Here is a 52,318-nt window from a genome sequence, read left to right as displayed (position 1 = left end):
CTGGCCTTGCGCGGTTCGAGCGCGCGCGTTTCGCCCTTTTCGAGCGGCTTGGGATCGCCGCGGCGCGCGCGGTCCGAAATCGCGAGCTTCATATTGCTCGTGTCGCTGCCGACCGAGAGCATCCAGCTGCGCTCGGCATCGGCGGGATCGGTCCAGGTGACGGCGCATTGCATCTCGCCGCTCCACGGCGGATCTGCGCCGTCGGCGGGCTGGGCGGCGAGCATCAGGAGCGGCATCAGCGCGGTGGGGAGAAGGGGCATGGCCTTGTTTCCCGTTTCGGGTTTGGAAACCGGACCTTAGCACGGCGGAGCGCGTTGTGAACCGCAGGGCGGTGACGATTGCGGCCGCGTGCGTTAGGGGCGGGGGGTGATGTCTGTTCTTCGCGCTTCGTTTCTTCGGCGGTCCGTTGTCGCGGCAAGCGCCCTTGCGCTCGCTGCCTGCGGGCCGAAGCCGCCGCTGCGCGTGATGGCGTGCGATGCGGCGCCCGCCGCGCCGGTGACGCTGGCCGCCGACGGGCAAACGGCCAGCGCGACGCTGTCGGTGCTGACCTATAATCTGGAGGGGCTGGGCTGGCCGGCGCGCAAGGGGCGAGCGGCCGAGCTGCGGCAGATCGGCGCGCGGCTGGCGGCGATGCGCGAAGCGGGCACGGCGCCCGACGTCGTGCTGTTCCAGGAAATGTTCAGCGGCGCCGCGAAACGCGCGGTCGCGGCGAGCGGTTATCCGGCGATCGCGCCGGGGCCGCGCCGCCTGACGAAGCCCTGGATTGCCGACCATGCGAAGATGGCGGGCAAAGCCAAGCCGCTGAAGGGCGAGCTCGGGATCAAGCTGCTCGGCGGCGGGCTGGCGATCGCGTCGCGCTATCCGATCGTCGATACGGCGCTCGATGCCTATGGCCGCCGCGCCTGTGCGGGGCTCGATTGCCTGTCGAACAAGGGGGTGATGCTGGCGCGCATCGCGATGCCCGGGGTGCCCGCACCGATCGACATCTATAACACCCATATGAATTCGCGCGGCGCGTCGGGGGTGTCCGCGGCGCGCGACGGCGAGGCGCATGCGCGGCAGGCGATCGCGGCATCGGAGTTTATCGGGCGGACGCAGGATCTGGCGGTGCCGCTGATCTTTGGCGGCGATTTCAACATGCGCCATTCGGAGGACCGCTGGGCGGGATTTTCCGAATATCACCCGCTGACCTTGGTCCATGAGATATGCATCGATCCGGCGTCGGGGTGCGAGGTGAAGATGTCGTGGGACGGCGACGCGCCGTGGATGGACACGCAGGACCTGCAATTTTTCGCCGACGGCGAGCAGGTGACGATGCGGCCGATCCGCGTCGAGGCGCTGTTCGACGGCGGCGCGAGCGGCCCGCAATTGTCGGATCATGACGGGTTCCTCGTGACCTATGAACTGCGCTGGCCGGCGGCGATGGCGGCGCACCCCGCCTGCTGATTTGAGCGCAAGAAACGGGGCGCGGTCATGCGCGCGGGCTGGCAGGGCTGTGCCATGACCGCAATGGACATAACGATCGATACGCGCCTTGCCGCGCTGGACTGGGATGCGGCGCTGGCGGCGCTCGACCGCGACGGGTGGGCGGTGGTGCCCGCGCTGCTCGGCGGCGGCGAATGCGATGCGCTGGCCGCGCTCTATGCCGAAGAGGCGGGGTTTCGCAGCCATGTCCATATGGCGCGGCACGGGTTCGGGCGCGGCGAATATCGCTATTTCGCCTATCCGCTGCCGCCACTGGTCGCCGGGCTGCGCGCCGCGCTCTATCCGCGGCTCGTCGCGGTCGCGAACCGCTGGCACGAAAGGATGGGAATGGCGGTGCGTTTTCCGGCGGAGCATGCCGAATTCCTCGCGCGTTGCCACGGCGCGGGGCAGCGGCGGCCGACGCCGCTGCTGCTGCAATATGGTCCGGGCGACTATAATTGCCTGCACCAGGACTTGTATGGCGAGCATGTCTTTCCGGTGCAGGCGGCGGTGCTGCTGTCGGCGCCGGGGGGCGATTTTACGGGCGGGGAATTTGTGCTGACCGAGCAGCGGCCGCGTATGCAATCAAGAGCCGCCGTCGTGCCGCTGGCGAAGGGCGATGCGGTGCTGTTCGCGGTGAATGCCCGGCCGGTACGCGGCAGCCGCGGCGATTACCGGGTGGCGATGCGGCACGGGGTCAGCGAGCTGCGGTCGGGACGGCGCCACACTTTGGGGGTGATCTTCCACGACGCGGCGTGAACCCGTCGGGACGGTCCAACCGGGCGGCGCATCGCTGCGCCGCCCGGTCGACGAGAAACTTCAGGCGAGGTTGAGTTCGATGTCGATATTGCCTTCGACCGCCTTCGAATAGGGGCAGACCTTGTGGGCAAGGTCGACGAGTTCGCGCGCCGTGTCGCGGTCGACGCCGGGAACCGAAATGTCGAGGCGCGCGCGCAGGACAAAGCCGTCGGCGCCGCGGTTCAGGAGGTCGATCGTCGTGTCGGCTTCGGGGCTGGCGGGCAGCGTTACCTTCTTCTGCGACGCGGCGAGTTCGAGCGCGCCGATGAAGCAGGCCGACCAGGCGGCGGCGAAGAGATTTTCGGCCGCGGGGTGCGGCTGGGGCAGCGCGATGTCGAGCACGCCGTTGGTGCTGCGGGCGTAGCCGTCCTTGCCGCCTTTGACGTGGGTGGTGCCGGAGAAGAGAATTTTGTCAGCCATGTTCGGGGTCCTTTCGGAGGGTTGTGATCGCATCCGTTTTTATCGGATGCGATGTAATTAGGTGAGTCGCATGGCAAGGTCAAGCGTGCACGATTAAATCGTGTGCGATATAATTATAAGATATTGATATCGGGCGGGTAAAATTTGTGATTGGCCGACATCTCTGAAGGCGCTGAACAGAGATCGCGTGGGTTGGAAACCAACTCCCACTTCACATTATTGCCGGTTAACGGCGAAAATCTCTGGGGCTCCAGCGTTACGACAAGCCACATCGAGGCAGGGTGCGTCGAACCAGATTTCGCCATTGCCGATCATCGCGCCGTCATAGCGACGGAACAGCATATCTGCTCGCTGAGCCAATATGGCGCGCCGGATCGGCTCCGAAAATATATGGTCGAAGTCACGCAAGATCGATCGTCGACTTCTGTATATTTTGACCTGTTTCGCGGATGGTCCGTTTACGCGCAACGGCAGTCGGACCATGTCCGCGATGGCTTGTCGATCATCGGCTTGCATCGCGCTCTGCAGTTTAACGAGAAACCGGATGTCGCCCAACGATTTTGTCTCGTCCTTGGCGAAACTTGTCATCGGCAAGAGCGCCATGAAAATGAGGCAAATTGGGGTGAATAGCCGGAGCATCCGCTTAGGCTAAACCGAAAACGACCAGGTATCTAGCGTTGAAGAGGCCGACACTCGTCGTATCGGCTTCTTCAACGCCAACCGCCGGGCGCGCTATTCCGCCGACGCGCCCGCGGCCGGGCGCTTCCAGCCCTTCTTGTACTTTTCGAACCATGCGAGGATCGCCGACGCCTTGGCCGCCGATTGCGAGGGGCGCGCGGCGATGCTGCCGTGGCTGGCGCCGGGGACCTTGATCAGCGCGGTGGGGACGCCGCGCAGGCGGAGCGCGGTGTAATATTGTTCGGATTCGCTGACCGGGGTGCGATAATCCTCCGCGCCGACGATGACGAGCGTCGGGGTTTCGACATTGCCGACGAGCGAGAGGGGGGAGCGCGACCAGAAGAGTTCGGGCTTTTCCCATGGCTGGGCGCCGAGCCAGTAGCGGCCGAAGAAGGCGGGGCCGTCGGCGGTCAGCGCCTGCGTCGTCCAGTTGATCACCGGCTTTTGCGTCACCGCGGCCTTGAAGCGGTTGGTCTTCCCCACGATCCAGCTGGTGAGCACGCCGCCGCCCGAGCCGCCGGTGACGAACAGCGCGTCGGGATCGGCGACGCCGAGCTCGATCGCGCGGTCGACGATGCTGATGAGGTCGAAATAGTCGTTGCCCGGATAGGCCTTGTCGATCTCGTTCGCGAAGGCCTCGCCATAGCTGGTCGATCCGCGCGGGTTGGACGACAACACCGCATAGCCGCCCGCGGCATAAAGCTGGTTGTCGGTCGAGAAATGCGGGCCATAGGCGGTGAAGGGACCGCCGTGGATTTCGAGGATCAGCGGCACGCGCTGGCCCTCGACATAACCGGGCGGGAGCGTCAGCCAGCCCTCGATCGCCTTGCCGTCGTGGCTGGACGCGACCGTGATCTTGCGCACCTCGCCGAGCGATTTCACTTCGCGCAGGCTCCGGTTGAGGTCGGTGAGGATGCGCGCCGCCCCGCCGCGGGCGAGCTGGACTTCGGCGGGGCGGGTGCCGGTGCCGCCGGTGAAGGCGACCGCGCCGCCGTCGGACACGGTGAAGCTGCCGCCGGTATAGGGGCGGTCCATCCCGCCGCCCGAAATCCCCTTGGCGACGTCGCGAACCGACCCGTCGAGGCCGATGCGCGCGATCTTCGTTTCGCCATGATCGTCATATTGCGCGTAGAGCGCGCGGCCGCCTTCGCCCCACTGGATCGCGTCGACGCTGTAATCCCAATTTTCGGTGATGTTGCGGCGACCCGATCCGTCGCGGTTCATCACATAGAGATTGGTGTTTTCATAAGCGCGGCCGGCATCGTCGAAGCCGAGATACGCGATCTTGCCGCCGTCGGGCGAGACGAGCGGATTGGCGTCGGGGCCGTTGCGGTCGGTGAGCGCGGTGATCCCGCCGCTCGCGACGTCGAGCGCATGGATTTCGCTTTCGACGGGGTCGCTTTCCCAGTCGGGCTTGCGGTTCGCGCTGAAATAGAGGGTGCGGCCGTCGCGCGACCAGCTCAGCGGGCCACCGTCGTGATAGGGGCCGAAGGTCAGCTGGCGCGGCGAGCCGCCGGTCGCGGGGACGAGAAAGATTTTCTCGAACCCCGGTTCGACATAGCCCTGTCCGTCGGCGCGGTAGGTGAGCAGGTCACGGACCTCGAGCGGTTCGGCCCAGTTCGCGCCCTCGGGCTTGTTCGCGGGGGCGCTGCCGAATTTGGGTCCCGCGTCCTTGACGAGCATCGAATAGGCGATCGAACGGCCGTCGGGCGACCAGGCGAGGCTCGACGGGCTGGTCGGGAGGCCGGTGAGGCGGACGGCCTCGCCGCCGGTCATCCAGCGCACCCAGAGCTGCGCGCTGCCGCCCTCGGTCGAGACATAGGCAAGGCGCTTGCCGTCGGGCGACCAGCGCGGCGAGAAGGCGCCGCCGGCGCGGCCCGCGACCGGGGTTTCTTCGCCCGTCGCCGTGTCGATCAGCCAGATCGAGCTGACCGCGCGGTCGGTCATGATGTCGTTCGACCGGCGGACATAGGCGATATGGCGACCGTCGGGGCTGATCTGCGGATCGGCGGCGATCGAGAGGTCGAACAGGTCGGCGCCGGTGAGGCGGCGTTCGGGGCCCTTGCGCGCGCTGCCGGCGGCGGAGGCGGACATCGGCGCCGGGGTCGCCGCTTCGGCGGCGGGGGTGGCGGTTTCCCGTTCTTCCTGCGCGAGGCCGAGTTGCGGGATGAGCGCGAGAAGGCTCGCGCCGAGAAGTGCCAGTTTGCGCATGAAATGCAGCCCCTTGTCAGAATGTGTTGGCCTGCCCCGATCCCACCGTCGGCCAGCCGCGCGCAACAGGTCGCAAACTATCGCGCCTTCTTCAAGGCGAAATCCGATAGCTCGCTAACTGTCGCGGCCGTAGACGTCGTCGCGGAAGGCGATGCCGCGGTCGGTCGCGATCGCGGTGATATAGGTGAGGTAGACGGGCACCTCGACGGGCAGCGCGACCGCCTGTTCGGGCGCCTTCGATTTGGTGCGGATCGAACGGTGGAGCAGCCACTGGCCGAGCGCGGCCGCATTTTCGAGGCGGATGCAGCCGTTCGAGAAATGGCGGTCGGCCTTTTTGAGCAGGTCGCGTTCGGGGGTGTCGTGGAGGTAGATGCCCTCGTCGTTGGGGAAGAGGAATTTGACGCGGCCCATCGAATTGGCGCCGCCGGGCAGTTCGCGCAGGCGCAGGACCTGATCGCCCGCGGCGACCGCGGGCCAGTCGATTTCGGACGGGGCGAGCTTGCGCGGATTGGGGCCCCAGTCGGACAAGGCCTCCATCCGCAGCGAGGCGAGGCTGCGCCCGGCGAGGACCTTGGGCGCGACGCTTTTCTGCGCGAGATAGTCGGGGACGTTCCAATAGGGGTTGAGGATCGCCCATTGCAGCTTGCCCGCGAGCATCGGCGTCTGCGTTTCGGGGGCGCCGACGACGACCTTCATCGTGCCCGCGCGCTTGCCCGCGTCATAATACCAGAGCTGGCCCGACGAGGCGTCGACGACGACATGATGCACATAGGGACCCGGCAGGATGCGCGCGCGATCGAGGTTGAGGCGGAGGCGCGCCATTGCGTCCTTCGATACGCCCCCGGCCTGCGCGCGGCCCATGAGGGTGCGGAGGCGGACATAATGTTCGCTCATCCAGCCCATATTCCTGATGTAACCGCCGAAATCCCTGGGGAAGGCGGCGGCGCGCAGCACGGTTTCGGCGTCGGCCTTTTTCGGGCGCAGCGACTTGTCGGCATAGTCCATCCTGGCCCTGCCCGGGCTGCGCATGTCGCGGACATAGCGCGCGAAGGCGGCCGAGAGCGCGACATCGGCGCGCGCGAGCGCCTGCGGATCGCCGCCGCGCGCGCGGGCGATCAGCGCTTCGAGCTTTTCGAGATCATAGGATGAGGATTTGAGGTCGTCGCGCGATGCGGTCGACAGATGGCCGAGCAGCACCGCCGCCTCGGGCCCGAGCTTGCCCGCGCGGACCCACAGCGGTTTGTAACCGCGCGAAGCATAGAAGCGTTTGACGTCGCCGCCCGCTTCTTCGCGGATCGCGCCGACGAGCGTGGGGCTCGCGCCTTGCACAGCGGGAGCGGCGAAGGCGGGCGCGGCGAGCGGCGCACCGAGCGCCAGCAATGCGAGGAAAAGGGGAGCGCAGCGACGCCGCGCCCCCCGAAGATGCGTGTTCAGCCGCGTTCTCCCAGCCGCGACGGGGCGGGCGGCGGCGGGGGCGGCGGGGGCGTGTAATTCGGATGATAGATGCCGTCGGCGGTGTAATAGCCGTCGATGATGCCGTCGCCGTCGCGGTCGGCGGCGATGCTACCCGGAACCGCGCCCGGCGGCGGCGGCGGTGCCGCGGCGACTTCTTCCTGCTGCGAACAGGCGGACAGTGCGAGCGCGCCCAGCGCGCCGAGCAATAGGGGTTGGAAACGCATAGACCACTCCTTTTTTATGCGCATGGAAATCGCTTCCCATGCGCGAGTGCCCAACCCCGGAATTTGAGCCATGCGCACGATTAATGGCGCGTCATCCATCCCGCGATCAGGAGTGGTTTTTGAACGATGATCTGCGCGATAAGTTCCATGCGCCGATACGGGGCGAGAGGGATGCTTTGGGGTGGATTGCCGAAGTTAGGCACGATACGCATGAGATATGAACGTGATCGCTGCGATTGATCGGATCTTTGAAAGCTTAGGCGCTCTTTTGCGACCAGTTGCCGGTCGACGACGAGTTGGCCAATTGCCCGAACGCATCGTCGAGAGATTCAAGTCGGTTGGCCAGTACTGCCATCCTGACGTTGTGACGGCCTACGGAGCAGCTGACGGAACCGATAACGAAAGCGACGACACCATCGGCGATATATCCTTGTTTCCCGGATACTATTGGCTGCCACTGGATGAGGCTTTTGAAACCTACACCGCGATCAACAAAAGCCCTCAGTGGCGCGAAGACTGGTTCCCAATCTTCGCAAGCGGTGGCGGGGACTTCTATGCCGTCGTATGTTCAGACCGTGAGGGAGCTTTTGGGTCTGTCGTGGGCTTCATTCTCGGCGAAGCTGAGCAAATGATTGAGTTTCCTACACTTTCGGCAATGCTGGAAACGGTAGCGCGATCTTTTGAACAGGGCGCATTCCACATCGAAGCAGGGCATCTGCAACCAGATTATTCAGCTTTTCGGATCATAGCAGAAAAAGTGAGTCCTGGCTTCAAACCCTTCATCGCGATGCCATAAAGCTAGGGTCCGCAAACGGTCGTTGGCAGACATTCGCGCAGGATCGTTGACGAACGACCGAAACGGGGTGGTGTGCGGGCGTTTGCGGCTCCTATGTGAACCCCGGCGAAAGCCGGGGCCCAATTGCGCCGTGGGGAGATGGGCCCCTGCTTTCGCCGGGGTGCACATCTCTATCGGCTGCTTCCCTCTCTCTCTGTCATCCCGGGTCAAGTCCAGGATGACGGGCCTGAGAATCCTCCCTGCGGCGTAGCCGTGGGGAGGGGGACCGCCGCGAAGCGGTGGTGGAGGGGCGGCGACGTTGTGCCATTAGCCCCTCCGTCAGCGCTTCGCGCTGCCACCTCCCCATGCCTGCGGCACAGGGAGGATATTATGACCGCAACCGGCTCCATTGCCGCCCTTCGTCGAGAAATCCGGCGACGAAGCGCGAAGCCTGCTCGGCTGGCGATCGTTGCGCGCGTCGTCATATTCCGCCACCCTGCCTCGATAAGCCAATGATCCGGCGGACAGGGATTTTGAAGGAAGGCATCAAATATGGATTTTTCGCGGTTGCAGGCTTCGAGCAAGATCGGCGACGACTGGGTCTATCCGCAGCCGCCGTGCCTGAATTTTGGCTGGCTCGAGGTCGACCGCGACCCGGCGCACCGCATCTATTGGGAAGAATATGGCAATCCCGACGGCGAGCCGGTGATGTTCCTGCACGGCGGTCCCGGCGGTGCGTGCGCGCCGGCGATGGCGCGATTCTTCGATCCCAAGCGCTATCGCGTCATCCTGTTCGACCAGCGCGGTTGCGGCAAGAGCGAGCCCAATGTCGCGTCGGCCGGGCCGGCGGTGGCGTTAGCCAAAAACACCACCGACGACCTGATCGGCGATATCGAGAAATTGCGCGAGAAGCTGGAGATCGCCGGGCCGATGCATGTGTTCGGCGGCAGCTGGGGCAGCACGCTCGCGATGGCCTATGGCATCGCGCATCCCGATCATACCGCGAGCCTGATCCTGCGCGGCATCTTCCTCGGCGCGGCGGAGGATTTGCTCTATCTGTATCAGGGCAATGCCGCGACGTGGGACGCCGACCCCTATGGGCTGACCGAGCCCGGCGCCTATATGAAATATCCCGCCGAATGGGCGGCGCTGCTGTCGGTGCTGAGCGTCGACGAGCGCCGCGACGTGATGACATCATACAAGGCGATTTTCGATCATGTGCCCGCGACCGCAGCCGAGAAGGAGCGCCAGTTGCAGGCGGCGCTGACCTGGTCGCTGTGGGAGGGGGTGATTTCGAACATGATCCCCGAGACCGCCGATACGGGGAAGTTCGGCGAGGCCGATTTCGCGCTGTGTTTCGCGCAGATCGAGGCGCATTATTTCGCCAATGACCTGTTCCTGCCGGCGGGGCATTTCTTCGACCATATCGCGACGCTGGCGCGCATCCCGGTGCATATCGTCCATGGGCGGTTCGACGAGGTGTGCCCGCTGACGCAGGCGTCGCGGCTGGTCGCGGCGCTGACCGACGCGGGCGGCGCGCCGCGGACCTATGTCGTGACCAACGCCGGGCACAGCGCGATGGAGCGCGAGAATGCGCTGGCGCTGACCGCGATCATGGACGGGCTGGCGCCGATCGGGGGCTGACGCGCGGCGTCAGACGGGAAGCCGGGTGCTGTATTTGGTTTGCGACAGCGCGAAATGCGACGACGCGGTCGCGACGCTGGGGTGGCCGAGGAGGACGCGCATCAGGAAGCGTTCGTAACCCGCGACGTCGGGCGCGACGATGCGCAGCAGATAGTCCCAGTCGCCCGACATCGAATAGCAGTCCATGATTTCGGGGCGGCCGAGAACGAACGCCTCGAACGCTTTGGTGCTGTCGGCAGCGTGGTTGCGCATCCGCACATTGCAGATGACGCTGACGCCGCAATCGACCTTTGCCGCGTCGAGCAGGCGGACCGCGGGGCCGAGAATGCCCGCGGCCTCGAGCGACCGGATGCGCCGCCAGCACGACGGCGCCGAGCTGCCGACGCGTTCGGCCAGTTCGGCGTTGCTGAGCGCGGCGTCGGCCTGAAGTTCGCGCAGGATGCGGCGGTCGATCTCGTCCATGGATGATATATTTCACATAATGGCGGATTTTGAAACATTGTATTCATATTTGGCTTAGCAATGGCGGATTTTGAAAAGATAATTCGCCGACGATGTGAAAAAACGTCGCCATGGCAAGCGACAGGCAACAGCGCCCCGAGGGGGCATCCGAAGACTGGACGATCGCACAGGGGTGGGAGGATTATAGCGCCGCCGACCATGCGATGTGGGACCGGCTGTTCGCGCGGCAGGCGAAGATGCTGCCGGGGCGCGCCGCGCCCGAGTTCCTGGCCGGGCTCGATATCCTGCGGCTTTCGAAGCCGGGAATTCCCAATTTCGACGAGCTCAACGAGCGGTTGATGAAGGCGACCGGCTGGCAGGTCGTCGCCGTCCCGGGGCTGGTGCCCGACGATGTGTTTTTCGACCATCTGGCGAACCGGCGGTTCGTTTCGGGCAATTTCATCCGCACCCCCGAGCAGCTCGACTATCTGCAGGAACCCGACATTTTTCACGATGTGTTCGGCCATGTGCCGTTGCTCGCGAACCCGGTGTTCGCCGATTATATGGAATCCTATGGCAAGGGCGGGCAGCGGTCGCTGGCCTATGGCGGGCTGGACAATCTGGCGCGGCTTTACTGGTACACGGTCGAGTTCGGGCTGATCGATACCGCCGACGGGCTGCGCATCTATGGCGCGGGGATCGTCTCTTCCTATGGCGAATCGCGCTTCGCGCTCGACGATCCGTCGCCGCATCGCATCGGTTTCGACCTCGAGCGGCTGATGCAGACCGAATATCGGATCGACGATTACCAGCAGAGCTATTTCGTCATCGACAGTTTCGAGCAATTGCTCGACCGGACGCTGCGCACCGATTTCGCGCCGCTCTACGCAAAGCTGGCCGGTGCGGCCGCCCATAGCACCGACAGCCTGCTGCCCGAAGACCGGATCTTCACGCGCGGCACGCAGGATTATGCGCGCAGCCGGGCGGTGGCGGCATGAGCGGCGTGGGCGGCGACGCCGTGCGCGCCGCGTCGCATTTCGCGGCGCTGACGCCCGAGGCGCCTGACGCGCTGCTTGCGCTGATCGGCCTGCATGCCGCCGACCCGCGCCCCGGCAAGATCGACGTCGGCGTCGGCGTCTATCGCGACGCGGCGGGGGCGACCCCGGTCTTTGCGGCGGTCAAGCAGGCCGAGCGCTGGCTCGCCGACACGCAGGCGAGCAAATCCTACCTCGGGCCCGAGGGCGATGCGCGCTTTGCCGCCTTGCTGGCCGAACTGCTGTTCGGGGCGGGCGCGGCGGACGGGCTGATCGGGCTCCAGACGCCCGGCGGGACGGGCGCGCTCCGGCTCGGCGCCGAATTGCTCGCCCGCGCGGCGCCGGGGCGCAGCATCTGGGTCGGCACGCCGACCTGGGCCAATCATGCGCCGCTGCTGACCGGCGCCGGGCTGGTCGTGCGAAGCCATCGCTTCTTCGACGCCGACCGGTCCGATCTCGATTTCGGCGCGATGATGGCCGATCTCGATGCGGCGGCGGCGGGCGATGTCGTGCTGCTCCACGGATGCTGCCACAATCCGACCGGCGTGTCGTTCGACCTCGCGCAATGGGAGGCGATCGCCGAACTGTGCGTCCGCCGCGGGCTGCTGCCCTTCGTCGACCTCGCCTATCACGGGCTGGGGCAGGGGCTCGATGCCGATGCGGCGGGGGTGCGGCGGCTGGTCGAGCGCGTGCCCGAGGCGGTGGTCGCCTATAGCTGCGACAAGAATTTCGGCCTCTACCGCGACCGCGTCGGCGCGATCTGGGTCAAGACGCAGGCGGGGCAGGTCGATGCGGTGCGATCGAACCTCTATGCGCTCGCGCGGGTCAACTGGTCGATGCCGCCCGACCATGGCGCGGCGGTGGTGCGCCACATCCTCGAAACCCCGGCGCTCCGGGCCGAATGGATCGCCGAGCTGGCGGCGATGGCGGCGCGGATCGGGATGCTGCGGCAGCGGCTGGCGGCGCGCGATCCGCGGCTCGAGCCGATCGGGCGGCAGCAGGGCATGTTCGCGCTGTTGCCGCTGGCGCCGGACGCCGTCGCGGCGCTGCGCCGCGACCATGGCATCTATATGGCGGGGAACGGCCGGATCAATATCGCGGGGCTGGGCGAGGCGAGCGTCGACCGTTTCGTCGCGGCGTGCGCGCCCCGTCTGAAGGGCCGGCGATGAGCACCGCATCCGGCCTTCCGGCGATCGACGCGACGCATGACGCGGCGCGGACCAGCTGGGTCGCGTCGGCGAATGGCCATGCCGACTTCCCGGTCCAGAACCTGCCGCTCGGCATTTTTGCGCCGCCCGGCGAAGCGCCGCGCGGCGGGATCGCGATCGGCGACTGCATCCTCGACCTGTCGGCGCCCGGGCTCGCCGGGCTGCTCGGCGGCGCCGCGCGGGCGGCGGCAGCGGCGGGTGCGGGCGATACGCTCAACGCCCTGCTGGCGCTCGGCAGCGGCGCGCGGCGCGCGCTGCGGCGCGACGTGTCGCGGCTGTTGTCGGACCCCGGCTGTGCGGCCGCCGTCGCGCCGATGCTGCACGAGGCGGCGCGCGCGACGATGCACCTGCCGGCGCGGGTCGGCGACTACACCGACTTTTACGTCGGCATCCATCACGCGACCAACGTCGGCCGGCTGTTCCGGCCCGACCAGCCGCTGCTCCCCAATTACAAGCATGTCCCGATCGGCTATCATGGCCGCGCGTCGTCGGTCGCGGTTTCGGGGACGCGGGTGGTGCGCCCGTCGGGCCAGCGCCGCGCACCCGACCGCGATGCACCGCTGTTCGGCCCGACCGAACGGCTCGACTATGAACTCGAGCTCGGCGTCTGGATCGGGCCGGGCAATGCGCTGGGCGAGCCGATCGCGATCGGGGATGCGGGCGAGCATATCGCGGGGCTGACGTTGCTCAACGACTGGTCGGCGCGCGACGTGCAGGCGTGGGAATATCAGCCGCTCGGCCCTTTCCTTGCGAAGAATTTCGTCACCACCGTGTCGCCGTGGATCGTCACCGCCGAAGCGCTGGCGCCCTTTCGCGTCGCGCAGCCGGCGCGGCCCGCGGGCGACCCGCAGCCGATGCCCTATCTGTGGGACGAGCGCGACCAGCAGGCGGGCGCGATCGCGGCGCGGCTGGAGGTCTCGATCGCGTCGCGCCGGATGCGCGAGCAGGGACTGGCACCGCACCGGCTGAGCCGCGGCATGGCGACGCATATGTACTGGACCATCGCGCAGATGGTCGCGCATCACAGCGTCGGCGGCTGCAACCTCAATCCCGGAGACCTGCTGGGCACCGGGACGATTTCGGGGCCCGGGCGCGGCGCGTTCGGCAGCCTGCTCGAAATCACCGCCGGCGGGCGCGATCCGCTGATCCTGCCCGGCGGCGAGGAGCGGCGTTTCATCGAGGATGGCGACGAGATTTCGATCGCCGGCACCCTCGAAGCGCCGGGGTTCGTGTCGATCGGTTTCGGGCCGTGCCGGGGGATCGTCGAGGCGCGGTGATACACCGCCGCGGCGTCAGAGGTGGCGCGTCTCGTCGGGGCGGTTCCGCCAATTGTCGTGGAGACCGTCGCAATAGGTGACGGGCGCGGCGACAAGGTCGGCGACCGGCAGGTCGTCGATCGCCGCGACGCGCACCGCGACGAAGGCGCCGCCGAGCTCCTCGAGGTAGCCGCTGCCGTGCGTCGGCGTGCCGCAGCGCCCGCAGAACTGGTGCGCGATCGCAAAGCCCTCGCCCTCGCGCGCATAGCCGGTCAGCGCCTCTTCGCCCGCAAGCAGCTCGAAATCCACCGGTTTCAGCCCGCCGACATTCCAGTTGCGCTGTCTCCAGCAGAAGCGGCAATTGCACTTGCTGGTCCCCGCATCGATATCGATGGCGACCCGGAATTTCACCGCGCCGCAGTGGCAGCTGCCGTGATACCAGCGCTTCATCGTTCCGTCCCATCCTGTCCGAACCACGCCGATGCGCCGACAAGGCGCTGCGGGGCGGCCTTGCGAACCGCGGCTTCGAGCAGCGCGCGATTTTTATAGCTGCCGATCACCATCACCCGCTTGCCGGGATGCGCGCGGATCGCCGCGAGCGCGCGGCCGGTCATGAAATCGTCCCAGCGCGCCTGCGCCTGTACGAAGGCGGGGCCGACGAGCGCGAAGCGCGCCGATTGCACCCCGTCGGCGAGCGCGGCGGTCGTCGCGTCATGAACCTGTCCCGCGTCCCCCCAATAGGCGAGGAGGAAGGTGTCGACATCGGCGGCGAGGCGCGACAGCGCGGCGGCGCCGTCGGGGTCGCGTTGGCGCATCGCGTCGAAGGCGGCGCCCGCTTCGCCCGAAATCGCCTTGAACAGGTCGCCGTCGGGCTCCATCGCCACCGCCTCGACCTCCATCGCCGCGAGCAGCGGCCAGATCACCGCGGGATATTCGGGCCGCCCGGGGGTCGCTGTGCGCCCCGCGAGTTCGTCGGCGCGCACTTCGAGCACGAGCACGTCGGGCGCGAAGGCGCGGATCGCGGCGTCGAGATCGTCATAGCCGAACGCCGGCTCGCGCAGGTGGAGATCATGGAGCGCGCCGACGACGAGCACCGCGTCTTCGGCCGGTGCCGGGCGGGGCGCCGGGGGCGGCGCGGCGGATGCCGGTGGCGCGATAGCGACGAAGAGCGGCGCGGCGAGCAAGGCAAATAGAAGATGTGCGGGGCGCATGGCGATAACCCTTTCCTGTGGTTCGCGGCGCATGTCGGCCTGCGGCGGGGCGCAGGCGAGGCTTGATCGGCGAGCGGGACCGCCGCTTCGCCGAGCGGGTCAGAAGCCGAAATGGGCGGCGACATTCTCGCGGTAGCGGCGGCTGAGACGCAGCGCCTGACCGGTGCAAAGCAGCAGGCTGGCGTCGCCGCGGCCGAGGCGGCGCACCTCGCGCACCCGGTCGAGCCGCACGATCGCGCCGCGATGGATGCGCGCGAATTCGGCGCCCGGCAGCTCGGCCGCGAGCGCCGCGAGCGAGCGGTCGGTGAGCAGGCTGCGCCCGCCGGCATGGACCTCGGCATAGTCGCCCGCCGCCGCGATCCAGTCGATCTCGGCGAGCGCCACGCGGTGCGACCCGCCCGACACGCGAATCCACAGCCCGTCGTCGTTTGCGGAGGCGGGCGCAGGGGCGGGTGCGGCCGCCGGCCGGGCAGGCGCCCGCGCGCGCAGGCGGCGACGCAGGTGCGCGGCGGCGACCAGCGCGAGATAGGCAAAGGCGGCCTTGTCGAAATTGGCGAGCAGCACCGGCTCCATCATCGCCCAGGGCGTCGGTGCGCGCGACCCGTAGACGGGCCAGAAGACGAGCGCGAAGAGCGCGACATGCAGCGCCGTCGCGAGCGGATAGACGAGGACCCAGAGCATCGCCGCGATCCCGCGCGGCAGCCGCGCGGCGAGCAGCGCGTCGGCCGCCTTGAGCAGCAGGGGCGTCAGCAGCGCCCACACCGAAAAGATCGCCGCCGTATAGCCGAGCGTCGGCCACCAGTCCTGCGCGCGGCCATGATAAGCCGACAGCAGCTGTCCCTGCGCCGCGCTGGCGAGCGTGACGAACGCCCAGAGCAGCGCGCCGGCGCCGATGGCGAGCAGGCGGCGATCGGGCTGCGTCCCGATTTGCGCGATCCTTGCTCCCAGAGTGTCGGTCATGCGCCGCTTTTCCTGTCCGATCGACGGTGCCTCCCAACGGGGCAGCGCGCCGAAAATAGGCCTTTCGGGGGTGGCTGCTGCCGTCCCGTCGGGCTTTGCAGCCTTACAGGCGATCGCCGCGCGAGGGAAGCGCGGTGTCCGGCTGCGCAGATAAGAATTCACCATATAGGTTATTTATATTGACATCGTTACGCTGTTATGGCACAAGTATCACATCATGAAGAATTGCGATTCGGGCCGGCGCCCTTCCGATGCGGGAGGGTGTTCCGGCCCGAATGCTTTTGGAGGTGGCGATGGAGGAGATCATCAGGGCCGGTAACGAACGCTTGCTGATGAAGGCCAAGGCATCGGGGCGCGAGGTTCCGCAAGAACGGATCGACGATTTTCTCGCGCGGCTGGCCGAATGTTGCAACATGTCGCGCGCGGCGCGGGAGGCGGGCGTTTCGAAGAGCATGATCTATCGGCTGCGTACCCGCGACGCCGACTTTGCGGCGGCATGGGTCGACGCGATCGAAGTTGGATATCAGCGGCTGGAGCTAGGGCTGATCGAAGCGGCGCTTGCGCGCGTCGACAGGCGCGCGGCCGAAAGTGCCACGGACGCCGACGTCGCGCCGCCGATCATCGAATCGATGACGATGGAGCAGGCTATCCAGCTTTTGGGTCGCTATCGCGCGACGGTTCGCAGCGGCAAGGTGCAGAGCAACCGGCGCGGCGCGGCGCGCGTGCCGACCTCCGAAGAAACCGACGAGGCGATCCTGTCCCGACTGGCGATCCTGCGCCGCCAGCGCGGCTGGGACAAATTATAGCCGTGGCGCAGGCGATCCGCGACGTCGTCGGCGATATATTGGAGCAATTGGGCGAGCTGACGTCGGGGCAACTCCGGCTGTTGATGCGCCATTTGTCGAAAAAGCATCGCCGGGAACTGATCGAACGCTGGCAGGGCTGGGCGCAACCGGGACAGTGCGAGCCCCCGGGCAACTGGCGCATCTGGATGATCCGTGCCGGGCGCGGTTTCGGCAAGACGCGTGCGGGTGCCGAGTGGATCAGCGAATGGGCGCGCATGGTTCCGGGCGCCCGGATCGCGCTCGTCGCAGCGAACGAAGCCGACGGGCAGCGCGTGATGATCGAGGGGCCGAGCGGGCTGCTGGCGGTCGCGCGATCGGAAGAGAAGCCGCACTGGATCGGTGGGCGGCGCGAAGTGCATTTCGACAGCGGCGCGGTCGCAACGCTCTATTCGGCAGCCGCGGCCGAGAATCTGCGCGGGCCCGAGCACCATGTGGCGTGGTGCGACGAGCTGGCGAAATGGCCCAGGGGCGACGCAGCGTGGGACAATCTGATGATGGGGTTGCGGCAGGGTGATGCGCCGCGCGTGCTCGTCACCACAACGCCGCGTCCGACGACGCTGATACGGCGGATCATGGCGTTGCCGGGTTTCGAGGAAACGCGCGGCGGGACAAATGACAATGCCTATCTTCCTTCCAATTTCGTCGAGGCGATGGTGGCGAGTTATGGCGGCACCCGGCTGGGGCGGCAGGAGCTCGATGGCGAATTGCTCGAAGATGTCGAGGGCGCGCTGTGGACGCGGGGGCTGGTCGAGCGGTGCCGCGTTGCAGCGGACAGCATCGGCAAGCCGGTGCGCGTCGTGATCGGCGTCGATCCGCCGGCGACCAGCACGGGCGATGCGTGCGGGATCGTGGTGGCGGCGCTGCTGCGCGACGGACGGCTGGCGGTGGTCGAGGATGCGAGCGTCGAGAATCCACCGCCGCATATGTGGGCGCAGGCGGTGGCGAGCGCGGCGGCGCGCTGGGGCGCCGACCGCGTGGTCGCCGAGAGCAATATGGGCGGCGAGATGGTCGAGAACACGCTGCGGCAGGCCGAACTGACGCTGCCGGTGGTGCCGGTGCACGCGAGCGTCGGCAAGGCGCGGCGGGCGGAGCCGGTGGCGATCGCCTATGAGCGCGGCCGCGTGGTGCATGCGGGGGCGTTCGGTGCGCTGGAGGATCAGCTTTGCGGGTTGCAGGTGGGCGGCGGCTATGCGGGGCCGGGGCGGTCGCCCGATCGGGCGGATGCGTGCGTTTGGGCGCTGGCGGCATTGCTGGAGGGGTTGAAGAGGGGGCGGGCGCCGGGGGTAAGGCGGGTTTGATGTGCCCAACCTGGGCACAAATACACTTGACGTTAATAGGAACTGTCCTATTTGGACCATATCAACTTCTTCCCCGTCGGACACGCCGTAAGGCCTCCGGCGGGGTTATTCATTTTGGGCCTTTGCAAATCGCGATGTTCCTGACACGTTCCGTTGATGACAGAGCAATTGCCGTTGATTCGCGCCATCGCCTTCTTTGATGGCCAGAATCTGTTCCATTCGGCAAAGCAAGCGTTCGGGTACACTTGGCCCAACTTCAATCCCAAGGCATTGGCCGAGCGAGTTTGCGCTGATCACGGTTGGCAATTGCAGCAGACCCGTTTCTATACCGGCGTCCCCGACGCTGCCGATAAGCCCTTCTGGAATCATTTTTGGATAGCCAAAGCGGGTCAAATGGGCCGCGAAGGCGTATATGTTTTTACCAGACCGTTGCGTTATCGGAACAAGGTGGTGAGGCTGCCTGACGGGACCGAGCACTCATTCCTTGATGGCGATGAAAAGGGCATCGACGTGCGCATCTCCCTTGATGTGATCAGGCTCGCGCTAAAGCGTGAGTTCGATGTAGCAATACTATTCTGTCGCGATCAGGATCTCACAGAAGTCGCTGATGAAATTCGCCTGATTGCTAAAGAGCAGAATCGCTGGATAAAGGTTGCTTCGGCCTTTCCGCATAGCCCGGCATTCCGAGTCAGAGGGATCGACAAAACCGATTGGATCAAGCTGGATCGCCAGCTTTACGATCAATGTCTCGATAAGCGGGACTATCGCCCTAAACCTACTCCGTAATACAGGAGATCATCATGAACTGGTTTGGCCGCAAGGCCGCGCAGGTGGCTGCGCGGCCCGCTTTGTCGCGTGTCTATGGGAGCTGGTCGGCGCCCGCGCCGTTGAGCTGGGAGGCGCAGGTGCGCGAGGGCTATCTGTCCAATGCGATCGTGCAGCGGGCGGTGCGGCTGGTGGCCGAAGCGGCGGGATCGGCGCCGGTGGTGGCGAGCGATCCGGCGCTGGGGGCGCTGATCGCGGCGACGTCGGGCGGGCAGGGGCTGGTCGAGACGCTGGCGTCGCAGCTGCTGCTCCACGGCAATGGCTATGTGCAGATTTTGACCGATGGCGCGGGCGCGCCGGCGGAGCTGTTTGCCCTCAGGCCCGAGCGGGTGACGGTCGAGGCCGACGCGCGCGGGTGGCCGGTGGCGTATCGCTATAAAGCCGGCGGTAGTGCCGCGGTGCTGCCGGCCGAGGATGGCGCGGGGCGCGTCGCGGTGGTGCATGTGAAGGCGCTGCATCCGCTCGACGATCATTATGGTGCGGGGTGTCTGGGCGCCGCGGCGGGCGCGATCGCGGCGCATAATGCGGCGGCGAAGTGGAACGCAGCGCTGCTCGAGAATGCGGCGCGGCCTTCGGGGGCGCTGGTGCACGACCCGGGCGACAAGGGGATGCCGCTGTCGGCCGAGCAAGTGGACCGGCTGCGCGAGGAGCTGGCGGAGAGTTTTGCGGGCGGGGCGAATGCGGGGCGGCCGTTGCTGCTCGAAGGCGGATTGAAGTGGCAGGCGCTGTCGCTGTCGCCGGCGGAGATGGATTTCCTGGCTTTGAAGGATTCGAGCGCGCGCGAGATTGCCATGGCGTTCGGGGTGCCGCCGATGCTGCTGGGGCTGCCGGGGGACGCGACCTATGCCAATTATCGCGAGGCGAACCGCGCGCTGTGGCGGCTGACGGTGTTGCCTTTGTGCGCGAAGATTTTGGGGGCGGTGGCGCAGGGGCTGGCGGGGTGGTTCGAGGGCGCGGAGCTACGCGTCGATCTCGACCGGGTGCCGGCGCTGGCCGAGGACCGGATGGCGCTGTGGCGCGAGGTGTCGGCGGCGGACTGGCTGACCGCGGATGAGAAGAAGGCGCTGTTGGGGCTTATCTAACATCAACGTCACCCCGGGCTTGACCCGGGGTCCCGCTTTTCGGGCGTCGCTGAGCGGGACCCCGGATCAAGTCCGGGGTGACGAAAAGGAGTTACGCACATGGACGAAGAAGAAGCGCTGGCGCGGTTGATCGCGCTGGCGGGGACCGGCGTGGCCGGAGCGCCCGATGCGGCCTTGCTGCGCGCGGTGGTCGAGGAGGCGAGCGAGCTGGGGGCGCGGCGGGCGCTGGCGCGGCTCGGCCTCGCCGACGAGGCGGCGCGCGACGATGTGAGCGATTTGCGGCAACTGCTCGGTGCCTGGCGCGATGCCAAGAAGAGCGTGTGGGCGGCGGTGGTCGACTGGGCGGTGCGCTGCGTGCTCGCGCTGATCGTCGTCGGGCTGGCGGTGAAACTGGGGCTGCCGGGGCTGCTGAAGTGACGGTGCGCTTTGCGGGCTATGCGTCGGTGTTCGACCGCGTCGACCGCGGCGGCGACGTCGTGCGCAGCGGGGCCTTTGCGGCGAGCTTGGCCGAGCGGCGGGCGGTGCCGTTGCTGTGGCAGCATCGGCCGGGCGCGGTGGTCGGAGCGATCGAGACATTGGCGGAGGATGCGCGGGGCCTACGCGTCGTGGCGCGGGTGACGCACCCGGCGGCGGCGCGGCTGGTCGCCGCGGGCGGGCTGACGGGATTGAGCTTTGGCTATCGGGTGCGCGCGGCGCGCGGGGGCTATCCGCGCGAGCTGGTGGCGCTCGATCTCGCCGAAGTGAGTCTGGTGGCGGCGCCGATGCAGCCGGCGGCGCGGGTGATTCAGGTGGTGAAGGAGTGACGAATATGGACGATATCGAAGTGAAGGCGGACGCGCTCGACGGGGCGTTCGATGCGGTGCTCGCGGCCGAGGCGGTCGACGAGCTGAAGGCGTCGGTGGCGGCGCTGAAGGCGCAGGTGGACGCGCAAGCGGTAGCGGCTTCGCGGCTGCCGCTCGACGGGGCGAAGGCGGCCGACCCGGCGCGTGACGCCTTTGTCGAGCGATATCTGCGGCGCGGGATCGATGCCAATATGGGCGGTGGCGTCGAGATGAAGAGCCTGTCGGGGGCCAGCGGCGGCGACGGCGGCTTTGCCGTGCCGCGCGAGATCGACGGCAGCATCGCGGCGACGTTGAAGACGCTGTCGCCGATCCGCGGAATCGCGACGGTCGTGCAGACGGGGACGAGCGGATATCGCAAGCTCGTCGCGACGGGATCGATGGGTGCGGGCTGGGTCGGCGAGACCGCGGCGCGGCCCGAAACCGCGACGCGCAGCTTCGCCGAAATCGCGCCGCCCTCGGGCGAGCTTTACGCCAATCCGGCGGCGAGCCAGGCGATGCTCGACGATGCGATGTTCGACGTCGAGGACTGGCTGGCCGAACAGCTCGGCCGCGAGTTCGCGGTGGCGGAGGGCAGCGCGTTCGTGAACGGCAACGGCACGAACCGGCCGAAGGGCTTCCTGACCTATACGGCGACGAACGAGGTCGACAGCGTGCGCGCGTTCGGGGCGCTGCAATATCTCGCGACGGGGACCGCGGGCGCTTTCCCGGCCTCGAACCCGCAGGACAAGCTCGTCGAGCTCGTCCATTCGCTGAAGGCGCCGTACCGGCAGGGCGCGTGCTGGGTGATGAACAGCGATACGCTGAGCCGTATTCGCAAGTTCAAGACCACCGACGGCGCGTTCGTGTGGCAGCCGGGGATGGTCGAGGGGCAGGCCGCGACCTTGCTCGGCTATCCGGTGGTCGAGGCCGAGGACATGCCCGACGTCGGCGCGAACAGCCTGTCGATCGCCTTCGGCAACTTCCGCGCCGGCTACCTCGTCGCCGACCGCGGCGAGACGCGCATCCTGCGCGATCCGTTCAGCAACAAGCCCTTCGTGCATTTTTATGCAACCAAAAGGGTGGGCGGTGCGATCATCGATTCACAGGCCATCAAGCTGATGAAATTCGCCGCCAGCTGATCGCGGCTGGTGCGCGATGCGGCGCCCGGTCCTGACCTCCCTCCCCCCTTTCGGGAGCGGGCCGGGCGCCAATTTTTTCCGATATACAAGAGAAGGATGGTCCTGCCATGCCGACCCCTTTCTTCGCCGACCTGGTGCGTGAGCTGTGCCAGGAGGGCGGGACCGGACCGCTGACGCCCACGGGCGCGGTGCCGGGCCATCGCCGTTTCGCCGACTGCGTGCCCGCCGAAACGCCCTTTCATTATGCCATCGCGGGGATCGCGCAGCCGGGGCAGTGGGAGGTCGGGATCGGCCGTCTCGACGCCAGCGGCCGCCTGCTCCGCGAGACGATATCGGCCTCTTCGAACGGCGGCGCCGCGGTCGATTTCGCGGTGGGGATGAAGACCATCGCGTTGACCGTCGGCGCCGCCTGGTTCGCCGACAATGCCGCGGCGATCGAAGCGCGCCAGCCGCTGTCGACGGGGCATGAGGCGGTCGCGGCGGGCGCGGCGGGCGACCTGTTGACCGTGCGGCGCGGCGGCGGCTGGGTGAATGTGCCGCTGTCGGCGCTGGCGTTCCGCGATGCGGGCGGGCGATACGATCTGGGCGGCGTGCTGGGCGCGCCGGGCGGAAGCGCAGCGGCGCCGTCGTTCGGCTTTACCGGCGATCCCGACACCGGGCTGTTCCGCGCGGCGAGTGACGTGGTCGCGGTTGCGACGGGGGGAAGCGAGCGGATGCGGATCGGCGCGACGGGGCTGGTCGGGATCGGCACCGCCGCGCCGGCGCATGCGCTGGACGTGCAGGGCGCGAGCGGCAGCGCGCTGGCGCGCATCAAGCTGGCCGGCAGCAGCTATTCGGGGATCGTGATCGCGGGCGATGCGAACGGCGGCTGGATCGGCAACGCCGCGCATTCGACCGGCGAGGGGCTCTATTGCCATAACGCCGCCAATACGCTGCGTTTCTATGCGAACAGTGCCGAGCGGCTGCGCATCGAAAGCGCCGGCGCGGTTCGCCCCGCGGCCGATAACAGCCAAACGTCGGGCACGGCGGCCAGTCGCTGGTCGGTCGTCTATGCGGGCACGGGGACGATCAACACATCGGACGCGCGCGAGAAAAGCTGGCGCGGCGCCGCGACCGCCGCCGAGCTGGACGCGGCGCGATGTATTGCCGCCGAGCTGGGCTTTTTCCAGTGGAACGACGCGATCGCGCTGAAAGGCGCAGCGGGCGCGCGCTATCATTTCGGCGTCCGCGCGCAGCGCGTGTGGGCGATCATGGCGGAGGCGGGGCTGATCGATCCGCCGGGCCCCGATGGCCGGCCCGGCGCAACCCCCTATGCCTTCTTGTGCTGGGACGAATGGGGCGCGGGCGAGGACCGGTTCGGGATTCGCCCCGACCAGATCGCGCTGTTCCTGATCGCGGCGCAGGAGCAGCGGCTGGCGGCGCTGGAGGGCGCCGCATGACCCCGGGATCGGCGCTGGCATCGCGGGCGATCGGCGATGCCGCACGGCGCGACCTTGCGAGCGAATGGGGCGGACCCGAGCCGGGCGCCGAGCGCAGCCGGCAACAGGGCGTCGCGGTCGTGCGCGAAGCCGGCCGGCGCGTGACCGTCCGCAAACCCTGAAAAGAGAGCGAGAAAGGAGCGGCCATGGCGATGATGGTGAAGGACCCCGGCGCGCGGATCGATTTCGAGTTCGACTGGCACACCGCCTATCCCGACGGGCAGGCGGTGGTTGCGAGCCACTGGACGGTCGTGCCCGACGAGGATGGCGGCATCGTCGTTTCCGCATCGGCGCACGACCTGTTGCAGGCGGCGGCGACGCTCGCCGGCGGGGTCGCGGGGCATGTCTATCGGATCACCAACCGGGTGACGATGAGCGACGGACAGATCGACGAACGATCGGTGACGATGCGCGTGGAGGAACGATGATGGCGGCGAGCCTGTTGCCCGGCGAGGTGCCGGTGAGCCTGAACGAAGCGCGCGGCTGGCTGCGGCTGGGGCCGAGCCTGGACGATGCGGTGGTCGCGCAGTTGCTGCGCGCCGCGACGAGCATCTGCGAAGCCTATATCGGCCAATGGCTGATCGTGCGGACGGCGGACGAGGTCCTGTCGCTGCGCGGCGGTGCGGCGCGGCCGACCGCGCGCCCGGTGATCGCGGTCGAGGCCGTGACGCTGCTGGCGGCAGACGATGCCCAGACGGCGCTGGGCGCGGCCGATTACCGGCTGGTGCGCGAGCCGGGCGGGGCGGTGCGGCTGGTCATCGCGGCGCCGGGCGACGCCGACCGGGTAAGCATCACCTATCGCGCCGGGCTGGCGGATGGCGTCAATGCCGTCCCCGAGGCGATCCGGCAGGGCATCGTCCGCATGACGCAGCATCTGCACGATGCGCGCGACGGCGCGGCGGCGACGCCGCCCGCGGTGATCGCGGCGCTGTGGCAACCCTGGCGGATGCTCAGCCTGGGCGGCGTGCGATGAGCGGTGCCGAACAGGCGGTGCGGGCGAAGGCGCTGGCGCTGCTGGCGAGCGATGCCGAGCTGGCGGGGCTGGTTCATGGCATATTCGACGGTACGCCGGCGCGGGCGAGTGCACCCTATGTGAGCGTCGGCGCAGCCGAGGGACGCGATTGGGGCACCAAGGACCGGGCGGGGCGCGAAGTCGCCCTGACGCTGACATTGGTCGGGGTCGGCAGCGGCAGCGACGACCGGGCGGCGGGGCGCATCGAAGCGGTTGTCACCGGCCTGCGCGGCGCTGCCGGCGAATGGACGGTGGTGGGCGCGCGGACGGTGCGGACGCGGTTCGGCTTTGCCCGCGACGGCGGGTGGCGGCACGAGCTGGTGGTGCGGTGCCGGTGTTTGGAGGGTGAGGGCGGGTAGTGCTGGTTTCGACCGATTGCTGCCGCCTCTATCCTCGTCATCCCGGCGAAGGCCGGGATCTCGCCGGCGCGTCATTTCGAGAGGGTGAGATCCCGGCCTTCGCCGGGATGACGGATATTAGGAGTGGCAGCTCACCACCCCGTTTTCGCCGTTCCGTGCAGTTCGCGATGCGATGGCAGCAAACGACCGGAAGCGGCCCAATCCTGCATCGCCACCCTCGAACGAGACATGTGGCTCGTTCGACCTGATCCGGGGTCCCCCATTAGATCGAAGGCAATCAGCGCGTCAAAAAGCGGGATTCCGGATCAAGTCCGGGATGACGAAGGAGAAGGAGGCAACGGCGCGTGCCCAGCGCCGCGTCATTCGCCGGGAAGCGAGTTGTTCGCTTTGTAATCCTTGAATTTTTCGGTGAAGTTGGCGTGGTAATCCTCGACCTGCATGTCGGCGTCTTCGGTCGCGACCTTTTCGGAATCGCCGCCCGAGCGGCCGAGGGCGATCACCGCCTTGCGAAAGGCGTCGCGTTCGGTCGAGCACTCCGCCTTGAGCGCCAGTTCATATTCGGCCTCTTCCATCTTGGCTTCGAGCGACTTTTTCATGTGGTCGCGCACGCATTTGGTGAAAGCGGCGCGCGTCGTGTCGACCGCGGCGGTCGGCGCCGGCGCCATGGCGGCCAGAAGCAATGTCGTGATCAGCATCCTGCGACTCCCCGTTACGCATGATTTTTTCTGCCCAAGGAGATTAGACGATGGCGATTGAAAATGGGAGCGCTTTTCTGCTCAAGATCGGCAACGGCGAAGCGCCGCCGACATATCGCACGGTCGCCGGTCTGCGCACCACCCAGCTGTCGGTGAACGGCGAAGCGGTGAACGTCACGACCAAGGATTCGGGCGGGTGGCGCGAACTTCTGTCGGGGGCCGGGGTGCGATCGGTTTCGGTCAGCGCGGCGGGAATCTTTACCGGTTCGGATGCCGAGATGCGGCTGCGCGGTCATGCGCTGGCGGGGACGGTCGACCATTATGAGCTGAGCTTCGAAAGCGGCGAGCGGATGCGCGGGCGCTTCCTCGTCACGCGGCTCGACTATGCCGGCGATTATAATGGCGAGCGCAATTACACGCTGAACCTCGAATCGAGCGGCGCGGTGGCGAGCCTGTGAGCGCTTCGGCAAAAATGGGCGCGAATGCGCTGCGCGGCGAAGCGGCGTTACGCGTCGGCGGGACGGCGCATGTGCTGCGCCCGAGCTTTGCCGCGCTGGTCGCGGCCGAAGCCGAGCTGGGGCCGCTGTTCGCGCTGGTCGAGCGCGCGGCCGACGGTCGGCTCGCGCTCGGCGAGCTGGCGTGCCTGTTCTGGCACCTGGTGACGGACCGGCCCGAGGCGCTGACGCGCGAGGCGATCGGCGAGGCGATCGTGCAGCAGGGGCTGGCGACGACGACGCCGGCGCTGCGTATCGTGCTGGGGCAGATATTGCAGGGGCGATGAGGTGGCAGACGGCCGGCTGGGACCCGCGGCGGTGACGCTCGCGGGCGTGATGGCGCGCGTCGCGGGGTGGCGGCCCGACGAGTTCTGGGCGGCGACGCCGGCCGATGTGCGTGCAGTGCTGGGCGGGTGGGTCGAGGCGGACGATGCGGCGGGCTTCGACGGCGCGGCGCTGGCGGCGATGATGGAGAGATTTCCCGATGGGTGACGAAGTCGACGAGATGCTGGTTTCGGTGCGTGCTGATACCGGGGCGTTCCGGCGCGACATTGCGGTGCTGCGCGCCGAGATGAGCGGGCCGTTGGTTGCCGGGGCCGAGGATGCCGGGCGCGGGATCGAGCGTGCGCTGTCGCGTGCGATCGTTTCGGGAAAACTGGGGTTCGAGGATCTGAAACGGCTCGCGCTGTCGGTGATGGCCGATATCGCGCGCGCGGCGATTTCGAACGGGATCGGTGCTGCGATGGGCGGTGGGGGCGCGAGCGGGAGCGGCGGCGGCCTATTGTCGCTCGGCACCTCGATTGCGCAGGCGCTGTTCGGCGCGCCCGGGCGCGCGACCGGCGGGCCGGTGAGCGCCGGGCGAGCCTATCGCGTTGGCGAGCGCGGGCCCGAATTGTTCGTGCCGACCGCGAGCGGCCGGATCGAAGCGGCGGGCGGCAGCGTGCGCCATATCGCGATCACCGTGAATGTACATGGGCAGACGGGGAGCGAGCCGCAGCGGCTGGCGCAGACGGGGCGGCAGCTGGCGCGCGCGGTACGGCGTGCGGTGGCGAGCGGAGAGGATTGATGGGCTGGGCATTGGTGGCGGCCGCCGAGCCGCATCATCGCAAGGGCTGGCTCAAACGCTTCGACCCGCGCTTCTGGACGGTCGATTTCGCGCGGCCGATGATGGCGAGCGTGACGCGCGCGGCGCCGGGTGCGCTGCGCGTCGAGGCGGCGTTCTACCGCAAACAGGATCTGGCGGGGCTGATCTGGGAGAGCGAGGACCGCTGGGACCATCCTTTGCTCGCCTATGAAACGCGCCGCGACTATCGGCACACGCAGCTGCGGTTCCGGTGGCGGTCGGGCGGGGTGAAGCCGCTCGACGCGCTGCACGGGCCGACGCTGACGATCGAGGGGCGCGATGCCGCGGGCGACCCGCGCGCCTGGTATGTGCGGCTCTGGAACTATGCCGAAGGGACGGCCGAGGATGCGGTCGTCAGCCTCGACTTCGATGCGCTGGACGGGGGCTTCCTGTTGCCGGGCGAGGCCGATCGGGTGTGGGCGGGCGATATCGACCGGATGTTCATATCGCTGGTGCCGCCGACCTATGACGGCGGCGAGGGTGTACTGGCGGCGCCGGTGCAGGGCTGGGCCGAGATGAGCGCGATCGCCTGTACGGGATCGGGGTCGGTGCTGGCGATTGGCGATGTGGTGATGCCCGAACATGGGCTGGGAATCGCGAGCGGATATGACGACAGCTATCATCTGACCCCGGCGCGGCTAGTGCGGCAGGTCGTGCAACTGGGCTATCGCGGCGACATCGTCCATTATGTCGGGATGAGCCATTATATGCGGCTCGAAGCGTCGGGCAGCGGCTTTTACGCGAGCCTTGCGGGCGGGGTGCTCAATGCGCCGTGCGCGGCGTGGCATGCGGGGTTTGCGGAAGCTTGCAAGGCGGCGGGGCTGGGGCTGATCTGGTCGCTCTCCTACGAATATTTCGATGCCTATTGCCGGGGCGACTGGAAACAGCGCGCGGCCGACGGTTCGCCCGCGCTGACCGGGTGGGTGCCGCCGTCGACCTTGCTGTCGCCCGCCAATGCCGCGGCGATGGGATATCTGCAGATCGTCGCGCGGGCGTTCGTCGCGATCGGCGTCGCGGCGGGGCTGGCGCCGAAGTTCCAGGTCGGCGAGCCCTGGTGGTGGATCGCGCCCGAGGGACGCATCTGTGCCTATGACGCAGTGACGACGGCGATGCTGGGTACCGCGAGCGTTGCGATTGCCGATGTGCGGGCGCCGCTCGACGCACCGCAGCTCGCGATGCTCGACGCGCTGGGCGCGCTGCTCGCGACATCGACCGCGGCGCTGGTCGCGGCCGCGCGCGACGAAGCGGGGGCGGCGGGGCTGGTCAGCCATTTGCTCGTTTACCTGCCCACCGTGCTCGACCCGGCGGCGCCCGCGGTGCGGCGCGCCAATGTGCCGCCGGGATGGGCGGCGCCGGCGTTCGACGTGCTGCAGCTTGAGGATTATGACTGGGTGACCGGCGGACGCGGGGCCGAGACCGCGGGTGCGTGCGCCGCGATGGGCGCGCGACTCGGCTATCCGGTTGAAGATCAGCATTATTTCTCGGGGTTTGTATTGGCGGCGGAGGATCGCGCGCAGTGGGCGCCGATCGCCGACGCGGCCGATGCGGCGCGGCGCGCAGGGGTGGCGCAGACCTTCGTCTGGGCGCTGCCACAGGTGGCGCGCGACGGCTTTGTGACATTCGATGGGGAGGATGATGTGCAGGCGTATGATGCGGTGGATTTCCCGATCGCGATCGGGCGCGAGGCGATGGTCGTGACCGAATTTTCGACACAGATCGTGAGCTCGCCGTCGGGACACGAGCAGCGCGCGAGCGAATGGGCCGAGGCGCGGATGCGCTACGATGCGGGGCCGGGGATACGGTCCGAGGCCGATGTGCGGACGCTGACCGATTTCTTTCGCGCGCGGCGCGGCGCGGCGCGGGCGTTCCGCTTTCGCGATCCGTTCGATTGCAGTTCGGCGGTCGATGGCGGTTTGCCCGCGGCGGGCGACCAGATGCTCGGTACCGGCGACGGGGCGCGGCGGCAGTTCGCGCTGGTCAAACATTATGGCAGCGGCGACGCGGTGCAGCGGCGCAATATCCGCCTGCCGGTCGCGGCGAGCGTGCGCGTGTCGGTCGACGGGATCGAGACGGCGGCGTTCGTCGTGACGGGCGAAGGCGAGATATTGCTCGACGTCGCGCCCGCGGCGGGGGTGGCGGTGCGCGCGGGCTATCTGTTCGACGTGCCGGCGCGCTTTGCCGAGGACCGGCTGGAGGCGAGCCGCGCGACCTTCCTCGCGGGCGAGATCGCGAGCGTGCCGCTGGTCGAAGTGCGCGCGCCATGGTGATGTCGAGCGCGCCCGACTGGCTGCGCGCCGAGCTGGTGACGCTGGCGTGGTGCTGGCGGCTGTCGCGGCGCGACGGGGTGGTGATCGGGCTGACGTCGCACGACCGCGACCTGGCCGTCGGCGGCCTGCTGTATCGCGCGGCGCCGGGGATGAAGCCGTCGGCGCTCGAGACGAGCGACAGCCTCGACGCGGCGACGATGGATCTGGAAGGCGCGGTGACGAGCGCCGCGATCGCGGCGCGCGATATCGATGCCGGGCGCTGGGACGGCGCCGAGCTCGAACTGTTCGTGACCGACTGGAGCGCGCCCGGGGCGGCGCCGGTGACGGTGGCGCGGGGATCGCTGGGGGCGATCGAGCGGCGCGGGGCGGCGTTTGCGGCGGAATTGCAGGGCGTGACCCGACTGCTCGACCGGCCGGTGTGCCCCGCGACCTCGCCGTCGTGCCGCGCGACGCTTGGCGACCGCGCGTGCCGCGTCGACCTGGCGCCGCGAACGCATATGCGGCGCGTGACGGCGGTCGACGGGCGGACCGCGACGCTCGATACGCCCGCGCCGGGGATGGCGTTCGGCGAGCTGTTGTGGCTCGAGGGCGGCAATTGCGGGCTCGCGAGCCCCGTGATCGCGGCCGAGGGCGCGCTGCTCCAGCTCGCCGATGTGCCATCCTTCGCGCCGGCGGGGCCGGTGCGCGTGCGGCTGACCGAGGGATGCGACAAGCAGCTGGCGACGTGCCGCGACCGTTTTGCCAATGCCGCGAATTTTCGCGGCGAGGCGCACCTGCCGGGCAACGACCTGCTGACGCGCTATCCGGGTGGATGAAGCGCGCAACGATCTTTTGGCGGCGCGGGCCTTTGCGGCGGCGCGGGCCTTTGCGGCGGCGCGGGCGATGGTCGGCGTGCGGTTCCGGCTGCAGGGACGCGATCCCGCGACGGGGCTCGATTGCGTCGGGCTGGTCTGGGCCGCCTATGCGGCGGCGGGGTGCCGGCTCGACGCGCCGCGCGACTATCCGCTGCGCGGATGGAGCCGGGTGCGAATTGTCGCGGCGCTGGAGGCGGCGGGGTTTCGGACGGTGCCCGATGCGCGCGACGGCGATGCGGCGTTGATCGCGCTGCCCGCGGGGCAATTTCATCTCGGGCTGATCGGGCGCGGACGGATGGTGCATGCGCACGCCGGGCTGCGGCGGGTGGTCGAGACGCCGCTCGATGCAGCGGTGCTCGCCGCAGCGCGCTGGCGACTTTCTTGAAAGGAGCGACAATGGCGACCTTGGTGCTGACGGTGGTTGGCGGAATTGTCGGCGGGCCGGTCGGGGCCGCGGTGGGGGCGGCGATCGGCCAGCAGGTCGACGCCGCGATCTTCAAACCCAAAGGGCGCGAAGGACCGCGGCTCGCCGACCTGAAGGTGCAGGCGTCGACCTATGGCCAGCAGATACCGCAATTGTTCGGGACGATGCGTGTCGCCGGGAGCGTGATCTGGGCGACCGACCTGATCGAGCGCCGCAACAAGCGCAGCGGCGGCAAGGGACGGCCGTCGGTGACCGAATATAGCTATGCCGTGTCGCTGGCGGTCGCGCTGTCTTCGCGGCCCGTCCGCGCGATCCGGCGGATCTGGGCCGACGGCAATCTGCTGCGCGGATCGAGCGGGACGTTCTAGGAGCGCACCGGCTTTCGCTGGTACGCCGGGAGCGAGGACCAGTCGGTCGATCCGCTGATCGCGTCGGCGACCGGCATTGGATCGGCCAGTGCCTTTCGGGGGCTGGCCTATGCGGTGTTCGAGGAACTGGAGCTCGGTGCGTTCGGCAACCGCATCCCCTCGCTGACCTTCGAGGTCGAGGCCGATGCGGGAAGCGTCGACACCGGGACGATCGGCGACCGGCTGCTCGGTGAAACGGGGCGCTGTATCGGTGCGTGGCCCTTTGCCGGTTATGCGGCGTCGGGCGACCGCGCGCGCGATGCGCTCGCGCCGCTGCTCGAAGTCGACGGCACCGGGCTGGTGTCGGGCCCAGACGCGTGGCGCCTTGCGCCCGTTGCGCTGGCGGGCGAGCCGCTGGCGCTGGCCGATTTTGCCGAGGCGCGGCGCGCGGAAGCCATAGGCGACCGGGTCGAGCACCGCCGCGCCCCCTTGTCGGCGCTTCCGGGCACGATCCGGCTGCGCCATTATGAACCCGGCCGCGATTACCAGCTGGGGCAGCAGGCGAGCGCGGTCGCGGGGGGCGGGCTGCGCGAGGAGCGGATCGACCTGCCCGCGGTGTTGCCGGCAGGGTCGGCACGGGCGCTGGCCGAGCGGCTGGCGCGCGCGGCGGCCGATGGGCGCGAGAGGCTGGTCTGGCAGGCCGATCTTGCGGCGCTGGCATTGCCCGTCGGTCATGTCGTGACGCTGGCGGACGGAAGCGCGTGGCGCGTTGCTGCGCGGATCGTTCGGGCAAGCGACATATCGCTGGAGCTGAAGCGTCACCAACCCTTGCCTTCGGTCGAGCTGCCCGCCGAACCGGGGACGCCGGTGAACGCGCCCGACTGGCCCGACGCCATCGGCACCGTCCGCCTGTTCGACCTTCCCAATATCGGCATACCGGCGGCATCGACGCCGCAAATCCTGATCGCCGCCGGTGGCAGCAACGATGGCTGGCGCGGCGCCGATTGCTGGTTCGTGCCGGTGGCGGGCGCCGAACCGATTTCGGTCGGCACAGTCCGCCCCGCGGCGGCATTGGGCGAGCTTGCCGAACCGCTCGCGGCGGCGAGCGATTGCCAGTTCGACATGAGGAATGTTGCGACGGTTACCCTCGTCAATCCCGCGATGGCGCTGGAATCGGTCGACGATGCCGCGCTGCTGGGCGGCGCGAACCGTGCGATGATCGGCGGCGAGTTGTTGCAGTTCGGGGACGCCGAAGCGGTCGGGCCGTCGCGCTGGCGCCTGTCGCGCCTGCTTCGCGGGCGTGCGGGAACCGGCCACGCTGCGGTGCATGGTGTGGGCGAAGCCTTTGTCCTGCTTGACGATTCGGCGCTCGCGAGGCTGCCCGGCGACCTCGCGCGATGGGCCGAAGGGGGCGGCGCGATACTGCAATGGATGCCGCGCGGCGGCAACATATTGACCGAGATCGCGGTACCCGGTGCGGGGCGGGCGCTGAAGCCGCTCGCCCCCGTCCACGGGCGGGTGCGGACGGACGGCGCAGGCGGCGCGACGATCGACTGGACAAGATGCAGCCGCGCCGATGCGGGATGGCGCGATCATGTCGACCAGGCACCCGGCGAGACGTATGAGCGATGGCATATCGCGCTGTCGCCCGCCGTCGCCGGGATCGGGCCGTGGGAAAGCGCATCCGCCACGCTGACCATCGGCGCAGGCGACTTTGCGATGCTGCCGCCCGGATGCACGCTCCATATCCGCCAGGCGGGGGATCTCGCCTTGTCGCCGCCGCTATCCTTGCCTCTGACATAAAAGGATAAATCATGACCGACATGCCCGCCACGCCGCGCCTTGCGTTACCGTTACTTGCGATCGCGCAGGCGCAGAAAGAGGTTACGCATAACGAAGCGCTCGTCCTGCTCGATGCGCTGGTTCACGCCGCCGTCGAAGCCGGACCGCTCGACGATCCGCCCGCCGATCCGGGCGAAGGGCAATGCTGGATCGTCGGCGCGGTCCCGTCGGGCGCTTGGTCGGGGCAAGCGGCGGCGATCGCGTTATGGAGCGCGGGCGGGTGGCGATTCGTCGCGCCGCGACCGGGTATCGAGGTCGTGCGCCTCGACGACGGCGCGCGGCTGCGATTCGATGGCGGCCTGTGGGCCGGACCGGCGACGATCGCGGCGCCCGCCGGCGGCTCGACAATCGATTCCGAAGCGCGTAGCGTGATCGGAGCATTGATCCTGCTCCTCGAAGCGCAGGGTCTTCTGATTTCAGGCTGAATTTCCGCTTATTGGCATCGCAAGTGCGACTTTTTGGCAACAGATTGACGATTTGTTAGCTTGCACGGAACCAAAGCGGCGAGTAGGACGTCTGCCGAGACGTATATCTCAATTGAAAGGGGAATTACTATGAGGAAGCTTGCCGTCGCTGTGGCGTTGGCCTCCACCACCCTGGCATCGCCGGTTCTGGCGCGCGACAACTCCTGGTATGTCGGCGTTGGCGCGGGCGTGATGATCGTCGAGGACATCGACCTCGATATCGGCACTGCCAACAACGCCGGAACGCTCGACCATCGCGTCGGCTACGACGGCGAAGCCACTGTCGGTTACGATTTCGGCGGTTTCCGCGCGGAAGTCGAAGTCGGCTATCGCGAAGCCGACATCAAGTCGGGTAACTTCAGCGCACCCGGCATTCCGAACCAGCCGAACGGCACGGGTTCGTTCGTCGGTTCGACGCCGCTGAACGGTGACACCAACGCACTGAGCTTCATGGTCAACGGCCTGCTTGACTTCGGTGACGATGATGGCCTTCAGGGCTTCGTCGGCGGCGGTGTCGGTGTTGCTCGCGTTTCGGTCGAGCCCGTTCTCGCCGGTCCGTTCCTCGACGATTCGGACACCGGCTTCGCATGGCAGGCAATCGCCGGCATTCGCGCTCCGCTGACCCGTAACTGGGACGTTGGCCTGAAGTATCGCTTCTTCAACGCCGACAACCTCGATCTGGTCGATCAGGCTGGCCGCGACGTTTCGGGCCGCCTGCGTTCGCACTCGATCCTCGGCACGCTGACCTACAACTTCGGTGGTGCACCGGAGCCGGTCGTGGCACCTCCGCCGCCGCCGCCCCCGCCGCCCCCGCCGCCGCCGCCGCCGCCCCCGCCGCCGCCTGAAGTGGTTTGCGCACCGGGTCCGTACATCGTGTACTTCGACTGGGATCAGTCGAACATCACGCCGGAAGCGGCTTCGACGCTCGACAACGCGATCAGCGCCTACAACCGTGGTTGCACGGGTACGCAGGTCATGCTCGCCGGTCACGCTGACCGTTCGGGTTCGGCCAAGTACAACGTCGGCCTGTCGGAACGCCGTAACACCGCGGTTCGCAGCTACCTGACCGCTCGCGGTATCTCGGATGGCTCGATCAGCGCTCAGGCGTTCGGCGAAACCCGTCCGGCTGTTGCGACCGCCGACGGCGTCCGCAACGATCAGAACCGTCGCGTGGAAATCACTTACGGTCCGAACTCGGGCATGTAAGACCGGTTTCCATCCCGACAGGGACGGAACGAAAAAGAGGGGCGGTACCGCAAGGTGCCGCCCTTTCTTTATGGGCATTTTCCGTGGTGAGACCCCGCGGGCGCCATTTCCAGTTTCTGCTTGCTCTCCATCTATAATGTTATACCATCACGTCGAGGGCGCGAGATGGTCTCGAACCCTCGTCCGGGGCGGATGCCTGGCAAACAAGGGCATCCCTTTGCGGGGAGAGAGACGATGCAGAGACGCCGTAGCCTGTTCCATCGCAGCATTTTCAGGGCCGACCCCAGCGGCGGGCCCGATATCAACACCACCCCGCTGATCGACGTGATGCTGGTGATGCTGGTGATGTTCATCATCACCATCCCGCGGCCGACGCACAGCGTCGATGTGACATTGCCCGGCGAGGCGCCGCCGCACAGCGAGGTCCTCGATGAGAATCGGGTGACGATCGACACCGCAGATGTGATCCGCTGGAACGACGAAGCGGTCGATCTCGCCCAGCTCGGCCTGTTGGTGAAACAGGCGGCCGAGCGGCCCGAGCCGGCGGCTATCCTGCTCGAACCCGATGCGCGGGCGCGCTACCTGCGCGTCGACGAAGCGATCGGGGCGATCCGGCGCAACGGCGGGACCAAGCTCGCCTTTCCGGGCATCTACCAATATGGCGAGCTGATCTGACGGCGGCGGCTCCCGCCAGCCGGTCAGGCGGCCGGAGCCGTTCCCGCGCGCAGGTAGCGCATCATGTAGCCGACATAGTCGGCCTTGCCGAGCGGAACGCCCATATGGCGCAGGATCGCGTAGGCAGCGGTGCGATGGAAGAAGAATTGCGGCTGCGCCCAGTCGCGGACGTAGTCGAAGGCGCGCATGTCGAAGGTCATGCCGTTCGGCAATGTAAAGCTGACCATATGTTCGAGATCGTCGCCCAGCGTGCTGCGGTCGACCGCGCCCAGAAAATCGAGCGTTGCCGCGATCTGTTCCTGCATGCCGGCGAAGCCGGTCGCATCCTCGGCAAATTCGGGGATGTCGCATCCGGCGAGGCGCGCCAGCGGTTGCAGCGCCTGCGCGCAGGCGAAGCGGACTTGCGATGCGAGCGGGAACATATCGGGCGCGAGGCGCGCTGCGGCGAACTGCAATTCACCCACGGCATTTTCCTCACCCCAGGCGCGTGCGCGCGCCAATTCGCCGGAGAGGGCTTTGAGGCCATTCTGCCACGCCGGTATGGTCAGGTCGTAAAGCATCGTCATATCCTTCGATCGTTCGGCTGGATCAGGCGGTCGCCAGATTGTCCTGGAATTGAAGTCGCGCAAGCCGCGCGTATAGGCCGTCGGCGGCGACGAGCGCGTCATGCTTGCCTTCCTCGACGATGCGGCCGTCGTCCATCACGATGATGCGATCGGCGGCGCGTACGGTGGCGAGGCGGTGCGCGATGACGATCGTCGTGCGGTCGTGCATCAGCGTTTCGAGCGCGTCCTGGACGAGCTTTTCGGACTCGGCGTCGAGTGCCGAGGTCGCTTCGTCGAGCAGCAGGAGCGGTGCGCGGCGCAGCAACGCACGGGCGATGGCGACACGCTGGCGCTGGCCGCCCGAGAGGCGGGCGCCGCCTTCGCCCATGAAGGTGTCGAGCCCTTGCGGCAGCTTGCGCAGGAATTCCTCGGCATTGGCGGCGCGCGCGGCGTCCCACAATTGCTCGTCGGTTGCGTCCCAATTGCCGTAGCGCAGATTGTCGCGCGCCGAGGCGGCGAAGATCACCGTTTCCTGCGGGACCATCGCGATGCGCGCGCGGATGTCGGCGGGGTCGGCGTCCACCAGCGGCACGCCGTCGAGCCGGATCTGCCCCGCTTGCGGATCGTAGAAGCGCTCGGCGAGCTGGAACAGCGTCGATTTGCCCGCGCCCGAGGGGCCGACGATCGCGACGGTTTCGCGCGGCTTGATAGCAAGGCTGAAGTCATGCAGCGCCGGAGCGTCGGGGCGCGTCGGATAATGAAATTCGACATTCGCAAACTCGAGCGTGCCGATGGGCGGTTCGGGGAAGCGGCTCGGGTTTGCGGGCGGGGCAATGCTCGCTTCGGCATTCAGCAATTCGCTCAATCGCTCGGCGGCACCGGCGGCGCGGAGAAGGTCGCCATAGACTTCGGTGAGCGCGCCGAACGCGCCCGCGACGAGGCCGCCGGTGAGGACGAAAGCGGCGATCGTGCCGCCGGTGATCGTCCCCTCTGCGACGCCTTCGGCACCATACCAGAGCAGGGTGGTGATCGCGCCGAACAACAGGCCGATCACCGTAGCGGTGATGATCGCGCGCAGGCGGATCCGGCGCTTGGCGGTCAAAAAATTGGCCTCGACCGCGGCGGAGAATCGTTCGGCTTCGCGCGCTTCCTGCCCGAAGGCCTGGACGATCTTCATCGCGCCCATCTGTTCGGCGGTGGTGGCGCCGATGTCGGCGACGCGATCCTGGCTGGTGCGCGAGACCTTTTGCAAGCGGCGGCCGAGCAGCACGATCGGCAGGATGATCACGGGGATGCCGAGAAGGATGCCCGCGGTGAGTTTGGGCGACAGGCTGAACAGGTAGATGATCCCGCCGATCCCCATGACGGTGTTGCGGAGCGCGACCGAGACGGTGGTGCCGACCACCTGTTCGATGATCGCGGTATCGGACGTCATCCGCGAGGCGATTTCGGACGGGCGGTTCTCCTCGAAGAAGCCGGGGGCGAGGCGGAGCAGATTCTGTTGTACCGCCTGCCTGATGTCAGCGACGGTCCGCTCGCCGAGCCAGCTGACGAAATAGAAACGCAGCGCCGTAGCGAGCGCGAGCGCGACGCAAATGGCATAGAAGAGACGGAAATGCGGTGCGACGTCGCCGCCGCCGGCGATGAAGCCGCTGTCGATCATCGCCTTGAACTGGTAGGGAATGGCGAGCGTCGCGAGCGCGGCGATCCCGAGCGCGATCGCGGCAATCACCAGCTGCAGCGGATAGCGGCTGGCATGGGTCCACACCATGCGCAGGCTGCCGAGTTTGCGGCGGGGTTCGGCGGGGGCTTTCGCGTCGGAAAGATCGGGTTGGCTGGCCATCGCACCGGCCCTAGCAGCGGCGACCCTTGCGCTCAACGACGCAGAATGCGGCTGCGCTTCAAGCGCTTTGAAGTGGCGCTGCAAGGGAGCGCGGCGCGGCCGCCGCACTCCCCGCCTGTCAGCGATTGTCGAGCTGCGCGCGGACGGCGCGAAGCCCGGTCTGCGTGATGCGGTAGGGCGCGCCGCCGTGCGAGACGATGAAGCCGCGCCGCCGCAGCCGGTTGAACAAGGGCAGGCCCGTGTTCGCGAGGACGAAGCCGTCGCGGGTGAAGCAGAGCGCTTCGATGATATGGCCGTCTTCGCCGCGCCGGTGGCGGATCATGCCGCCCTGCGCCAGCACATGGAGCATGCGTTGCTCCGCTTTCGATATATTCATGGGATATGTCCGGATTGAAACGCAACAGAGGCGCACGAACCCGCTGGCTCGCACGCTGCGCACATCCCGATGACGCCGGGATGTTAGCGGTTGCCCGCAATCTCAGACATAATCACTCCACCGGCGCATCAGGCGCCTTGGCGCGAAGAATATTCGCTTTCGATACGCCCCGCAACGATTTTGATGCATTGCACAATGAAATCGAGCCCCTAGACTGCCGGTCAATGAGCAGGCGCCAAAGAGCGCCGCCGGGCTACGCAAGGAACGACAAGAATATGCTGTATCACGCTTTTGAAATGCAGAAGAACTGGCTGGCGGGAGCCAGCGCGCTGGCGACCGCTGGGGCGCAGGCGATCCAGCATCCCGCCAATCCGCTCGGCTATTTCAGCGGCAGCCCCATGTTCGCCTCCGCGCTCGAAGTCTTCGCCCATGCGTCGGCGCCGCGCGGCAAGCCGGGGTTCGACCTGTACGAGACCATCGTCGATGGCGAGACGGTGCGCGTTGCCGAAGCGATCGAGGCGCGCAAACCCTTTGGCCAGCTCAAGCATTTCAAGCACAAGGGCACGAAAGATGCGCCCAAGCTGCTGATCGTCGCGCCGATGTCGGGCCATTATGCGACGCTGCTGCGCGGCACGGTCGAACGCATGCTGCCCGGGCATGACGTGTGGATCACCGACTGGCGCGACGCGCGCAACGTGCCGCTCGAGGCCGGCAAGTTCGACCTCGACGATTATGTCGATTATCTGATTTCCTGGCTCGAACATATCGGTCCCGGCGCGCATATGCTTGCCGTGTGCCAGCCGTCGGTGCCGAGCCTTGCTGCCGCAGCGATCATGGCGGCGAACAGGCATAAGTGCCGGCCGAAGACGCTGACGATGATGGGCGGACCGATCGACACGCGCAAGGCGCCGACCGCGGTCAACGAGCATGCCATGACGCGCCCGCATGCCTGGTTCCAGGAAAATGTGATCGCGACCGTGCCTGCTTGGTATGCGGGCGCCGGGCGCCGCGTCTATCCGGGTTTCCTGCAGCTTGCCGGCTTCATGTCGATGAACCTTGGCAATCATATGATGAGCCATTGGGAGATGTTCAAACATCTGGTCGACGGCGACGGTGAGAGCGCCGACAAGACCAAGGAATTCTACGACGAATATCGTGCGGTGTGCGACATGACGGCCGAATTCTATCTCCAGACGGTCGATGTCGTGTTCCAGCGCCATTTGCTGCCGAAGGGCGAGATGACGCATCGCGGCCAGCCGGTCGATGTCGGCGCGATCGAGGATATCGCCATCCTCGCGATTGAGGGCGAGCGCGACGATATTTCAGGGATCGGCCAGACCAAGGCGGCGCTGACGATCGCCAAGGCACTACCCGCCGACAAGAAGAAATATCTGATGGCGAAGAGCGTCGGCCACTATGGCATCTTCAACGGCCGCAAATGGCGCGAGGAGATTGCGCCGGTGGTCGAGAAGTGGATCCGCAGCAACGGCGGCTAACGACCGGAAGCTGCCTCTCCATCATCGTCACCCCGGGCTTGACCCGGGGCCTGCCTTTCCTTTCACCGTCAGCCAGAAGAAAGGCGGGTCCCGGGTCAAGCCCGGGATGACCGAAGTGGGGTAGCTCAACGTCCGCTCTCCACCCCAAAGCCGCCGCCCATCACCCAACCTCGGCAATCTCCCCCGACCGGTCGCCGAGCACATAACGCGGCCCCGCGCCCCGCTGCGCGGCCTTGTCGTCGCGATTATACAGCCCGCATTTCTTCAGCGACAGGCACCCGCAGCCGATGCAATTGCCAAGCAGTTCGCGCGTCCGCTCGAGCGCCGCGATTTGCGCGTCGATCCGCGCCTTGAGGCCGGTGCTGATTCGCGTCCAGTCGGCGCCGTTCGGCGTTCGCCCGGCGGGCAGCCGCGCCAGCTCGTCCGCAATCTCCTCGAGGCTCAGCCCCAGTTGCTGCGCGATCAGGATGAACGACACGCGGCGAATGTCGGCCCGCAGGAAGCGGCGTTGGCCCCCGCCGGTGCGCAGCGCCTCGACCAGCCCCTTTGCCTCGTAAAAGCGGATCGCGGACACCGCGACGCCCGTTCGTGCCGCGAGTTCGCCGATCGCGATCAGGTCGGTCCGGTGCATGATCCTCGCTCCTGCTTTTGGCTTGATCTCAACCTCACTTGAGCTTTCATAAGCCGTGCGTCAACGCAAATCAGGAGAATAAAGGTGACGCATCCCTTCATCGAGCATGTGAATCTGACGGTCAGCGACCCCGATCGCACCGCCGGAATCCTCTCGGCGATCTTCGGCTGGCACGAACGCTGGCGCGGCCCCGCACGCGATGGCGGGCGCACGATCCACCTTGGCAGCGACGCCGCCTATATCGCGCTCTACACCGGCCCCGACGGCGAGCACGCCGATGCGCAATATCCCAAGGGCGCCCCGCTCAACCATGTGGGCGTACAGGTCGACGATCTCGACACGATCGAAATGCGCGTGAAGGCGGTCGGCCTCACCCCCTTCAACCACGGCGACTACGAGCCCGGCCGCCGCTTCTATTTCTTCGACCCCGACGGCATCGAATATGAAGTCGTCAGCTATTCGGAGCCGCGACTGCGCTGAACCGGGCAACAATGGGCGCGCTGCCGCGTTGATCGCACATCGGGGGGCATGAAGGAGCCTTTCGATGAGCGACGATATCAAACAGCAATTCTGGAAAGCGCTGGCCGACAGTCCCTATGTCATGCTCGGCGCGACCGGCGAGCGCGACCACCATATCCCGATGAACGCACAGCTCGACAAGGACGCGAACAGCGCCTTCTGGTTCTTCACCGCGACCGACAACCGGCTGGCGGGCGGCGGCCCGGCGATGGCGCAATTCGCATCGAAGGGCCACGACCTCTTCGCCTGCATCGCCGGCACGCTGCGCCGCGAAACCGACCGCGCCGTGCTCGACAAGCTGTGGAACAACAGCATCGCGGCTTGGTACGAAGGCGGCAAGGACGATCCCAAGCTCGTGCTGCTGCGCTTCGATCTCGACAATGCCGAAATCTGGACCGCAGATCCCAGCATCAAGGGCCTGTTCAAGCTCACAACGGGCCTGACGATGAAGGAAGGCGAACTCGGCGAGCACGCCGAAGTGGCGCTCTGACCAAACTGGACATGCGCGCGTGCCGGGCTAGAATGCTGGCATGGGCGCATGGCTTGGACGATATTTTTCGTGGGACGGCGAAACCAGCCGGGACGAATATCGCCGCTGGTTGCCCGCCATCGTCGCGATTGAGGGGGCTTCGCTCTGGTCGCTATTCACCTTTGGCGAACGCGGCCAAGTGAACTTCAATCAATTCGGCTGGATCGGCGCACCGCTGTTTCTAATCGGCGTCCTCTACTACATCGGCTGGTTCCTGCTTACCGCTCGACGGCTGCGCTGCGCCGAAATATCCCGAGGCTGGATGATACCGGCATTTATCGCGATCAACCTGCCCGTGGCCAGATATCACATCAATGTCTCGATGATTACCGCGCTCATCCTGACGGCGGTTGCGGCGATCGCCCGCGACCGCTTGGCAGTTCCCGCCTAAATCCCGATCCGTCCTTCGCGAAATTCGAACCCGCCCTCGCGGTCCCGCTCCAGCAGCGCGGGGCCGTCGAGGTCGACCCAGCGCGCGCGCTGCGCCAGCACGAATGCCGGCGCGATCGCGAGGCTGGTCGAGAGCATACATCCGACCATGATCGACAGGCCGGCGGCATCGGCGGCGTCGGCGATCTTCAGCGCCTCGGTCAGCCCGCCCGCCTTGTCGAGCTTGATGTTCACCCCGTCGTAAAAGGGGCCGATCCGCGCGACGTCGGCGGCGGTCTGGCAGCTTTCGTCAGCGACGAAGGGCAGCGGCGCATAGATGGGATCGAGGAGGGCGTCGGCGCCGACGGGCACCGGCTGTTCGATCATTTCGACCCCCATGTCGGCGAGCGCTTCGGCTTCGCTCAAAATGTCGACCGCGCCCCAGCTTTCATTGGCATCGACGATCAGCCGCGCTTCGGGTGCGCCCTTGCGCACCCCGGCGACGCGCAGCCGGTCGCCTTCGCCAGTGAGCTTGATCTTGAGCAGCCGATAACCGTCGGCCGCGGCGGTCGCCGCCTGCTCCGCCATCGCGCCAGGCGTACCGAGCGAAATCGTATAGGCCGTCACCCGCGCGGTCGGCGCGCCGTCACAGCCCGCGAGTTGCCACAGCCGGAGCCCCCGCTGCCGTGTTTCGAGATCCCACAAGGCGCAATCGAGCGCGTTGCGCGCCGCACCGGGCGCCATCAGTTCCTGCACCGCCGCGCGCGCATCGGCCGCCTCCAGTTCGGCGATGAAAGGCGCGGTGCGCAATAGCTGGTCGCGGCACCCCGCCGCATCCTCGCCCAGATAGTAAATCGGCGTTCCCTCGCCGCGCCCGGTTACGCCATCGCTCTCGATTTCGGCGACGACGACATCGACATGCGTCTTGGCGCCGCGGCTGATCACGAACGCGCCTGCCACCGGCCAGCGTTCGACACGTGCGCTTTTCAGTTGGATAGCCATGCAGGGACAGTAATGAGGGAAGCGATGACCGGCAAATCCCTTTCCGAACGTATCGGCGATCTCGGCCACCGCCTTGCGGTCGAAGCGCATGCCGCCTGGCTCGCGGCGCGCGATCCGCGCGTGCCGATGCTCGCACGCGCCCTTGCGGTCGCGGTCGCGGCCTATGCGCTGTCGCCGATCGACCTGATCCCCGATTTCATTCCGGTGCTCGGCTGGCTCGACGATCTCGTCATCGTCCCGCTCGGCCTGCTCGCCGTCCGCCGCCTGATCCCCGCTCCGCTTTGGGCCGAACTCCACACCGCCGCCGAGGCCGCCAGCGAACGCCCGTCGAGCCGCGCCGGCATGGCCTTCATCCTGCTGCTCTGGGCGGGGCTGCTCTATATCGTCTACTGGAGCGTGCGGACATCGCCCTGGCATTGAGGGCAGATTTCGCGGCGGTCCGGCGTCCGTTTTGGGGTGGGAAGCTTCCGTTCGCGGCTCTTATGTGCACCCTGGCGAAAGCCGGGGCCCATCTTCCCACGGCGCTACTGGGCCCCGGCTTTCGCCAGGGTGCACACAGCCGTTTCCAGACCTTCGTCATCCCGGACTTGATCCGGGATCCATAGCCGCGCCGTCGTCGTGAACCCCGGATCAAGTCCGGGGTGACGATGATGGATGGGGCTGCTTCCGCTCGAAACCGGCCGCTCAGGCCGCGCTGAGCGTCTCGATCTCGGGCGCGCCGGCGAGGCAGGGGCCAAGGCGCGCACCGATGCTGCGGAAATGGTCCGAGGCGCGGTGCGCGTCGAGCGCCGCCTGGTCGTCATAGCATTCGAGCACCTTGTAGACGCCGGTCTCGCCCGTCTTGAACAGACGGTAATAGCTGTTGCCCGCCTCATTGGCGTTCACCGCGGCGGCGAGTTCGGCGAAGACGCCCTCGAATTCGGCTTCCTTGCCGGGTTGCACGCGCAGCGTCGCGATCACACCGATTGCACTCATATCTCTCTCCTAAATTTCAGATTTTGAGGTCGGGGTCGACGTCCCAGCCATCCTCGACCTGAATGCCGAAGCTGTTCAAAATCATCGATACCTGCGTGTACTGGCCGACGGTCATGACGAGGTCCATGCGGCCCTTGTCGCCGAGCGGCGCGAGCGCGGCCCAGTTAGCGTCGGTCACGAAATGGTCGGACGTCAGTTCGTCGGTCGCGCGGAGCATCGCGCGGTCGAGGTCGCTCCAGCCGTCGGCGTCGGGACCGACCTTGATGCGGGCGATCTCGTCCTCGGTGAGCCCGCAGTCAAGCCCGATGCGCTTGTGCTGCGTCCACTCATAGCCCGAACGGCAATTATAGCCGGTGCGCAGGATAACGAGTTCGCGGTCACGTGGGGACAGCGCATTGCGCTTCGACAGGATATAATTGCCCCAGCCGAGGAAGGCGGTGAGCGCCTTGGGCGCGTGGGCAAGGGTGCGGAAGATATTGAGGATCTTGCCGCCCCCCACCTTGCCCCCATCGGAAGCAAGAAAGGGTTCGAGCGCGGCGCGCTGGTCGGCATCGAGCCGGTCGAGGTCGACCGGCTCGATGCGCGGAGCGTTCAGACGCAAATCAGAAGACCTCGAACAGGCCCGCGGCGCCCTGGCCGCCACCGATGCACATGGTGACGACGGCATATTTCACGCCGCGGCGCTTGCCTTCAATGAGGGCGTGGCCGACGCAGCGCGCGCCGGTCATGCCGAACGGGTGGCCGATCGAGATCGAGCCGCCGTTGACGTTGAGCAGCTCGTTCGGGATGCCGAGCTTGTCGCGGCAGTAGAGCACCTGCACCGCGAACGCTTCGTTGAGTTCCCAGAGGCCGATGTCGTCCATCTTGAGCTCGAAGCGTTCGAGCAGCTTCGGGATCGCAAAGACGGGGCCGATGCCCATTTCGTCGGGCTCGGTGCCGGCGACCGCCATGCCGACATAACGGCCGAGCGGCTGGAGGCCCTTCTTCTCGGCAACCTTGGCTTCCATCACGACGCATGCCGATGCGCCGTCGGCGAGCTGGCTGGCGTTGCCGGCGGTGATCGTGTGGCCTTCGCCCATCACCGGCTTCAGGCTCGCAAGCCCTTCGAGCGTGGTGTCTGCGCGGTTGCACTCGTCCTTGTCGGCGACGACGTCCTTGAAGCTGACTTCCTTCGTTTCCTTGTTCACCACCGCCATGGTCGCGGGGCAGGCGACGATTTCGTCGTCATATTTGCCCGCGGCCTGCGCGGCGGCAGTGCGCTGCTGCGACTGGAGCGAATATTCGTCCTGATACTCGCGGCTGATGTTGTAGCGCTTCGCGACGACCTCGGCGGTGCCGATCATCGGCATATAGGTGTCCTTGTGCATCGCGATCAGCTCGGCGTCGGTTTCGATGAACACCTTGCCGCTGCCGCTGACCTTCGAGATGCTTTCGATGCCGCCGGCAACCGCGATGTCCTGACGGTCGACGATGATCTGCTTCGCGGCGGTCGCGATCGTCATCAGGCCCGACGAGCATTGGCGGTCGATCGACATGCCGGGGACGGTGACCGGCAGGCCCGAGCGCAGCGCGATCAGGCGCGCGACGTTCATCGTCTGCGACCCCTGCTGCATCGCGGCGCCGAAGACGACATCGTCGATCTCGCCGCCTTCGATCCCGGCGCGCTCGACCGCGGCGCGGACCGCATGCGCGCCCAGCGTCGGGGCGAGGGTGTTGTTGAACGAGCCGCGCGCCGCCTTGGTGAGCGGGGTGCGGGCGGTGGAGACGATAACTGCGTCACGCATGTTTTGAGTCCTTTTCGTTGGTTCCGGTTATCTTAACGGGGGAGGTCAGCCGGCCAAGCTATGCTTTAGACGAAGAACTGGCTGATCCATTCGGCGATCAGGGCGGGCTTTTCCTCGCCCTCGATCTCGACGGTCACTTCGTTGGTCTGCTGCCACTGGCCCGGGCGCTTTTCTTCGAGTTCGAGCAGCTTCACATGGCTGCGGACGCGCTTGCCCGAGCGGACGGGCGACAGGAAACGAACCTTGTTGCAGCCGTAATTGACGCCCATCTTGACGCCGCCGACCTTGGGACCGTCGGTGCTCGCGCCGAGCATCGGCATCAGCGACAGGGTCAGGAAGCCATGCGCGATGGTGCCGCCGAAGGGCGTCAGCTTGGCCTTTTCCTCGTCGATATGGATGAACTGGTGATCGCCCGTCGCATCGGCGAACTTGTTGATCATGTCCTGATCGACGAGCACCCAGTCGGACGTGCCAAGATGCTCGCCGACCTTGGTCTGCAATTCCTGCGGCGTGATGGTGGCCATAAATCATCCCCTCATAGTGGTTCGGGGCGCGTTCTAGGCCTCTCTTGCCGCGTTGCACAAGGGCCAAGCCCCATCGCCGCGTCGCCGTAGCGTCAGCTCTTCGCGGGCTTCGGCGCCTTCATCGTCACACTTTCGGCATAGGGAAGAATCATGGTCCCGTCGGGCGCTGCGGTGAAGGTTGTCTGGGTCGGATAGGCGAATTCATAGCCGGCGTCGGACAGCGCCTCGAACAGGCGGATGCCGACGTCGGTACGCGCGGCCACTACCTCTTCGAACTGTTCGGTGAAGACGTCGAACAGCAGTTCGAAATCGAGGCTGGACGGGCCGAAGGTGAGGAAGCTCGAACGGACAAATTCATGGCCCGCGGCGGTCACCTGCGCTTCCAGCAGCGCGGGCAGGTCGCGCAGCATGGCGGGCGTGGTCTGGTAGATGACGCCGATCGTGAAGGTGACGCGGCGGCGGTGGAGATGCGCGAAATTGGTGATCTCCTTGGCGAGGAGATTGGTATTCGAGATGACGAGCAACTCGCCGTTGACCGAACGCAGCCGCGTGCTCTTCAATCCGATGCGCTCGACGGTCGCCGTGCTGGTGTCGTATTTGATTGTCTCGCCAACGCGGAACGGGCGGTCGAAGATGATCGACAGCGAGGCGAAGAGGTCGGAGAAAATGCCCTGTGCGGCAAGGCCGATCGCGATGCCGCCGATGCCGAGGCCGGCAATCAAGCCGGTGACATTGACCCCCATATTGTCGAGGATGACGATGATCGCGATCGCGAACAGCGCGACGCTGATCAGCAGGCGGATGATGCCCATCGCGTTGCTGAGCGTTTCGTTATTGCCCTCTGCGGCGCGGCGCTGGATCAGGCCCAGCACGATCTCGCGCACCCAGATCGCGACCTGCAGGACGACCGCGACGGTGAAGACGAACTGGATGATCTGCATGATCACCGCGGGCGGCTGGGCATAGCCTGCGACCATGCGGATCGCGATGATCGCGAGTACGGTCGACTTGGTCTTGTGGATCACGCGTCCCGCGATGTGCGTCAGCGTCATTTCGCCGTCGGCCGACTGCGCGTGCTTGAGCGCGAAGGTGCGGACCATCGACAGCAGGAAATAGATGAGCAGGCCGACGCCGATCGCGATCCCGATCTGCAGCCAGTGGCTGTTCACCCACGCGACGCTCGTGTCCCAATAGCGTTGCAGGTCTTCGAGCGGGTTTGTCGCGGCGGCTTTTGCGGGCGCGGTTTTCGGGGCGGCGGTGGTCGCAGCAGCGAGCAGGGAGAAAGTCACGTCAGGTCCTCTTGGATCGGATCAGGCGGATTGGAGCAGCACCGCGGCCGCGGGTGCTTGCTCCAGATAGGTCAAAAATCCGCGTTCGTAACGCGAAAGATAGCGCGTCGCGCGCGGCAGCTTGCCGACGGATGCGGCAAAGTCTTCGCGGGCCTGCGCCGCTGCGAGCATCGCGGGGTGGACATAGGCCTTGCGCGCGATTGCGGGGGTGTTGCCGAGGCGGTCCGCGACATGTTCGAGCATTGCCTTGAGCGGCGGCGGTTCGGGCGCTTCGTAGAGGAAGGCAAAGGCCTCGACGCTCGCCGACCAGGTACGGAAATGCTTGGCGCTGAATTCGTCGCCCATCGCTTCGCGGATATAGGCGTTCACATCGTCCGACGCCACGGCGCTCAGATCGCCGCCATCCTCATATTGGAAGAGTTTCTGGCCGGGGAGATCCTGAAGCCGCCGGACGAGAGTCGCGAGGTTGCGGTCGCTGATCGTCACTTCGCGCCTGGCGCCGCCCTTGGCGACATATTTGAGGCGGAGGGTCTTGCCCGAGAGCTTCGCATGGCGCTGGCGCAATGTCGTCGCGCCGAAGCTTTTGTTCGCCGCAACATATTGTTCGTTCCCCACCCGGAGCGCGGCAAGGTCGAGCAGCCGCACGACGGCCGCGACGACGCGCTCGGAGCAAAGCGTCCGGCGGTTGAGATCATCGACGAGCCGCGCGCGAAGCAAGGGCAACGCATGACCGAAGGCGGCGCAGCGGTCATATTTGTCGGCCTCGCGCGCCATGCGGAATTCGGGATGGTAGCGATATTGCTTGCGCCCGCGCGCATCATAACCCGTCGCAAGGATATGGCCGTTCGCCGCGGGACAGAACCATGCGTCCTCATAGGCGGGGGGTAGCGCGATCGCGTTCAGGCGGTCGATCTCGTCGCGTTCGCGGATGGTCCTGCCTCTGGCATCGCGATAGCGCCAGCCGACGCCCGATCGCTCGCGGCTGATGCCGGGCAGGCTGTCATCGACATGGACAAGGCGCGTGGCGGACATGCACCCATAGCGCCCCGGTCGGGCCGATGGTTCCGCCTCAGCTAGGGTTGGGGGCCGGATGCCTCGCCGGGACCTGCGCCGGTCGGGCGGTGAGCGGGCGCCATCCGGCTTCCTGTTCGCGGCGGCGGCAATAGGTCGACAGGCCCATTTCGAGCGCGAGCATCATGTAGATGAACGGCTGGAACGCGATGCCTACGAACAGCGAGCCGACCATATAGGTGATATGGCCATGCTGGAGCGCGGTCGCCAATGGCGCGATCCATTGTTCCTCGCCGCGCCGCGTCTTGAGATAGCGCCGCCTCAGCCGCTCCATCTGCACCAGTCCGACGGCGTGGAGGAAGAGCCAGAGCGCTATGCCGGGGTAGCCCTGTTCGCCCAGCATTTCGAAATAGCTCGAGTGATAGGCGCGCGAATGTTCCTCATAAACGGTGGCTTCGGCATTTTGCGGTGCATTGGGGTCATAGGCGCTCGCTGCCTTTTCGACGCGGACGCTGTTCTGGATATAGGCTTCGAACCCGCCGCCGAAGGGATTGTCCTTCGCATATTCCCATGTCCACATCCACACGGCGACGCGCGTCGAGGCCGACTGGTCGGACTTGTGATTCTGGATCGTCTCCATCCGTTCGGTAAAGCTCTGCGGCAGGAAGGGGATGGCGGCGAGCCCGAGCAGCCCGGCGCCAGCGATATAAAGGAAGCGGTGCTTCACGGCGCGCAGCGAGAGGACGGCGAGCACGGCGAGGCAGACAAGCCCGGTGCGCGCCTGCGTTCCGACCGGCAGCAACATGCACGCAAAGCAGAGCGCGAAACAGAAGAGCGACACACGCCAGTCGGGGGCGAAGATCGTGCCATAGCGCCGGTACCACAGGATCAGCGGGATGATCGCGATGCCGACCGTCGACATGATCGACCCTTCGTACAGACCGTAATTTTCGTTGAGCAGCAACTGGAGCGTGCCGTAACCGCCGCCGCCTGCGGCAGTCTTGATCCCGCCGGCGATCGCGATCGATGCAGCCGACAACAGCATGATGAGGATCAGCGATTCGATGCGGAGCTTGGTGCGCAGGGTCAGCGGCAGGAAAATCGCCCAGACCAGCGCCTTCCACACCCAGCTCCATTTGTCGGCCGCTTCGACGGGGAAATCGGCCTGGATCGTCGTCATCCAACAATAGAAGAGGAGGGCAAGGAGCAGGAATTGTCGCCCCGACCATCGTGTGTCGCGCTTGTCGTCGACCGCGAGCCAGCCGACGATCGCAAGCCCGAAGACGATCAGCGAGATCGGAATCGAGTTGATGAGGAAATAGCTGAGCCGTTGCGGCGCGACGATGTCGATGTAGCAAAAGCACAGCACGAACAGGAACGGCTTGCGAAAGCCGACCCCGATGAAGGCGAAGAGAAAGGCGACGAACGCAATGTCACGCATCGGTGCGCGCTTCCTCTTCGGCGCGCTCGGCATCGCGGCGCTGCTGCCATAGCAGGCGCGGGCTGACCTCGCGGTCGAGATCGTCGCGATAGAGCAGGCGCCATAACGCGATCGCCATCAGGACGTGCGTCAGGCCAATGGAAAAATTGTCGACCATGTCCGCTCCCGCTACGCGATCGGGGTTGACGCCGCGTTAAGGCTTGTATGTCAATGCGCTGGCCCATGACCCGCATTTTGCACGTCCTCGATCATAGCCTGCCCGCGCACAGCGGCTACACCTTTCGTACCCGCGCGCTGATGAAGGCGCAGGTCGCCAAGGGGTGGGAGGTCGCGGGCGTCACCGGCGTGCGGCATCCCGAAGCCGGTCCGGATAGCGAGACGGTCGACGGGCTGACCTTTTATCGCACGCCGCCGATCGCACCGGCGCGCGCGCCGATCCGCGAGTGGCGCGAAATCGGTGCGCTGGCGAAACGCGTCGAAACGCTCGTCGGCGAATGGAAGCCCGACCTGTTGCATGCGCATTCGCCGGTTCTCGACGGGCTAGCGGCGCTGCGCGTCGGCAAGAAGCTCGGCATTCCGGTAATATATGAAATTCGCGCCTTTTGGGAGGATGCGGCGGTCGGCAACGGCACCGGGCGCGAGGGAAGCTTGCGCTACTGGCTGACGAAGCAGCTCGAGACGCATGCAGTGAAATCGGCCGATGCAGTCGCGGTGATCTGCGAAGGATTGCGCGGCGACCTGATCGCGCGCGGCATCGAGCCTGGCAAGATCACCGTATCGCCGAACGGCGTCGACCTTGAGCTTTTCGGCGACCCGACCCCGCGCGACGATGCCCTTGCCGAGACGCTGGGCCTCGCCGCTGACGAGGCCGTGATCGGCTATATCGGCAGCTTCTACGACTATGAGGGGATTGACGACCTGATTGCGGCGATGCCGGCGCTGGTTACCGCGCAGCCGAAGGCGCGCCTGTTGCTCGTCGGTGGCGGTCCGATGGAGGCGGCGTTGAAGGCACAGGCGGCGGCTTCGCCTGCCGCTGCCCATATCCACTTCGTCGGCCGCGTCCCGCATCACGAGGTCGAACGCTATTATTCGCTGATCGATATCCTCGCCTATCCGCGCAAGAAGATGCGGCTGACCGATCTGGTCACCCCGCTCAAACCGCTCGAGGCGATGGCGCAGGGAAAACTGGTCGCCGCGTCCGATGTCGGCGGGCATCGCGAACTGATCGAGGATGGCGTCACCGGCAGCCTGTTCGCGCCGGACGACCCCGCGGCGATCGCGGGCGCGCTCGCCGCTCTGCTGCAGAATCGGGGCATCTGGCCGGACCGTCGGCGGACCGCGCGTATTTTTGTCGAAACGCATCGTAACTGGTCATCAAACATTTTACGTTACGAACCGGTTTACCAGCGATTGCTGCGTGGCGCCGTGTGACGATGCCGGCAATCGATGAAATTTGGCCCGGGATGGGCCGCACGGATTTGGACGATATGGACGAGACCAGCGAAAATTCGGGCAAGGCGATGGCGGCGGCGTTGCTGCGCGCGCTCCGCCCCGCGATACCGGCGGTGATCGGCGCTGCCGCGCTGACCTTCCTGTTCGCGGCGGTGATGCCGATGTCGTGGGTCGCGGGGATCAGCTGGAACCTCTATCTCGACCGCCTGTCCGATTTCTTTGTGCCTCCCGTCGGCAATGCGGGCCGCTTGACGCTGGCGTTCGGCATGTCCGCCGTTGCGGCGGTTTTTGCCGGGCTGGTCGCCCTGCTGATCGCGAAGCCCGAAGCCGCCGGACTGTCGTCGCTGCGCCGCCGGTTCCGTCCGAACGTCGAAGAGGCGAACGACGACGACAGCGATCACATCCTGACGCGGCGCCGCCGCGTCGACCGGCATCCCGACGACGCGCCGCGTCCGCCGATCCGGGCGGGCCGCGATCTGCCGGCGGGCGGACTAGGGCCGTTGCCGGGCAGCCCTGCCGATGACGGCGCGGCCGCCGATCCATGGATCGACGTGCCCGAGGTCGAAGCGGCCGACGAACTCGTCCTTGCCGACCTCGCGCCGATGGAGGTCATGGAACCCGGCGAAGAGCCTTGGTTGCAGCCCGCCGAAATCGCGGCGCCGGTGATGCCCGAACCGAGCGACCATTCGCTTGGCGCGATGGTCGCGCGCCTCGAAGCCGGGCTTGCGCGCCGGCGGCAGGCTCCTGCTGCCGCGACCGCCGCAATTCCGGTTCCCGACAGCACGGCCGATGCCGGCCCCGAAGTCGACTTCGCGCTCGAGGCCGCGCTCGGCACGCTGCAACGGATGACGCGTCAGTCGGTCGGTTAGGGTCCGGACCCTAATCCTCGACAGTCAATATCTCGATCCGCAGTATGCCCGGACCGGCGTCGCATTCGACGGCGACGTCGGCGACGATATGACCGGTAATATGCCATTCGGTCGCGTTCAGCCGATCCTGCAAGCCGCGAAGCAAATCCTCTGCCGCGCCTGTCGCAAGGGCACAGGGAAACATATGGCGCGCGCCGACAAAGCTCGCGCTCGCCCAGGGGCGAAAGGTCGAGGCGCCGAGCGCCAGCCCGAACGGTAGTTCGCGCGCCAACAGATTGCGAAGGCGACGGTGCGGGCATCCCGGCCGCGGCGGCTGTGCAGGCGACCAGCGCATCATGCCTGCACCCCGGTTTTCAGGCGGCGGAAGGCACGCGAACGGCGGTCGCCCTGCGGCTGGACGCGTCCGGCGAGACGATCGGCACGCCATTTGTTCATGAAATGTTCCACGCGACATATCACGTAGAGCCCGGGTTCGCGCCCGCCGCGCAGATCGCTGACGAGGCGGGGGTCGTGCACCGCTGCGCGTCCGAACACGCTCGGCGGCATCGCGGATTCCCTCAGGAAGGCCTCGATGCGTTGTAACAGGCTGCGCTCCATATTTCCTCCGTGACCGCGCTGATACCGGGCGACTCAC

General features: G+C 67.0%; 64 protein-coding genes (1 of these 64 cut by a window edge). 39 read left to right on the top strand and 25 right to left on the bottom strand.

What is annotated here, in order from left to right; all coding sequences use genetic code 11:
* Positions 1-260, bottom strand: partial view of a hypothetical protein gene (locus tag VGU00_RS03415; protein WP_327465495.1) — the 5' portion only. It extends 226 nt beyond the left edge of the window; only the first 260 of its 486 coding nucleotides appear in the window; the start codon lies at positions 258-260; the stop codon falls past the left edge of the window.
* Between the two features lie 109 nt (positions 261-369).
* Here VGU00_RS03415 and VGU00_RS03410 point away from each other — a divergent pair, with 109 nt between their 5' ends.
* Positions 370-1,446: an endonuclease/exonuclease/phosphatase family protein gene (locus VGU00_RS03410; protein WP_327465494.1), complete on the top strand. Its 1,077-nt coding sequence runs from the start codon at positions 370-372 to the stop codon at positions 1,444-1,446.
* A gap of 63 nt (positions 1,447-1,509) precedes the next feature.
* On the top strand, positions 1,510-2,223 hold the full coding sequence (locus VGU00_RS03405; protein ID WP_327465492.1) for a 2OG-Fe(II) oxygenase: 714 nt from the start codon (positions 1,510-1,512) through the stop codon (positions 2,221-2,223).
* A 60-nt stretch (positions 2,224-2,283) separates the two neighbouring features.
* On the opposite strand, the gene VGU00_RS03400 is transcribed toward VGU00_RS03405, so the two are convergent.
* On the bottom strand, positions 2,284-2,682 hold the full coding sequence (locus VGU00_RS03400) for an Ohr family peroxiredoxin (protein WP_327465490.1): 399 nt from the start codon (positions 2,680-2,682) through the stop codon (positions 2,284-2,286).
* A 150-nt stretch (positions 2,683-2,832) separates the two neighbouring features.
* On the opposite strand from VGU00_RS03400, the gene VGU00_RS03395 reads away from it, so the two are divergent.
* The gene (locus tag VGU00_RS03395; protein WP_327465488.1) at positions 2,833-3,312 is read left to right on the top strand and encodes a hypothetical protein; all 480 of its coding nucleotides are present in this window, start codon (positions 2,833-2,835) and stop codon (positions 3,310-3,312) included.
* 102 nt (positions 3,313-3,414) lie between these two features.
* Here the strand turns inward: VGU00_RS03395 and VGU00_RS03390 are convergent, their stop codons facing one another.
* The 3 genes from VGU00_RS03390 to VGU00_RS03380 all read right to left on the bottom strand — a co-directional run bounded on the left by VGU00_RS03390 (position 3,415) and on the right by VGU00_RS03380 (position 7,250).
* Complete coding sequence (locus tag VGU00_RS03390; RefSeq protein ID WP_327465486.1) at positions 3,415-5,571, bottom strand: S9 family peptidase; 2,157 nt, start codon at positions 5,569-5,571, stop codon at positions 3,415-3,417.
* 114 nt (positions 5,572-5,685) lie between these two features.
* Entirely contained in the window at positions 5,686-6,951 is a 1,266-nt protein-coding gene (locus tag VGU00_RS03385; protein WP_327465484.1) for a L,D-transpeptidase family protein, read from the bottom strand.
* Positions 6,952-7,001: 50 nt separating this feature from the next.
* The gene (locus VGU00_RS03380; RefSeq protein ID WP_327465482.1) at positions 7,002-7,250 is read right to left on the bottom strand and encodes a hypothetical protein; all 249 of its coding nucleotides are present in this window, start codon (positions 7,248-7,250) and stop codon (positions 7,002-7,004) included.
* A gap of 217 nt (positions 7,251-7,467) precedes the next feature.
* Between VGU00_RS03380 and VGU00_RS03375 the strand changes: the two genes are divergently transcribed.
* Both VGU00_RS03375 and pip read left to right on the top strand, forming a co-directional pair.
* Positions 7,468-8,046 (top strand): SMI1/KNR4 family protein, encoded by a 579-nt coding sequence (locus VGU00_RS03375; RefSeq protein WP_327465480.1) that lies wholly within the window; start codon positions 7,468-7,470, stop codon positions 8,044-8,046.
* 531 nt (positions 8,047-8,577) lie between these two features.
* Positions 8,578-9,669, top strand: a complete 1,092-nt coding sequence (gene pip / locus VGU00_RS03370; protein WP_327465478.1) for a prolyl aminopeptidase — start codon at positions 8,578-8,580, stop codon at positions 9,667-9,669.
* Between the two features lie 9 nt (positions 9,670-9,678).
* On the opposite strand, the gene VGU00_RS03365 is transcribed toward pip, so the two are convergent.
* On the bottom strand, positions 9,679-10,131 hold the full coding sequence (locus tag VGU00_RS03365) for an Lrp/AsnC family transcriptional regulator (RefSeq protein ID WP_327465476.1): 453 nt from the start codon (positions 10,129-10,131) through the stop codon (positions 9,679-9,681).
* A gap of 110 nt (positions 10,132-10,241) precedes the next feature.
* Between VGU00_RS03365 and phhA the strand changes: the two genes are divergently transcribed.
* Genes phhA through fahA form a run of 3 tightly spaced genes read left to right on the top strand, consistent with a single transcriptional unit; the run spans position 10,242 to position 13,629 of the window.
* The gene (gene phhA / locus VGU00_RS03360) at positions 10,242-11,108 is read left to right on the top strand and encodes a phenylalanine 4-monooxygenase (RefSeq protein WP_327465474.1); all 867 of its coding nucleotides are present in this window, start codon (positions 10,242-10,244) and stop codon (positions 11,106-11,108) included.
* Positions 11,105-12,313 (top strand): amino acid aminotransferase, encoded by a 1,209-nt coding sequence (locus VGU00_RS03355; protein ID WP_327465472.1) that lies wholly within the window; start codon positions 11,105-11,107, stop codon positions 12,311-12,313. The genes phhA and VGU00_RS03355 overlap by 4 nt, the downstream gene beginning before the upstream one ends.
* Entirely contained in the window at positions 12,310-13,629 is a 1,320-nt protein-coding gene (gene fahA, locus VGU00_RS03350) for a fumarylacetoacetase (RefSeq protein WP_327465470.1), read from the top strand. Before VGU00_RS03355 ends, fahA begins: the two co-directional genes overlap by 4 nt.
* Before the next feature lie 15 nt (positions 13,630-13,644).
* Here the strand turns inward: fahA and VGU00_RS03345 are convergent, their stop codons facing one another.
* The 3 genes from VGU00_RS03345 to VGU00_RS03335 all read right to left on the bottom strand — a co-directional run bounded on the left by VGU00_RS03345 (position 13,645) and on the right by VGU00_RS03335 (position 15,779).
* Positions 13,645-14,058, bottom strand: coding sequence for a GFA family protein (locus tag VGU00_RS03345; RefSeq protein ID WP_327465468.1), 414 nt, complete (start codon positions 14,056-14,058; stop codon positions 13,645-13,647).
* Positions 14,055-14,819 (bottom strand): hypothetical protein, encoded by a 765-nt coding sequence (locus VGU00_RS03340; protein WP_327465466.1) that lies wholly within the window; start codon positions 14,817-14,819, stop codon positions 14,055-14,057. Before VGU00_RS03340 ends, VGU00_RS03345 begins: the two co-directional genes overlap by 4 nt.
* Before the next feature lie 99 nt (positions 14,820-14,918).
* Entirely contained in the window at positions 14,919-15,779 is an 861-nt protein-coding gene (locus VGU00_RS03335) for a LytTR family DNA-binding domain-containing protein (RefSeq protein WP_327465464.1), read from the bottom strand.
* A 293-nt stretch (positions 15,780-16,072) separates the two neighbouring features.
* Between VGU00_RS03335 and VGU00_RS03330 the strand changes: the two genes are divergently transcribed.
* The 12 genes from VGU00_RS03330 (at position 16,073) to VGU00_RS03275 (ending at position 24,638) form a co-directional block, all read left to right on the top strand.
* Positions 16,073-16,585 (top strand): hypothetical protein, encoded by a 513-nt coding sequence (locus VGU00_RS03330; protein ID WP_327465462.1) that lies wholly within the window; start codon positions 16,073-16,075, stop codon positions 16,583-16,585.
* An 83-nt stretch (positions 16,586-16,668) separates the two neighbouring features.
* A complete protein-coding gene (locus VGU00_RS03325; RefSeq protein WP_327465777.1) occupies positions 16,669-17,922 on the top strand; it encodes a DNA-packaging protein in 1,254 nt (417 codons plus the stop codon).
* 156 nt (positions 17,923-18,078) lie between these two features.
* Positions 18,079-18,708 (top strand): NYN domain-containing protein, encoded by a 630-nt coding sequence (locus VGU00_RS03320; protein ID WP_327465460.1) that lies wholly within the window; start codon positions 18,079-18,081, stop codon positions 18,706-18,708.
* A gap of 14 nt (positions 18,709-18,722) precedes the next feature.
* Positions 18,723-19,829: a phage portal protein gene (locus tag VGU00_RS03315; RefSeq protein ID WP_327465458.1), complete on the top strand. Its 1,107-nt coding sequence runs from the start codon at positions 18,723-18,725 to the stop codon at positions 19,827-19,829.
* 99 nt (positions 19,830-19,928) lie between these two features.
* The gene (locus tag VGU00_RS03310; protein ID WP_327465457.1) at positions 19,929-20,246 is read left to right on the top strand and encodes a DUF6127 family protein; all 318 of its coding nucleotides are present in this window, start codon (positions 19,929-19,931) and stop codon (positions 20,244-20,246) included.
* Entirely contained in the window at positions 20,243-20,632 is a 390-nt protein-coding gene (locus VGU00_RS03305; RefSeq protein WP_327465455.1) for an HK97 family phage prohead protease, read from the top strand. Before VGU00_RS03310 ends, VGU00_RS03305 begins: the two co-directional genes overlap by 4 nt.
* A 5-nt stretch (positions 20,633-20,637) precedes the next feature.
* Complete coding sequence (locus VGU00_RS03300) at positions 20,638-21,789, top strand: phage major capsid protein (protein WP_327465453.1); 1,152 nt, start codon at positions 20,638-20,640, stop codon at positions 21,787-21,789.
* A 107-nt stretch (positions 21,790-21,896) separates the two neighbouring features.
* Positions 21,897-23,228, top strand: coding sequence for a tail fiber domain-containing protein (locus VGU00_RS03295; RefSeq protein ID WP_327465451.1), 1,332 nt, complete (start codon positions 21,897-21,899; stop codon positions 23,226-23,228).
* Complete coding sequence (locus tag VGU00_RS03290; RefSeq protein ID WP_327465449.1) at positions 23,225-23,389, top strand: hypothetical protein; 165 nt, start codon at positions 23,225-23,227, stop codon at positions 23,387-23,389. The genes VGU00_RS03295 and VGU00_RS03290 overlap by 4 nt, the downstream gene beginning before the upstream one ends.
* A gap of 24 nt (positions 23,390-23,413) precedes the next feature.
* On the top strand, positions 23,414-23,695 hold the full coding sequence (locus tag VGU00_RS03285; RefSeq protein ID WP_327465447.1) for a hypothetical protein: 282 nt from the start codon (positions 23,414-23,416) through the stop codon (positions 23,693-23,695).
* Positions 23,692-24,240 (top strand): head-tail connector protein, encoded by a 549-nt coding sequence (locus tag VGU00_RS03280; protein WP_327465445.1) that lies wholly within the window; start codon positions 23,692-23,694, stop codon positions 24,238-24,240. Before VGU00_RS03285 ends, VGU00_RS03280 begins: the two co-directional genes overlap by 4 nt.
* Positions 24,237-24,638: a DUF3168 domain-containing protein gene (locus VGU00_RS03275; RefSeq protein WP_327465443.1), complete on the top strand. Its 402-nt coding sequence runs from the start codon at positions 24,237-24,239 to the stop codon at positions 24,636-24,638. The genes VGU00_RS03280 and VGU00_RS03275 overlap by 4 nt, the downstream gene beginning before the upstream one ends.
* Before the next feature lie 359 nt (positions 24,639-24,997).
* Here VGU00_RS03275 and VGU00_RS03270 read toward each other — a convergent pair whose 3' ends face one another.
* Positions 24,998-25,333, bottom strand: a complete 336-nt coding sequence (locus VGU00_RS03270; protein ID WP_327465441.1) for a hypothetical protein — start codon at positions 25,331-25,333, stop codon at positions 24,998-25,000.
* A 50-nt stretch (positions 25,334-25,383) separates the two neighbouring features.
* Between VGU00_RS03270 and VGU00_RS03265 the strand changes: the two genes are divergently transcribed.
* The 12 genes from VGU00_RS03265 (at position 25,384) to VGU00_RS03210 (ending at position 35,029) form a co-directional block, all read left to right on the top strand.
* Positions 25,384-25,791, top strand: a complete 408-nt coding sequence (locus tag VGU00_RS03265; protein WP_327465439.1) for a phage tail protein — start codon at positions 25,384-25,386, stop codon at positions 25,789-25,791.
* Positions 25,792-25,805: 14 nt separating this feature from the next.
* Positions 25,806-26,114 carry a GTA-gp10 family protein gene (locus tag VGU00_RS03260; RefSeq protein WP_327465775.1) on the top strand — a complete coding sequence of 103 codons (309 nt, stop codon included), beginning with the start codon at positions 25,806-25,808 and terminating at the stop codon, positions 26,112-26,114.
* Position 26,115: 1 nt separating this feature from the next.
* Positions 26,116-26,319 carry a phage tail assembly chaperone gene (locus VGU00_RS03255; protein ID WP_327465437.1) on the top strand — a complete coding sequence of 68 codons (204 nt, stop codon included), beginning with the start codon at positions 26,116-26,118 and terminating at the stop codon, positions 26,317-26,319.
* Entirely contained in the window at positions 26,312-26,893 is a 582-nt protein-coding gene (locus VGU00_RS03250; protein ID WP_327465435.1) for a tail tape measure protein, read from the top strand. Before VGU00_RS03255 ends, VGU00_RS03250 begins: the two co-directional genes overlap by 8 nt.
* Positions 26,893-29,217, top strand: coding sequence for a DUF2460 domain-containing protein (locus tag VGU00_RS03245; RefSeq protein ID WP_327465433.1), 2,325 nt, complete (start codon positions 26,893-26,895; stop codon positions 29,215-29,217). The genes VGU00_RS03250 and VGU00_RS03245 overlap by 1 nt, the downstream gene beginning before the upstream one ends.
* Positions 29,211-30,032 (top strand): DUF2163 domain-containing protein, encoded by an 822-nt coding sequence (locus VGU00_RS03240; RefSeq protein ID WP_327465431.1) that lies wholly within the window; start codon positions 29,211-29,213, stop codon positions 30,030-30,032. The genes VGU00_RS03245 and VGU00_RS03240 overlap by 7 nt, the downstream gene beginning before the upstream one ends.
* Positions 30,025-30,456: an NlpC/P60 family protein gene (locus VGU00_RS03235; RefSeq protein WP_414713486.1), complete on the top strand. Its 432-nt coding sequence runs from the start codon at positions 30,025-30,027 to the stop codon at positions 30,454-30,456. The genes VGU00_RS03240 and VGU00_RS03235 overlap by 8 nt, the downstream gene beginning before the upstream one ends.
* Positions 30,457-30,467: 11 nt before the next feature.
* Complete coding sequence (locus tag VGU00_RS03230) at positions 30,468-30,863, top strand: hypothetical protein (protein ID WP_327465429.1); 396 nt, start codon at positions 30,468-30,470, stop codon at positions 30,861-30,863.
* Between the two features lie 114 nt (positions 30,864-30,977).
* Positions 30,978-32,645 (top strand): phage tail protein, encoded by a 1,668-nt coding sequence (locus VGU00_RS03225; RefSeq protein ID WP_327465427.1) that lies wholly within the window; start codon positions 30,978-30,980, stop codon positions 32,643-32,645.
* Positions 32,646-32,656: 11 nt separating this feature from the next.
* Positions 32,657-33,109, top strand: coding sequence for a DUF2793 domain-containing protein (locus VGU00_RS03220; protein WP_327465425.1), 453 nt, complete (start codon positions 32,657-32,659; stop codon positions 33,107-33,109).
* A 129-nt stretch (positions 33,110-33,238) separates the two neighbouring features.
* A complete protein-coding gene (locus tag VGU00_RS03215) occupies positions 33,239-34,354 on the top strand; it encodes an OmpA family protein (RefSeq protein ID WP_327465423.1) in 1,116 nt (371 codons plus the stop codon).
* Positions 34,355-34,588: 234 nt separating this feature from the next.
* Positions 34,589-35,029 (top strand): biopolymer transporter ExbD, encoded by a 441-nt coding sequence (locus VGU00_RS03210; RefSeq protein ID WP_327465421.1) that lies wholly within the window; start codon positions 34,589-34,591, stop codon positions 35,027-35,029.
* A 23-nt stretch (positions 35,030-35,052) separates the two neighbouring features.
* Here VGU00_RS03210 and VGU00_RS03205 read toward each other — a convergent pair whose 3' ends face one another.
* The 3 genes from VGU00_RS03205 to VGU00_RS03195 all read right to left on the bottom strand — a co-directional run bounded on the left by VGU00_RS03205 (position 35,053) and on the right by VGU00_RS03195 (position 37,793).
* The gene (locus tag VGU00_RS03205; RefSeq protein WP_327465419.1) at positions 35,053-35,595 is read right to left on the bottom strand and encodes a DUF1993 domain-containing protein; all 543 of its coding nucleotides are present in this window, start codon (positions 35,593-35,595) and stop codon (positions 35,053-35,055) included.
* Positions 35,596-35,617: 22 nt separating this feature from the next.
* Positions 35,618-37,417 carry an ABC transporter transmembrane domain-containing protein gene (locus VGU00_RS03200; protein WP_327465417.1) on the bottom strand — a complete coding sequence of 600 codons (1,800 nt, stop codon included), beginning with the start codon at positions 37,415-37,417 and terminating at the stop codon, positions 35,618-35,620.
* A 118-nt stretch (positions 37,418-37,535) separates the two neighbouring features.
* A complete protein-coding gene (locus VGU00_RS03195) occupies positions 37,536-37,793 on the bottom strand; it encodes a YjhX family toxin (RefSeq protein ID WP_327465415.1) in 258 nt (85 codons plus the stop codon).
* 275 nt (positions 37,794-38,068) lie between these two features.
* Between VGU00_RS03195 and VGU00_RS03190 the strand changes: the two genes are divergently transcribed.
* Positions 38,069-39,289, top strand: coding sequence for a polyhydroxyalkanoate depolymerase (locus VGU00_RS03190; RefSeq protein WP_327465771.1), 1,221 nt, complete (start codon positions 38,069-38,071; stop codon positions 39,287-39,289).
* Between the two features lie 160 nt (positions 39,290-39,449).
* Here VGU00_RS03190 and soxR read toward each other — a convergent pair whose 3' ends face one another.
* Positions 39,450-39,920, bottom strand: a complete 471-nt coding sequence (gene soxR, locus VGU00_RS03185; RefSeq protein ID WP_327465413.1) for a redox-sensitive transcriptional activator SoxR — start codon at positions 39,918-39,920, stop codon at positions 39,450-39,452.
* Between the two features lie 84 nt (positions 39,921-40,004).
* On the opposite strand from soxR, the gene VGU00_RS03180 reads away from it, so the two are divergent.
* The 3 genes from VGU00_RS03180 to VGU00_RS03170 all read left to right on the top strand — a co-directional run bounded on the left by VGU00_RS03180 (position 40,005) and on the right by VGU00_RS03170 (position 41,359).
* Positions 40,005-40,400, top strand: a complete 396-nt coding sequence (locus VGU00_RS03180; RefSeq protein ID WP_327465411.1) for a VOC family protein — start codon at positions 40,005-40,007, stop codon at positions 40,398-40,400.
* A gap of 64 nt (positions 40,401-40,464) precedes the next feature.
* The gene (locus VGU00_RS03175; protein ID WP_327465409.1) at positions 40,465-40,929 is read left to right on the top strand and encodes a pyridoxamine 5'-phosphate oxidase family protein; all 465 of its coding nucleotides are present in this window, start codon (positions 40,465-40,467) and stop codon (positions 40,927-40,929) included.
* A gap of 40 nt (positions 40,930-40,969) precedes the next feature.
* Complete coding sequence (locus VGU00_RS03170; protein ID WP_327465407.1) at positions 40,970-41,359, top strand: hypothetical protein; 390 nt, start codon at positions 40,970-40,972, stop codon at positions 41,357-41,359.
* Here VGU00_RS03170 and VGU00_RS03165 read toward each other — a convergent pair.
* Positions 41,356-42,339 carry a dipeptide epimerase gene (locus tag VGU00_RS03165; protein ID WP_327465405.1) on the bottom strand — a complete coding sequence of 328 codons (984 nt, stop codon included), beginning with the start codon at positions 42,337-42,339 and terminating at the stop codon, positions 41,356-41,358. The two genes, VGU00_RS03170 and VGU00_RS03165, sit on opposite strands and share 4 nt — an antisense overlap.
* Before the next feature lie 24 nt (positions 42,340-42,363).
* Between VGU00_RS03165 and VGU00_RS03160 the strand changes: the two genes are divergently transcribed.
* On the top strand, positions 42,364-42,759 hold the full coding sequence (locus VGU00_RS03160; RefSeq protein WP_327465403.1) for a YkvA family protein: 396 nt from the start codon (positions 42,364-42,366) through the stop codon (positions 42,757-42,759).
* 264 nt (positions 42,760-43,023) lie between these two features.
* Here VGU00_RS03160 and VGU00_RS03155 read toward each other — a convergent pair whose 3' ends face one another.
* The 8 genes from VGU00_RS03155 to VGU00_RS03120 form a co-directional block, all read right to left on the bottom strand.
* The gene (locus VGU00_RS03155) at positions 43,024-43,314 is read right to left on the bottom strand and encodes a putative quinol monooxygenase (RefSeq protein ID WP_327465401.1); all 291 of its coding nucleotides are present in this window, start codon (positions 43,312-43,314) and stop codon (positions 43,024-43,026) included.
* Positions 43,315-43,330: 16 nt separating this feature from the next.
* Positions 43,331-43,915, bottom strand: a complete 585-nt coding sequence (locus VGU00_RS03150; protein ID WP_327465399.1) for a carboxymuconolactone decarboxylase family protein — start codon at positions 43,913-43,915, stop codon at positions 43,331-43,333.
* A gap of 1 nt (position 43,916) precedes the next feature.
* On the bottom strand, positions 43,917-45,098 hold the full coding sequence (locus VGU00_RS03145) for an acetyl-CoA C-acyltransferase (RefSeq protein ID WP_327465397.1): 1,182 nt from the start codon (positions 45,096-45,098) through the stop codon (positions 43,917-43,919).
* Between the two features lie 65 nt (positions 45,099-45,163).
* The gene (locus tag VGU00_RS03140; RefSeq protein ID WP_327465395.1) at positions 45,164-45,622 is read right to left on the bottom strand and encodes a MaoC family dehydratase; all 459 of its coding nucleotides are present in this window, start codon (positions 45,620-45,622) and stop codon (positions 45,164-45,166) included.
* A gap of 92 nt (positions 45,623-45,714) precedes the next feature.
* The gene (locus VGU00_RS03135; protein WP_327465393.1) at positions 45,715-46,911 is read right to left on the bottom strand and encodes a mechanosensitive ion channel family protein; all 1,197 of its coding nucleotides are present in this window, start codon (positions 46,909-46,911) and stop codon (positions 45,715-45,717) included.
* 21 nt (positions 46,912-46,932) lie between these two features.
* Positions 46,933-47,943: a DNA topoisomerase IB gene (locus VGU00_RS03130; protein WP_327465391.1), complete on the bottom strand. Its 1,011-nt coding sequence runs from the start codon at positions 47,941-47,943 to the stop codon at positions 46,933-46,935.
* A 37-nt stretch (positions 47,944-47,980) separates the two neighbouring features.
* Complete coding sequence (locus VGU00_RS03125) at positions 47,981-49,363, bottom strand: putative O-glycosylation ligase, exosortase A system-associated (RefSeq protein WP_327465389.1); 1,383 nt, start codon at positions 49,361-49,363, stop codon at positions 47,981-47,983.
* Positions 49,356-49,520 carry a hypothetical protein gene (locus VGU00_RS03120; protein ID WP_327465387.1) on the bottom strand — a complete coding sequence of 55 codons (165 nt, stop codon included), beginning with the start codon at positions 49,518-49,520 and terminating at the stop codon, positions 49,356-49,358. The genes VGU00_RS03125 and VGU00_RS03120 overlap by 8 nt, the downstream gene beginning before the upstream one ends.
* Positions 49,521-49,585: 65 nt before the next feature.
* Here VGU00_RS03120 and VGU00_RS03115 point away from each other — a divergent pair, with 65 nt between their 5' ends.
* Both VGU00_RS03115 and VGU00_RS03110 read left to right on the top strand, forming a co-directional pair.
* The gene (locus VGU00_RS03115) at positions 49,586-50,794 is read left to right on the top strand and encodes a TIGR04063 family PEP-CTERM/XrtA system glycosyltransferase (protein WP_327465385.1); all 1,209 of its coding nucleotides are present in this window, start codon (positions 49,586-49,588) and stop codon (positions 50,792-50,794) included.
* Between the two features lie 56 nt (positions 50,795-50,850).
* A complete protein-coding gene (locus VGU00_RS03110; RefSeq protein WP_327465383.1) occupies positions 50,851-51,684 on the top strand; it encodes a hypothetical protein in 834 nt (277 codons plus the stop codon).
* Between the two features lie 10 nt (positions 51,685-51,694).
* Here the strand turns inward: VGU00_RS03110 and VGU00_RS03105 are convergent, their stop codons facing one another.
* Both VGU00_RS03105 and VGU00_RS03100 read right to left on the bottom strand, forming a co-directional pair.
* Entirely contained in the window at positions 51,695-52,021 is a 327-nt protein-coding gene (locus tag VGU00_RS03105) for a hypothetical protein (RefSeq protein ID WP_327465381.1), read from the bottom strand.
* Positions 52,018-52,281 (bottom strand): hypothetical protein, encoded by a 264-nt coding sequence (locus VGU00_RS03100; protein WP_327465380.1) that lies wholly within the window; start codon positions 52,279-52,281, stop codon positions 52,018-52,020. Before VGU00_RS03100 ends, VGU00_RS03105 begins: the two co-directional genes overlap by 4 nt.
* Positions 52,282-52,318: the final 37 nt, after the last annotated feature.

The organism is Sphingopyxis sp. (assembly GCF_035944815.1).
Taxonomy (GTDB): domain Bacteria; phylum Pseudomonadota; class Alphaproteobacteria; order Sphingomonadales; family Sphingomonadaceae; genus Sphingopyxis.
This window is presented reverse-complemented; position numbering and strand designations above follow the sequence as displayed.

What these genes read in the sequence shown, in the direction of transcription:
- VGU00_RS03410 (WP_327465494.1), top strand. Translation starts at nt 370, where the DNA reads ATGTCTGTTCTTCGCGCTTCGTTTCTTCGGCGGTCCGTTGTCGCGGCA.
- VGU00_RS03405 (WP_327465492.1), top strand. Translation starts at nt 1,510, where the DNA reads ATGGACATAACGATCGATACGCGCCTTGCCGCGCTGGACTGGGATGCG.
- VGU00_RS03400 (WP_327465490.1), bottom strand. Translation starts at nt 2,682, where the DNA reads ATGGCTGACAAAATTCTCTTCTCCGGCACCACCCACGTCAAAGGCGGC.
- VGU00_RS03390 (WP_327465486.1), bottom strand. Translation starts at nt 5,571, where the DNA reads ATGCGCAAACTGGCACTTCTCGGCGCGAGCCTTCTCGCGCTCATCCCG.
- VGU00_RS03380 (WP_327465482.1), bottom strand. Translation starts at nt 7,250, where the DNA reads ATGCGTTTCCAACCCCTATTGCTCGGCGCGCTGGGCGCGCTCGCACTG.
- VGU00_RS03375 (WP_327465480.1), top strand. Translation starts at nt 7,468, where the DNA reads ATGAACGTGATCGCTGCGATTGATCGGATCTTTGAAAGCTTAGGCGCT.
- pip (WP_327465478.1), top strand. Translation starts at nt 8,578, where the DNA reads ATGGATTTTTCGCGGTTGCAGGCTTCGAGCAAGATCGGCGACGACTGG.
- VGU00_RS03365 (WP_327465476.1), bottom strand. Translation starts at nt 10,131, where the DNA reads ATGGACGAGATCGACCGCCGCATCCTGCGCGAACTTCAGGCCGACGCC.
- phhA (WP_327465474.1), top strand. Translation starts at nt 10,242, where the DNA reads ATGGCAAGCGACAGGCAACAGCGCCCCGAGGGGGCATCCGAAGACTGG.
- VGU00_RS03355 (WP_327465472.1), top strand. Translation starts at nt 11,105, where the DNA reads ATGAGCGGCGTGGGCGGCGACGCCGTGCGCGCCGCGTCGCATTTCGCG.
- fahA (WP_327465470.1), top strand. Translation starts at nt 12,310, where the DNA reads ATGAGCACCGCATCCGGCCTTCCGGCGATCGACGCGACGCATGACGCG.
- VGU00_RS03345 (WP_327465468.1), bottom strand. Translation starts at nt 14,058, where the DNA reads ATGAAGCGCTGGTATCACGGCAGCTGCCACTGCGGCGCGGTGAAATTC.
- VGU00_RS03340 (WP_327465466.1), bottom strand. Translation starts at nt 14,819, where the DNA reads ATGCGCCCCGCACATCTTCTATTTGCCTTGCTCGCCGCGCCGCTCTTC.
- VGU00_RS03335 (WP_327465464.1), bottom strand. Translation starts at nt 15,779, where the DNA reads ATGACCGACACTCTGGGAGCAAGGATCGCGCAAATCGGGACGCAGCCC.
- VGU00_RS03330 (WP_327465462.1), top strand. Translation starts at nt 16,073, where the DNA reads ATGGAGGAGATCATCAGGGCCGGTAACGAACGCTTGCTGATGAAGGCC.
- VGU00_RS03325 (WP_327465777.1), top strand. Translation starts at nt 16,669, where the DNA reads ATGCGCCATTTGTCGAAAAAGCATCGCCGGGAACTGATCGAACGCTGG.
- VGU00_RS03320 (WP_327465460.1), top strand. Translation starts at nt 18,079, where the DNA reads ATGACAGAGCAATTGCCGTTGATTCGCGCCATCGCCTTCTTTGATGGC.
- VGU00_RS03315 (WP_327465458.1), top strand. Translation starts at nt 18,723, where the DNA reads ATGAACTGGTTTGGCCGCAAGGCCGCGCAGGTGGCTGCGCGGCCCGCT.
- VGU00_RS03310 (WP_327465457.1), top strand. Translation starts at nt 19,929, where the DNA reads ATGGACGAAGAAGAAGCGCTGGCGCGGTTGATCGCGCTGGCGGGGACC.
- VGU00_RS03300 (WP_327465453.1), top strand. Translation starts at nt 20,638, where the DNA reads ATGGACGATATCGAAGTGAAGGCGGACGCGCTCGACGGGGCGTTCGAT.
- VGU00_RS03295 (WP_327465451.1), top strand. Translation starts at nt 21,897, where the DNA reads ATGCCGACCCCTTTCTTCGCCGACCTGGTGCGTGAGCTGTGCCAGGAG.
- VGU00_RS03290 (WP_327465449.1), top strand. Translation starts at nt 23,225, where the DNA reads ATGACCCCGGGATCGGCGCTGGCATCGCGGGCGATCGGCGATGCCGCA.
- VGU00_RS03285 (WP_327465447.1), top strand. Translation starts at nt 23,414, where the DNA reads ATGGCGATGATGGTGAAGGACCCCGGCGCGCGGATCGATTTCGAGTTC.
- VGU00_RS03280 (WP_327465445.1), top strand. Translation starts at nt 23,692, where the DNA reads ATGATGGCGGCGAGCCTGTTGCCCGGCGAGGTGCCGGTGAGCCTGAAC.
- VGU00_RS03275 (WP_327465443.1), top strand. Translation starts at nt 24,237, where the DNA reads ATGAGCGGTGCCGAACAGGCGGTGCGGGCGAAGGCGCTGGCGCTGCTG.
- VGU00_RS03270 (WP_327465441.1), bottom strand. Translation starts at nt 25,333, where the DNA reads ATGCTGATCACGACATTGCTTCTGGCCGCCATGGCGCCGGCGCCGACC.
- VGU00_RS03265 (WP_327465439.1), top strand. Translation starts at nt 25,384, where the DNA reads ATGGCGATTGAAAATGGGAGCGCTTTTCTGCTCAAGATCGGCAACGGC.
- VGU00_RS03260 (WP_327465775.1), top strand. Translation starts at nt 25,806, where the DNA reads ATGGGCGCGAATGCGCTGCGCGGCGAAGCGGCGTTACGCGTCGGCGGG.
- VGU00_RS03250 (WP_327465435.1), top strand. Translation starts at nt 26,312, where the DNA reads ATGGGTGACGAAGTCGACGAGATGCTGGTTTCGGTGCGTGCTGATACC.
- VGU00_RS03245 (WP_327465433.1), top strand. Translation starts at nt 26,893, where the DNA reads ATGGGCTGGGCATTGGTGGCGGCCGCCGAGCCGCATCATCGCAAGGGC.
- VGU00_RS03240 (WP_327465431.1), top strand. Translation starts at nt 29,211, where the DNA reads ATGGTGATGTCGAGCGCGCCCGACTGGCTGCGCGCCGAGCTGGTGACG.
- VGU00_RS03230 (WP_327465429.1), top strand. Translation starts at nt 30,468, where the DNA reads ATGGCGACCTTGGTGCTGACGGTGGTTGGCGGAATTGTCGGCGGGCCG.
- VGU00_RS03220 (WP_327465425.1), top strand. Translation starts at nt 32,657, where the DNA reads ATGACCGACATGCCCGCCACGCCGCGCCTTGCGTTACCGTTACTTGCG.
- VGU00_RS03215 (WP_327465423.1), top strand. Translation starts at nt 33,239, where the DNA reads ATGAGGAAGCTTGCCGTCGCTGTGGCGTTGGCCTCCACCACCCTGGCA.
- VGU00_RS03210 (WP_327465421.1), top strand. Translation starts at nt 34,589, where the DNA reads ATGCAGAGACGCCGTAGCCTGTTCCATCGCAGCATTTTCAGGGCCGAC.
- VGU00_RS03205 (WP_327465419.1), bottom strand. Translation starts at nt 35,595, where the DNA reads ATGACGATGCTTTACGACCTGACCATACCGGCGTGGCAGAATGGCCTC.
- VGU00_RS03200 (WP_327465417.1), bottom strand. Translation starts at nt 37,417, where the DNA reads ATGGCCAGCCAACCCGATCTTTCCGACGCGAAAGCCCCCGCCGAACCC.
- VGU00_RS03195 (WP_327465415.1), bottom strand. Translation starts at nt 37,793, where the DNA reads ATGAATATATCGAAAGCGGAGCAACGCATGCTCCATGTGCTGGCGCAG.
- VGU00_RS03190 (WP_327465771.1), top strand. Translation starts at nt 38,069, where the DNA reads ATGCTGTATCACGCTTTTGAAATGCAGAAGAACTGGCTGGCGGGAGCC.
- soxR (WP_327465413.1), bottom strand. Translation starts at nt 39,920, where the DNA reads ATGCACCGGACCGACCTGATCGCGATCGGCGAACTCGCGGCACGAACG.
- VGU00_RS03175 (WP_327465409.1), top strand. Translation starts at nt 40,465, where the DNA reads ATGAGCGACGATATCAAACAGCAATTCTGGAAAGCGCTGGCCGACAGT.
- VGU00_RS03170 (WP_327465407.1), top strand. Translation starts at nt 40,970, where the DNA reads ATGGGCGCATGGCTTGGACGATATTTTTCGTGGGACGGCGAAACCAGC.
- VGU00_RS03165 (WP_327465405.1), bottom strand. Translation starts at nt 42,339, where the DNA reads ATGGCTATCCAACTGAAAAGCGCACGTGTCGAACGCTGGCCGGTGGCA.
- VGU00_RS03160 (WP_327465403.1), top strand. Translation starts at nt 42,364, where the DNA reads ATGACCGGCAAATCCCTTTCCGAACGTATCGGCGATCTCGGCCACCGC.
- VGU00_RS03155 (WP_327465401.1), bottom strand. Translation starts at nt 43,314, where the DNA reads ATGAGTGCAATCGGTGTGATCGCGACGCTGCGCGTGCAACCCGGCAAG.
- VGU00_RS03145 (WP_327465397.1), bottom strand. Translation starts at nt 45,098, where the DNA reads ATGCGTGACGCAGTTATCGTCTCCACCGCCCGCACCCCGCTCACCAAG.
- VGU00_RS03140 (WP_327465395.1), bottom strand. Translation starts at nt 45,622, where the DNA reads ATGGCCACCATCACGCCGCAGGAATTGCAGACCAAGGTCGGCGAGCAT.
- VGU00_RS03130 (WP_327465391.1), bottom strand. Translation starts at nt 47,943, where the DNA reads ATGTCCGCCACGCGCCTTGTCCATGTCGATGACAGCCTGCCCGGCATC.
- VGU00_RS03125 (WP_327465389.1), bottom strand. Translation starts at nt 49,363, where the DNA reads ATGCGTGACATTGCGTTCGTCGCCTTTCTCTTCGCCTTCATCGGGGTC.
- VGU00_RS03120 (WP_327465387.1), bottom strand. Translation starts at nt 49,520, where the DNA reads ATGGTCGACAATTTTTCCATTGGCCTGACGCACGTCCTGATGGCGATC.
- VGU00_RS03115 (WP_327465385.1), top strand. Translation starts at nt 49,586, where the DNA reads ATGACCCGCATTTTGCACGTCCTCGATCATAGCCTGCCCGCGCACAGC.
- VGU00_RS03110 (WP_327465383.1), top strand. Translation starts at nt 50,851, where the DNA reads ATGGACGAGACCAGCGAAAATTCGGGCAAGGCGATGGCGGCGGCGTTG.
- VGU00_RS03105 (WP_327465381.1), bottom strand. Translation starts at nt 52,021, where the DNA reads ATGATGCGCTGGTCGCCTGCACAGCCGCCGCGGCCGGGATGCCCGCAC.
- VGU00_RS03100 (WP_327465380.1), bottom strand. Translation starts at nt 52,281, where the DNA reads ATGGAGCGCAGCCTGTTACAACGCATCGAGGCCTTCCTGAGGGAATCC.